Genomic DNA, 57,671 nt, shown 5'->3' on the forward strand with positions numbered 1-57,671 from the left:
GAACATGAAAATCAACTCGCTAAAATGCAGAAAGCGGTGGAAAAGCTCGATTCTCGGATTAAGGAATTTGAGACTGAAATCAACAACCTTAAAAACTACATGGAAGAAAAAGCCTCTTACGGTAAGATCAGTATCGAAAAAGTTCTCTACGGCGGAGTAACGATGAGGATCCGTAACTCGGATTTCAAAACGAGAAACGAGATTAAGAATAAAACTTTCGTGGAAGAGAACGGTATGATTCGTCAAGTCCCTTACGAGGATCCGGAACCTGATAAAAAAGACTGGAGAAAAAAACGAAATCGTAGTAATTAAACCTTAGATGAGACTGAGCGATACTTTTTTAGGCTATGGTCAGGCTCCGGATATGATCCGGAGACAACAGGTGGAAAATCCTTTCACCATGCCTCATATGATTTCCGAAACCGCTCGGATGGTTAAGGAATACAACGATACCCGAAAGTATGCGGTCGAGTTGTATACCGACGTTTTTTCTCTTTCTCCTGAATCCAGGGAAAGAATGGCCTTTGTCAGAAATCAAAAAATAGACCAAATTAAGGACCGGTTAAAAACATATAAGCCGGCCTCGGGAGATAGGAGCGATTCGGTGACTTATTCCGCCGACGGTCAAAAGGAGTCTAACGCACCGACCAATCGGGGTAAAATCGAATTTTTCGCATAGACTTTTCCGAAGGAATGTTGTTGGAGACGATACCGGGAGAAAAGGCATGGAGTTATTTGCAGTCTTAGCGATCAACGCATTCGTTTCCGTAGTTTTATATTATACGATCACTTCGAAAGTAACCGAAAAAATTCGTAATCATATGCTTAAACGGATCAACGAAGAAATTCGGGATTTCGTGGACGAGTTGGAAACGGAGTCACTCAGACAAGTGGATTTAATTGGTTCTAGGATTCTCACTTTTAAAGAGATGACTTCCAAGGCGGAAGAACTTGTCAAAAGAATCGAACAGGCTACCACTCCGGATATTTTGGATAAGATTCAGATTCAAACGGAATCTCCAAACCTCTCCGGCCAGGATTCCTATCCACCGGTTTCCGATTTAATGGAAGAAGGCAAAAAGTCTTTAAAAAGTCCAAACGTTACTAAGGTTCCCGGTTCCATTCAACAGGGAATCGGTCATATCTATAAGGAGAATTTGGATCTTGTAAGAGAAGAGGGCGAGGCGCCGACTGTACAGATCGATTTTGCTTCCATTGTCCGAAAGAACACGGCACAAAATTCTTATATCCGAAAACCTAACGCGCAAAAAGATTTTAGGCCGCAAATTAAGTCCGAAACCATCTCCGAAGGTTCTACTTCCAATCTCGTTTTGGAGACGATCGGCAGGGGAGTTCGTAAATTTTTCGGAATTCAGGAAATCAAAACGATCCGAAAAGAGGATTCTTCCGCGAACGACTTTTTTCCGGGAACTCGAAATTCCACTTTGGATATCTCTCTGGATGAAGATCCTTTTTCTCCCGTTTCGGATTTCACGTTAAGTGACACTCCGGTTTTTAAGGATAATCTCAAATCTGCGGATTTCGGTAGAATTCTCCAGGAAAATATAACCGGTTACAAACCTCTCAAACCCGATTCCACTCGAATTTCAGCGGAAGCGGCATTGCTTGAGATCGGGGAAGATTCCACAAAAATAGAGAAAGTTGTTTTCCTTTTAAAAAGAAAATATACTCATGAAGAAATTTCGGAAGTTTTGGATCTAGCGCTCGGCGAGGTGGATATCATTGAAAGATTTAGATTGGACAGAAATAGGAGGTTCTGATGTCCCAGTTTAGCGTACTCAACGTAGGATTCGGAAATATCGTTCTGGTTTCTAAGATCGTTAGTATCATTCATTCGGATTCTGCATCCGCTAAAAGAATTCGGAACGAGGCTAAGAGCAACAGCAGTCTGATCGATGCGACTCAGGGCAAAAAAACTCGTTCGATCATTGTGACCGACAGCAATCATCTCATTCTTTCCAACCTAAGAGTGGAATCTCTTGCCAAAAGAATCGAATCCAGCGATAACTCGATCGCTTCCGAAGAGGAAGATCTAGACTGAATTCCCCCAAACTTTTTGTTCTTTCTTCCGTTGCGGGAGGGGGAAAATCCACACTCATTCAAAAGCTTAGAGAAAAACATCCCGATATTCTTTTCTCGATTTCGTGTACTACCCGAGCTCCTCGTCCAGGAGACAAGGAGGGAATTACGTATTTCTTCCTAACAAAGGAAGAGTTCGAGAAGGGAATTGAGGATTCCGTGTTTTTAGAATGGGCTCTCGTTCACGATCAATACTACGGCACTCCTTTGAAATTTATCGAAGAGGCATTTCAAAAAGGTTCTTCCGTGATTATGGATATAGACGTTCAGGGAGCCAAAATCATCAAAGAAAAGCTTCCGGGGAGGATCGTGACGATTTTTATTCTTCCTCCGAACGAAAAGGAATGGGAAAGACGTCTTCGAGATAGGGGAACTGATTCGGAAGAAAGTATTTTGAAAAGAATCCGGAACGGTAAATCCGAGTTGGAACGTCAAAACGAATTCGATTATAAGATCGTAAACGACGATCTGGATCAGGCTCTTGTAGATTTGGAAAAAATCATTCTTTCGAAGTTTTAAATAACGTGAGTTCGGCGTGATTCATTTTTTTTGTAAGAAGTTGGAATTTGAACTTTGTAAATTGATTCTTAAAATGTGAGAACTAGAACAAATCGCGATTTTACGAACAAATTCTAAAAGTAAGAGTTCCTACTTTTGGAATTTATTCTCATTTTCAACCGCCGAACTCGCGTTATATAAGCGACCGCATTTGACGGAGGCTACTTGTCGTAATTCCCACAAAATCATTTATCTTTCAGAATAATGACCTTACAATTTTTCAGAGCCGATCTAGTTTTAGGGGAAGCGAGCAGTTTCCTTGAGTCTTCTGCCGCGATCACCGGGTTCACGGGATAATGACCTGTGACACTTAACGCAGTTACGTAGTAGGGTTTGGTACCGACAATCCGGGAACGGAACGCTTCCTCCGGAGTTTTCATATAGCTTACATAACCGTTTTGAACCGCGCTTTCCTTGGAAACGAAATAGGGAGAATAAAGGCTGTTTCCTTCTTCCGAAAGAATTTCCGGAAATAAAGCGGTATCCAACTTCAGGTGTCTGGCGTCCACGATGAGAGAAGTGAATTCCGCGGCCAGTGTGGGAGCCGGATATTCCGGAAAACTTTCCGTATTGTAAGAAAGAAAAACGTAATTCAGAATACCTCGTTTTCCTTTGAATTGAATGAGGCCTTTTGCGATCGCCCGATTTTCCACAAAGTTGACCGTTGTAAACATCGGTTCGATTTCGAAGATTTGATTGAAGATTTCTCGAAATAGGGAATCTTCTCTGATCTTTTCTCGAAGAGTAAATTCCGAATCTAATTTCAGAGTATCTATTTTTCGAAAAAGAAATTTCTTAAGCTCTTCCTCCGCGTTTAAAGAAGCTTTTTTTCTCGCTTCGGTCAGGTTTTTTGCGGTGTTTTCCGTGCCCCAATCCGGATCTTCTACGGAATAGGTCAGTTTCGGAAGTTTGAAGGAAAGAATTTTCTGAATCTCCCCCTTTTTCCAGTCAATCACTGTATCCGTATAATCTCTACTTTCAAAGGAAAATGAGGTTTGAATCGGAATCCAAAAAAGAAGAAACAGGAAAAATAGAGCTGTGGAATTCATCTGGGTTCTCAAAAAGTGGAAGTACGTCTTCTACTTATTTCGGCAGATTGGCGAATTCTCTCTTTAAATCTTCCCGGTTCTGAACCAATTTGGCGGGAGGAAGGGATTTCAAAAGATCTTTTCCATAAGATTTTGTGAACATTCTCGGATCTAAAATAGAAACAATCCCCGTGTCCGTACCGGAACGGATCAAACGTCCGAATCCTTGTTTGAGAACTGTGCAAGCGTATGGAAGTTGTAACTCCGCGAAAGGATTTCCGCCGGATTCTTTTAACTGTTCGCTTTTGGTTTCCAAGACCGGATCGTTCGGAACCTGAAACGGAAGTTTGGCGATGATGACCGATTTGAGTTTGTCTCCACGGATATCGATTCCCTGCCAAAACGTAGAAACTCCGAAAAGTACGCTGTTGGGGGTTTTTAAATACATCTGCTTGGCTCCGTCCGGCCCCAGATCGGACTGAGAAAATAGCGGAAGATCGGTATGGGGAGAAATCGCTTCGTAAACCAGCTTCAAGGACTTAAAAGAAGTGAACAAAACGAATGTGTTACCTCGGGTCAGTTCGATGAGCCAAAGGATTTGTTTTGCAAGATCGGCGTGATAACCGTCCGGATCTCCCACCGGATCCCGAATTTCTTTCGGAACATACAAAAGGGCGTTCTTTTGATACGGAAAAGGAGAAGGAACCGTAAGATTGGAAGCCTGTAAGTCTCCGATCTTTTTTTGAAAGTATTTAAAATCGTTTCCGGATGTGGAAAGGGTCGCTGACGTAAACACGATCGACTCCATCCGAGAGGCGAATAAGTCGCGAATGATCTCGTCCGGACTCAAAGGTTCCATGCAAATTTTATAATAGATCTCTTTTGAATTCTGATCGGGAGGTTCGATCCAATACACAAGATTCGGATCGTCCACTTGACGAAAAGTTTCGAGACCGGTTGCAATTTCGTTGATCCTTCCGGCTAACATCTCTAAGGCGAGCGCGGATTCTTTTTCCGAGATATCTTCGCTATCCTTGGACAATTTGGAAAGATGTTTTTGGAGGATTTCGGCGATCTCGGCAAGTACCGCGGCAAATGCGCCTCGATCCAACCTCAAAGGTTTTTTGATCCTTTGAGGGCTGTAAAAATTCAGAGGGACTTCTCCGGAAAGCGCGTTGAAAAAAACGGTTAGAGTTTCGCCTGCCTTTGTAACTAAATCCTTGAGAATGTTCGAGGAAATCGAAACCGCAATTCCTGTGTTTTTATTCGGAAGCCAGATCTGTTGTAGAAGTTTTTGGATTTCCTGAGAGCGAATTTCCTGGCGAAAAGAAGAACCGATGATGTCCGGAAAGTTATGCGCTTCGTCCAAAATCACCCGATTGAATTCGGGAAGAATATTGAAATCACTCGCGATATGCGCCGCCAAAAGGTGATGGTTTACGATTAGAATGTTACAGCGTTTCCATTTCTCCCTTTCTAAAAAATAATAAGAATGAGAAAAGTTGGGACAATTTCTTCCGAGGCAATTATCCGCCTCTCTTGTGACTCTGCTCCAAAAATCGTGGGAAGCCGTTCCTGTAAATTCTTGTTTTCTTCCGGACTCGGTGGTTTTAATCCATTGGTTGAAAGAATTCAGATGAGGAATCATCTCCGGGCCGAAGGTTCCGTCTCGCAACACGTGATTCATCTTTCTTTTGCACACATAATTGGATGCGCCCATTGCGACTTCCGCTTTTAGATCCGTTCCTAGAATTTTGGAAACCATCGGAATGTCTTTTAGAAGAAGTTGCTGTTGAAGGGATTTAGTTTCGGTGGAAATGACGACTGGTTCTTCTTTTTCGATCGAAGCAAGCGCCGCGGGAATTAAATACGCGAGAGACTTACCGACTCCCGTTCCCGCCTCTGCAATCAAATGAGTTCCGTTAAAGAGGGAATCTTCTATCTTTTGGGAAAGTTGAATCTGGCCTTTTCTGGGTTCGAAATCGTCCCAGATTGTGGAGAGTTTATCAAAGTATTCTAAAGAACGGTTCAATGGTTTCTGGTTTTAAAAAGTTTAAAAATGCAGAATATGGCAAGGCTACTCACCAAAAACAGGGAAAGAGTCATAATCGAAACACCCTGCCAAGTCAGGCCTTCTTGCGCTAAGAACATCATTTCGAATTTACTCTATTTTCTTTATATTTCAGGGCGTAGTGTACGAGAAGCACAATCAAACTGAAGACGATCAGAATTCCGAAAAAAACGGATCTTGAGATGAGCGCTTTCATACGGGCCGCTTCTACGGAAGTTCCCCGAGCGATTGCCTGTGAGATCATAGTGTCCACGCTCATTCTTTCGAAATGGCCGGGAAGATTTTGGATGAGAAAGGCGATAAATACGACGACTAAAAACGCTGGGGTTATGTATTGAATCACGAACCAAAAAAATCTGGGAAGTTCAAAATGAGAACCTTCGTTTCCGTCTTCGATGCCTTTTTTGGCTCCGATTTTCCAACCGAATAAGAAAATTTGAATACTTGCAAGTATGAAGATCAGAATGGTCCCGACCCAAAAGTCGGCGAGTTCGAGCGCCTGAAAGTTTTGATTGAAGTAAAGGATCGGAAAAGAAAGATTTGCGGTGAACAGGAATAAGATCAGACAGGAAGTCCGTCTTCTAAGTCCGAAGGATTCTTCCAAAAATATGATTCCCGGTTGTAACATCGTAACGGAAGATGTGATTGCCGCAAGAAAGAGAACGAAGAACCAAATCGCACCGAACCACTCCCCTCCGGGCATCAAAGAAAAAACGGACGGAAGTGCGATGAATCCCATACCGAACGTGCCGAAATCGTTGATCGAAGCGCCTAAGAAAAGAAAGGCGACCGGGATCGTAATCATACCGCCGATTGCAACTTCTACGAATTCGTTTAAGGAAGCGGCGGAAAGAGAGGAAAGAACTACGTCGTTGTCCCGTTTGAGATAACTTGAAAAAACGAGTGCGATTCCGAAACCGGCAGACAAAGTGAAAAAAATCTGACCCGCCGCGGCGATCCAGACCTCGGATTTTAAAAGGGAGGACCAATCCGGATTCCACATTTTTCCGAGGCCAATCTCTATGTTGTCTAACGTAAGAACTCGAACGAGAATGATCGCGGAAGAGATCAACATTAAGGGAACCGCGATCTTGGCGAAGGTTTCGATTCCCTTGGAAATTCCGCGATAAACTAGAGCGAAGTTGAGAATAAAACAAGTGATCGTGGCGTAAAAGATTTTACCGGAAATTGCGTCTCCATTTTGTCTGGCTCCGGTCAGATCCAAATAGTAATTTCCCGCGGCTTGGATGATTTGGGATTGAGGTGTGTGTCCGTTCGTGTTGAATTGAATCTGTCCGGTTAAAAATTCAAAAGAATAAGCAAGACACCAGGCTTCTATGAAAATGTAATATATGTATATGAGAATGGGGATCGTAATTCCGATGGCCCCCACGATTCGGAGGGGAAAGCCGGATAAGAAACTTTTGAATAAAAAAGGGGCGCTATGACCGGTGCGACCTCCCATTCTTCCCATGATCCATTCCGTGACGCAGACTGGGATTCCGACAAGAATGAAGCTGATGATGTAGGGAACCATGAAGGCTCCTCCGCCGTTTGCCACCGCTTGTCCGGGAAATCGAATGAAATTTCCGAGGCCGATCGCTCCACTCGCCACGGTGAGGATGAGTCCAGTTCTGGATTTCCAGCTTTCTTTTGGGGGTTCTTTACTCATGATGCTTTCTTGTAAAACGCACGTTAAACCCTTCGCTGTCAAAGGAAAAGTAAATGGTTTTACAAAAAACGGGACATAAAATGGGTGAGATTCGCTTAGAATTCGGATGGCTCGATTGGGTCTTCCTTTCGATTTATAATTTTCTACTTGTGGAAACTATGTGTTCAAGGTTTGGAATTCGACATGGCAATGTGAAAATGATACCTGATCCCGAATGGTAGTTCCCACATTCTAGAAATGAATATGGGTTGCCTATTAAAATGGAGATGCCAATATGGCAGAAAAATTGAGATTTTTTTAGAATCAAAGAGTCTAAATTCTAAATGAGAAAGTAAATCTTCCTTTGGAGAATTAGGAAATGAAACTAGATAAACTCACTGCAAAATTAAATGAAGCGTTGCATAACGCACAAATTTCCGCCGAAAAGTCGGGAAATCCGGAAATCAGCGAAGAACACATTCTCAGGGAAGTTTTGGTCCAGACCGACGGACTTGTTCCACTTTTAATTTCAAAACTCAATCTAAATCCGAAATCCTTTCTCGAAAAAACCGAAGATGCACTGAGGCGGCTTCCGAAAGTCGGAGGAACTTCTGACGTAGGATTTTCACGTTCCGCGGTTTCTCTTTTGAAAACCGCGGACGAAATTCGTAGGGAATTGAAAGACGAATATTTATCCACGGATCATGTGCTTCTCGGGCTTATGAAAAACGGAGCCGGACCATTGAAGGGGGAATTTTTTAAATTAGGATTAGAATATTCTAAATTACTGAATATTACTTTGGAAAATAGAAAGGGAAAGACGATCATGGACGATTCACCGGAAGGAAAAACGGACGCTCTTGCGAAGTATGCAAAAAATCTAAACGACCTCGCTAAACAGGGAAAACTCGATCCCGTTATCGGAAGAGACGAAGAGATAAGAAGGACGATTCAAGTTCTTTCCAGAAGGACGAAAAACAATCCGGTTCTTATCGGGGAACCCGGAGTGGGTAAGACCGCGATCGTAGAGGGACTTGCGAACAAGATCGTTCAAGGAGAGGTTCCGGAGGGAATCAGAAATAAAACCCTTTATACTTTGGATCTTGGTTCAATGATTGCGGGCGCCAAATACAGAGGGGAGTTTGAAGACAGATTGAAAGCACTTCTCGACGAAGTGAAGGGCTCGGACGGAGAGGTTATTTTGTTCATAGACGAGATTCATACTCTTGTAGGCGCCGGGGCAACGGAAGGCGCATTAGACGCTTCTAATATGCTGAAGCCGATGCTTGCCAGAGGGGAACTCCGATGTATCGGCGCGACCACTCTGAAAGAATATCAGAAATACATCGAAAAGGATGCCGCTTTGGAAAGAAGGTTTCAGCCCGTTTACGTAAAAGAACCTTCCGTCGAGGAAACGGTCACGATCTTAAGAGGACTCAAAGGACGTTACGAACTCCATCATGGAATTCGAATCCTTGATTCCGCGTTGATTGCGGCGGCTACTCTTTCCAATCGATATATCACGGATCGTTTCCTACCCGATAAAGCTGTGGATTTGATCGACGAAGCGTCTTCTAAGATGAGAATCGAGATCGACTCCATGCCGGAAGAATTGGATCGCGCGAGTAAACGGATTCAATCCTTAAAAATCGAAAGAGAGGCGTTGAAAAAAGAACAGGATCCCGCTTCGAAAGAAAGATTGAAATCACTCGAAAAGGATCTTGCGGAACAAGAGCAGAATTTCCAAACTTTGAAGGCGAGATGGGATTTGGAAAAATCCAAAATCTTGCGATTGAAACAAATTAAGGAAGAGATCGAAAAGTATAAAAACTTAGAAGCGGACGCGGAAAGAAAAGGAGAAATCAATCGAGTCGCCGAAATCCGTTACGGAAAATTAGTTGATCTGCAAAAAGAATTCGAAGCCGCAAACGAAGAATTAAAAAAACAAGAGGGGCCCTCTCGGCTTTTGAAGGAAGAAGTCTCCGAAGAAGACATTGCGAACATCGTCTCTCGTTGGACCGGGATTCCCGTGTCCAAAATGCTTCAAGGAGAAAGGGCAAAACTTCTTTTGATGGAAGACGCTTTGAAGACAAGGGTTATCGGCCAGGATCACGCTCTCAAACTTGTATCCGAAGCGGTACAAAGATCAAGGGCTGGAATTGCGGACCCGAATCGACCGATCGGGACTTTCTTATTCCTGGGGCCTACGGGAGTTGGAAAGACGGAAACCGCAAAGGCTCTCGCAGAATTCTTGTTCGACGATGCAAATGCGATGCATCGAATCGATATGAGCGAGTATATGGAAGCGCATTCTATCGCGCGACTTATTGGAGCGCCGCCCGGTTACGTGGGATACGACGAAGGAGGCCAACTCACCGAAGCGGTGAGAAGAAGACCATATTCTCTGATTCTATTCGACGAAGTTGAAAAAGCGAACCCGGATATATTCAACGTTTTTCTTCAAATTTTAGATGAAGGAAGATTGACCGATGGAAAGGGGCGTAACGTTGATTTCAAGAACACGGTGATCATTCTCACTTCCAATATCGGATCGGACATTTTGGGTTCTTCCGAATATAGCGCCGAAGAAAGAGAAAGATTGGTCGAAGAACGTTTGAAAAAACAATTCAAACCAGAATTCTTAAACCGAATTGACGAGGTGATTCTATTTCATTCAATTTCAAATTCCGTGATTCACAAGATCGCTGACATTCAGCTGGAGGCGTTGAAACAAAAGGCGAAGGAGAACGGTTTGGATGTTCAGTTTACAGACGAATTGAAGGACTATGTTTCTAGAGCCGGTTTCGACGCCGAATACGGAGCTAGACCTCTGAAACGTTTGATCCAAAGAGAGGTTGGCAATTCTCTCAGCCGTTACATTTTAAATGGTAATTTTTCGGACGGACAAAAAGTGACCGTGGATTATAAACAGGGAAAAGTGATCGTAGTTTAAACTGGGCTGATTGTTTTATTGTGGAACGTAGAACTAGTCTCCAAGCATCAAAATGTAGGAACTACTACAACCTTAAACGACAGGAAAACCGGTAATACGATGTAATCTGTGAGATGCTTGCTGGGAAGTTGATAAGGAAAAAGAGTGGCGGGTCCGATCCCCGTCCATAAGAACCTTGGGTTTAAATTGATCCGCTCGTTCGATCATCGGCACCTTGCCTATGTCTCCCATCTTCGAACTATTTTTCGTTTTTTGAATGTTGGAAATAACTAGTTGACTAAAGTCAAAAAATCTGTTAGTCCGTACTGACGATTTACCGCAACAATCAATGGAAGCCTTAGGAAGGTCTTTCGCTGCCCGGATCGAAATCCGTTTTAAAACGGTTCGACGCGTAAAAATTACGGTGTAAGGAGTACTATGTTCACTTCTCACAAAATTAGTTCGGAAATAGCCGATCTCAATCAGAAGTTTTTAGATAGTCTCTTCTGTAGAGCGATATCTAAGCCCGAACTCGTTCTAATTATAAGAACCTATCTCAAAAGAAACTCAGGCATCTCACTTCCTAAGGGGCGCTCGATGGGAACTGGTTCTTGCGGCTTGATCTTTCTGATAAAGTATAATAGAGTTTCGGGACGCGCCGCAAATTTAGTCGGAGCGGATCACCGTCATGAAAGAGGCCATCCGAGTCTTTCGTATCAAAACTTGCCAATATAAGGTTCCAGGCGGCTGAGATGATTTTAAAAGCATAAATAAACATCTTCAGTTTTTAACGAACGAACACTTAGGTTTTGATTATGCGTAACAGAACGGGATTGAGAACGTCCAAGCGGCAATTTCATTTTATTTATCGTCAAAGCCTGAATAAGAATCTTTCCTTCGAATCGATTCTTATTTTTTATCGGTGCTAAGATGTTAGAATTTGCGAATCGGGCGTCACAGGCTTCACGGATTCTTGTCGTCGAAGACGAAAGGATCGTAGCGCGTGATATTCAAGAGATTTTACAGAAATTCGGTTACACTTCGATCGGTCTAGCGACTAACGGAGAAAAAGCGATCCAGATGGCCCGGGAAATTCGCCCGGATCTTGTGTTGATCGATATTGTTCTCGGCACCGGGTTTATAGACGGGGTTGAAACCGTAGTCAAGTTAAAAGAAATACTGGATGTTCCGGTGATCTATGTGACCGCAGACAGCGACGAGGCCACTCTGAAAAGGGCGCGTGTAACGGAACCGTTCGGATATATTCTCAAACCGGTGAATGTTCGAGAACTTGAGATCACGGTTGAGATGTGCCTCTATCGGCATAAGATGGAGAAACGTTTTCGTGAAGATGCAAGCTGGTTGACTACCACTTTGAGTTCGATAGGAGACGGGGTGATCGCTACCGATTCGATTTCCAGAGTTAAGTTTTTAAATCCGGTTGCGGAAGCCCTTTTGGGAATAAACGAAAAAGCGGTTCGAGGTAGAATAGTGGACGATGTAATGCATTTAAGAGACACGAAAGGTGTAATCATTCAAAATTTAGTTTCTTATGCTACGATCAATCAGTCGCCCGCCGTTTTTGAACACGTGATTCTTTCCGGCTCCAATGGACGAAGTACTCCCGTTATCTGTACGGTAGCTCCGATTCATGATACGAACGGAACTTCTCACGGCTGTGTTTTCACCTTACGGGATATAAGCGAACTGCATGCTAAATCGCAAGAACTCAACAAACGAATGGAGGATGTGGAACAGGCAAAACGTCTGTTGGAGAAATATTTTCCGGAAAACTTGGTGGACTACCTCATCGATGAAAAACGGCAAACGGAACTCGAAGGAAAGAATGTTCAAGCTACGATGTTATTCTGCGACGTTCGAAATTCCACGGGGATCGCCGAAACGTTGGATCCGGACGAGTTCGCGGCTTTTTTGAGCGAGTTGTTTACGGGGCTTATGGATATCACGTATGCGAACGGAGGCTCGGTAAATAAATTACTCGGAGACGGTCTTTTGATCACTTTTGGCTGTCCTTTCCCGGAAGAAGAGGATACAATCAACTGCGTTCGATTGGCTCTGCAAATTCGAGAGTATCTACGCGCGTTTAATGATAATCGAAATCCAAAAATTCTCACTCCCGTGGCGATGGGAATCGGGATTTCGACCGGGAACGTGTTTGCGGGAAACATCGGCTCGTCGCGACACATGGAATACACCGTGTTAGGCGATGCGGTCAATACCGCGAGCAGACTGGAAGCTCTTACGAAAACGACGGGTCATGATATACTTTTGGATTCTTTTACTTCCGATTTTATTCGTCATGAAATCAACGTCAAAGCAATCGGTACATTTTTGCTACGAGGTAAAAAGGAACCGCAAGAAATATTCTTCCCGGTTGGGATGTTATGAAAGATCGCCGCGCTTCGTCCAACGCTGATAAGAGATGTTGTTGGCCTAACGGGGCGGAGGGCTCGAATGCAAAATAGCAACCAAGGCAAATTGCTTGAAATGAAACTTCGTCCTATTTGGGCGGAGATAGAACGGGCAAGAGAAGAGTGTCGTAATTTTTTGGAAGAGCTGGGTTCATCGGACGAAACCAGGGACGCGCTTTGTATGATCGCATCCGAGATTCTTGAGAACGCGATCAAATACGGTCATTTCACAAGTGAAAGCCAAGAGTTTACTTTTAAATTAGAATCAGGTAAGGACGGAATGCTCGTGCAAGCTTGGAGCCCTCTCCCTTCCGCGGGAATCGTAGAAAATCTGCGTCGTCTCGATTCTATCGTTCAATGGATTCGAAGTTTTCAATCTCCGTTTCAAGCTTATTTAGAAAGACTGAAACTTGTGGCAGGACAACCCTTAGAAGACAATGAAAGCGGACTAGGACTCATTCGTATCGCTTATGAAGGCGAGGCAATTCTCGATTTTTATGTAAACGAAGATGACATTCTCTATGTATCGGCCCTACAACCGAAAATAGATAGGGAGCAGGTGGTTTAACATGAGCTTGAACAATCAGATTTTTTCGGAAGACCAACTTCAATTGGAAGTTGTGGACGGCGACGAGATTCTAATTCGTTGGCTCGGAAAAAGCGTTCAGAGAAACCCGAGTCAGTTCATCATACCAACGTTGTCGGACGTAATGAAACGAGGTAGCGATCAACGCAAAGCGGTAATCTGGGACTTTAGGGAACTTGAATATATGAATTCTTCCACGATCACTCCCGTGATTAAAACTTTGGAAATGATTAAAAAAGGAAACGGCAAGGTAAAACTCATCTACAACAAGACAAAGAAATGGCAGGACTTAAGTTTTTCCGCTTTACGGATCTTCGAGACTAAAGACGGAAGAATTCAGGTCGTAGGACAATAGTTTATATGATCGTCGAACATACCATCGTCGGTTTACTCCAAACGAATGGGAACATTACGAACGTAGAAGTGTGCGGACATTCGCGCTATTCTTTTCAAATTCGGCTTCCGAAAGCGCCGCAATACATCGTTCCATTTAACGCCGACGGTTTTATCATCGAATTGGATGGAAAGAGAATCGAACTCGGTAGATGTAGGATGCTTCCCGTTAAACATGCGGCTACTTCCGCCGCTCTTCCTCAGTATTTGGTATTGCTTCTAGACGATACCGTAGACGTGGTCGATCTGATCGGCAAAAAGAGATTCACCGTATATGACACCGGACTTTTTAATTTGCAATTGATACTCAATCAAAAAGAAAAAGTGAATCAACGTTTTAAAGAATACAGCGCCAATCTCACGTTCGAATTGAACGTATATAAACAATTCTTCGACGATTTGGATCGGAAATTTTTAAAAGAACCGGGACCGGTTCAGGAACATTTGCATCAAATGATTCTGGAGCGGGAAGGTCAGACGTTTATGGAGTTTTTCGAATCCAAAGTACTGGAACTCCAGGAACAAACAAAAAATTTCTCTAAGGACGAAAACGAAGCGCACGGATTTTTTTTCAGAAAACAGGTCTGGGACTTTATTCTTCATTCCGCTTTTATGTTGCGGACGAATTTAAAACCTCGCGGATACGCGGGGGACTACGAAATGATGAAGATGATTTATGAAAATGAAATCATGGGCAAATCTCTTTTCGCAAGGTTGTTGCACAGTTATCCTCTGCAAATTCCGGCCGCAAATGCGGTGCGCAATCGGCGCAGGATGATCGCGGATCAAATTCGGGAGGCCGTAGAAAATCACGACAATGCAGATTTTCGGGCTATGTCCGTCGCTTGCGGCCCTGCGGATGAAATCGGAGAAGCTTTCAGCGATATGGTCGAGTTGAAAAAAATTCACTTTACCTTGCTTGATCAGGATATGGAAGCGCTTCGAGTTGCGATGAATACGGTGAATCAGCTCGAACTTGAAAAAGGAATTTCGATTCACGTTAGATACATCAACGATTCCGTACGTTCCATGCTCCGTATCCGAGATCTTCCCGGAACTTGGGGAAGATTCGACTTCATCTATTCGATGGGACTTTTCGATTATCTAACTCCTCCGGTTGCAAGAGCGGTACTCGCGAGACTTTTCGAGATGCTCAGGCCCGGCGGCAAGTTGATCGTAGGAAACTTTCACGTCAGTAATCCTGATAAAGCGTTTATGGAGTATTGGTTGGACTGGGTTCTGTATCATAGAACGGAAGAAGAAATGTTAGAATTGGCTTCCACTCTTCCGGGGCATAGTCGCATCTTTTTCGAAAAAACCGGATGCCAAATGTTTCTGGAGATGCGGGCGCCTAACGGTTAAAACGGTTTAAAAGTATGCAGTTCACACTCAAAGACAAAATAATTACGGATCCGAAGGTAAATGATGATTTTGAAATATACCTTCAGGGAATCGTCCGCGAATGGATGCAGGTGCTTACGCTACTTTGTATGATTCTCATTCCATTCTTTCTGCTTTTGGATTATTATACGCAACCTCCTCATTTGCATCTTCGATTCGCAATTTACAGAGGTGCGACGACCGTTCTCGTCATCATCGAATACCTTCTGATCCGTTTTACGCATCCCAATCGTTCCTATCCGATGCACGGATATATCATTTCCTCCATGATCAGTCTGATGATCGTTTTAATGACCGTGGATTTGGGAGGGTTCAATTCGAGTTATTACGCAGGTCTGATGCTTGTGCTTATGGCGGTGAACATTCTGCTTTCCTGGCGTCCGATCCATTCCGTGGTCAACGGATTTCTTGTGTTGTCCATTTACCTCGGATTTAATATCGTGGAGGATCAACCCTTCGATCCGAGAATCATCGTAAACAATCTTTTCTTTCTTGGATCCACCATCATCATCACCGCCGCGATCTCTTGGGTGAGATTCAAACTCGTTCGATCCGAATATCTTTTGAGAGCCGAACTCGTGGGGGCCAATCAAAATTTGGATAACTCTCGCGCGGAAGTGCTTCGAGCCAGAGACGCTCTCTGGGGTGAGATGCAGTTAGCCAAAATGATACAAACGGCTCTTCTTCCGCGTAAGACGAGCATAGGGCGTTACGAGGTGGCGGCTCTTATGGTTCCCACAGATTCGGTGGGGGGAGATTATTACGACATCATCGACGCGCCTAACGGAGAAAAGTGGGTGGGAATCGGGGACGTTTCCGGTCACGGAGTGGAATCCGGATTGATCATGATGATGGCTCAAACCGCGATCCAAGCAATCGTTCAACAAAAGAAAATGCTCAATCCTTCCGAAGTATTGAATGAGGCCAATCGAGTCATTAAGGAGAATATCGCGCGTTTGGGGACGGATCGTTATATGACGATGATGCTCTTTCGGCTGGAAGACAATTATTTAGTCGTGTCCGGTAAGCATATGGATCTGATGATCTATCGCGCCCAAGAAAGGAAGGTTGAAATGATTCCCACGACCGGTTCTTGGCTTGGGATTGTCGACAACTTAGGAGACGTTTTGGAAGACCATAGGGTTCCTATGTCCGTTGGAGATATTGTACTTTTGTACACTGACGGAATCACAGAAGCTCGCAATCAATCCGATGAGCTGTTCGGAGAAGAAAGATTGATCAAATTGCTTGAGTCAAACGCGAAACTTCCACTTAGACAACTCGGAACTGAAATTTTTTCAAAGGTGACCGATTTTGAAAAGGTTCAGAGCGACGATATGACTCTACTGCTTCTGAAAAATAAAGGAGCGTGAATTCCTAAGTTCTTTACATTTGACAAACAGTGCTTTGTGTTGAAAATGAAACGGTATTCAATTTTATAGAGATCAGTAAAAGGGGACTTGAAGTCCCCTTGAGAGTAAAATTTCGGTTGTTTGCCTAGGACTGTTTTTTTACGGATAACGAAACTCGAAATTTTTCAGGATCGAAATCCATTGACTAAATTTTCAAAACTGAGTTTTGCAAATATTTTAGATATTTCTAATGATCCGATCGAAAACAACGCCCGCGCTTTTACTCGGAAAAAATTATTCAAACGCTTTTGTCGCTCCGATATTGACCGCAAGGATGCTGGATTCTCCGCTGTAAGAATATCCGGCGGAATTGAATTGAGTCGGCCCGGTTTTGATAGAGTGAGAAAGATCCCAGTCCGTTCCCTTTCCTCCGTTGATATGATTTTTAGGCCCGTTGTAACTGATTCCCAGATCCAAACTCCATTTATCAAATAGATAACTCAAACCTCCCGCGAATACGTGATTGAGGGAAAAAAATCCGCCCGTGGTTCCGCCGAGTCCGTTGCTTTTGATCGCGAGAGTGTTGTAGGAATAACCCAATCGATACACCCAAGATTCGCTGAGCTTATGTTCTAACCCGATTAAAAAACCGCCTTGATTTCTAAAATTGAGATGAGCGTCCGCGTCTGCGATATTTCCGAGAGGAGTAGGCAACCAAGGGTCTTCGAGTTTCTGATTCGCTTTCCGAAGATAAGAACCGTAGTTCGTATAGATCAGATCCACCGCTATTTTGAAATTTTCAGGACCATAAGCAAATCCTAATGAATGTTTTTCGGGAAGGTCGAAGTTATAGGAAACGCCGGATCTTCTGTAATAGTAGGGGTCGTTCAAACCGATTTGATAACTTCCGTTGAGAGGAACGGAAGAGTGAGCCTGATATGAATAGCCGATTCTAAAACGATCGGTAACTGTATAGTTCGCGCCCACGACACCGCCGATGGAAAACGCTTTTTTACTGCTTTCGTAATAGTATCCTTGTCCGGGAATTTCCAAAGAGCCCGTGATATCGTAGTATTTTTGATTGAGCTTTTGAGTTCCATATATAGCTTCGATGCTCGCACCCAGGGAAAGATTACCGAAACGAACCGAGATTCCGTTTACGAGCTTTACGACTGCAAACTGATTGGAATTGGTTTCTTTGATTTGTTTGAAATCACCGATCGGACCTGGAATGTTGATTCCCGCCCATTGATTGAGAGACTGGCCGTTCGGAGTATTTCGAATGATTTGATCCACACCTCCGATCGCACCACCGGGAATGTAGAGAGCGACACCGTAATCAATGGATTCGGTAACCGGAAGTTTGAGAGCGATGTAAGGAGCGGGGGCGTTGACTTTGCTCTTTTTATCGTTGGCGTAAACGTAATCCGAATTGGAATCCAGAAACTGATCCTGATACCGATTGAAGATCGTAGAATTGCCCAAGCCAAATTCGATTTTTTTTCCTTTTGTCAAGGAAAGATTGGCCGGATTTAAAGCGACATCGACCGGAGAGCCGCCCAAGGCAGTGTTTGTTCCGGCTAAAGCCTCGTATCTCGCATTGATCGCATTCCGGGTCAAGCCATCCACAGCCAAGAGAGAATCCGCCGTGCCGAGTAATACCAGAACGCCTGAAGACAAAATCCGGGCCCATATTCCATTTTTTGAAACCATAACAATATCCTAAGGAAAGATTAGTTCAACGTTTCTCAAAATGAAAAAACTTCAACCAAAATAACGGATTTAAATCTGTTATTTTGGATTTTCTGTCAAAAAATCAAGCATCTCTGTACAAAAATAGCGGATTTTTGCATAGATTCTTTCAAAGTAGGAATTCATAGCTCGCAAAATTCAGAATGTCCGTTTATCAACCAATCTCAATCGGATCTATTTTGGGATGTATTTCAACGTGAGTTTCGATCCCAGAGGGCCGTTAGAGCCAGCGGCTGGGATCGGAAGGAAGGGATTTGCGGACGCAACGTCGAGGAGACTCTTTCGTTAGACGACATTTTGAAAAATTTCTAAAAAAATCTTAACTGTTTTCTGAAAAAAAAAAGTATGAGAGTATGAATCAATTTTTAACTAAAATTTTCGAAATTTACAATCAATCAAGATCTAAGATTAACCCTGCTTGGAATTGGGAAGGAATAAAGAACACATACGAAAGAGAACCGGAATTGTTTGAGAATATCTTTAAAAGATCGAGTACAAATCGATACAATTTTCAAGAAGATCTTTTGATTAATAGCCTATGGATTGCCTCAAATGTTACAGATAGTTATCTGAAGCGTCCAAATTGCTATTACTGTGGATTGATGTTCGAGCGAGCGGATTATTTTAATGGTATTGTTCACATTGATCATTTTAATCCAATAAGTAAGACAGGAATACACTCCGCGGGAAATATAATTCCTACTTGTAAAGATTGCAATTTACTTAAATCAAATCTATCAGATGATGAGCTTTTAACGATTTTTCGGACTCCAGAGAAATTCTTTTCTGTAAAATATCTCAAGTCTACTGGAACTAAAAAGGAAAAGCTAAAAGATTTTTCAGCTTTATTTTTCCAGCGATCAGCTGGAGGAGAGGAATATCGGAATGCTTTTAAGATTACGATTTATGATCAGAGAAAACATCAAGATGATATGAAAGCGAATTATCGCATAAAATGGCAAAACGATTAATTCAAAACGTCGCATAACTTCGTCTCCTCACTCCGTTCAAGATTGCTAATTCAACCTAAGGTTAAGGTAGTCACATAAAAGTGGATAGTCTTATGAGCAATCCTGAAGAATCTCAAAAAGTAATTGAAACATTTATGCAAATGACTAAATTTGACATTCAAAAATTGATTAACGTTTAAAAATAAAAATTATGGCACTTATTAATCCTCATATTAACTTCAACGGGAATGCCGAAGAAGCGTTTACATTTTATAAATCAGTATTTGGCGGAGAGTTTGCAAAAATTATACGTTTCAAAGACCTTGCAAGTCCTGAATTTCCAGTAGCAAAAAAAGAAGAAAATAAAATTATGCACATTGCTTTGCCTATTGGTAAATATAATATGTTGATGGCAAATGATGTCCCGGAAGCTATGGGGCGAACAAATGAAAATGAGAACAGAAGTAAAATTGTAATCAGTGCAGAAAGTAAAGAAGAAGCAGACAAATTATTTAATGGGCTATCAGCAGGTGGACAAATTGAAATGTCTATTGCCGACAGCCCTTGGGGCTCTTACTTTGGAATGTTTAGAGATAAATATGGGATTGAATGGATGGTTGACTTTGACCCAAAATATAAAGGACAAATATAAGCGGCCAAAACAACGAACGCCAAACGTCGCACAGATCGCAACCGTTAATCTGTAATAGCCAAAATAAGATCTGACACTTCCTTTAAGACGTTCCTCAAAGTTTCCGCTAACTTCAAAAGTCCAATCTTGTTCTTGGTTATTTTTTGTAGTGTTGTGATCTTTTTTCCTTGGTAATTCTAAGGAGTATAAGATCAAGTTCTAACTATTACAGATTACTTTAAATTTTTAATAATATTATGCTTTATCTAATGATTTTAATATTCTATATCTTGCACATTTTGGTGTTAAAGTAGAGTGTACTAAATCATAATTCTTGACTTATAAGTTTTTAAAATGCAATGTTTTGGTGCAAATATTAATGTACTGTGAAGGGGAACGGATAGTTTTGTTTTCGAGCGACTAGTTGCTCAAAAAGCAGTATGAAAAATAAGTATGTGCTTAGAAGTATAAAAAATAAAGAAGTAGAGTAAATCGTGAGTTATAATATTCATCTCAATTTTCTTCCATTGCAGAGTATTCCGGAAAATCTTTTGATCTATAGAAAGGAGCGCTTGGTTAATCAAAAAGAAAAACCAGAGGCCGACTATGTTTACGGTTATACTTTACCAATTGATCCAACTACTGATCCCTACAAAAAAGAGTACCAAAAATATATCCATCATATCCCATTGTCATAATGCAAAGCTTAGAAAGGGAAAAGTTAAAACGTTTGGAAAAACGTAGGTTGAAGGGAATTCGTTTACTTGAGAAGGGCTACACGTGCTACGGAGTATCAAAAAAGCTTGGCGTACGTAAGCAATCGGTAATGCGTTGGCGAGATAAATATGAATCGGAAGGAATCGAAGGAGTAAAATGGAATGGCCAACGAGGTCGACCGACCAAGTTGAGCATTTCAGAGAAGAAAGAATTAAAAAGAATCATCTTGAAAGGTCCGATAAGTAACGGTTATCCGAATGAACTTTGGTCAACGTATCGCGTATCGGAAATCATACGAAAAAAATTCGGAGTAACGTATCATCAAGATTATGTGGGAACTCTCTTGCATCAATTAGGGTTTTCGTATCAAAAACCAAAAAGAAGAGCGTTGGAAAGAGATGAAAATGCAATTGAAACTTGGAAAACGAAAACTTGGCCCGGTATAAAAAAAAGCAGAGAATGAAGGGTTTAAGGTCATATTTTTAGATGAAAGCGGAATCAGCCAGAATCCATATACGGTAAAAACTTGGAGCTTAATCGGAAAGACACCGATTCTTCGTCACAAGATGTCTTGGAAAAAGTTATCAGTAATAGGCGCTATTTCTAAAAAAGATTTTTACTTCCAGATCATAACAGGCTCTGTTAAAAGCCGGGATCTTATTTATTTTTTAAATATACTTCTAAAGGAAAATCGCAAAAAGATTTTAATAGTCTGGGATAATCTATCTGCCCATAAAAGCAAAGCAATGAATGAATTTTTAAAAGAGAATGAGAAAAGGCTTCGAGTGGAATTTTTGCCTCCTTATGCTCCGGAGTTAAATCCGCAAGAATATATCTGGTGTCGTTGGAAGAAAAACTATATGGCTAATTTTTGTCCGGAGAATCTTAGCCAATTGATTCAAAGAACTAAATCTACTTTAGGAATATTGAAATCAGATACCTTCAGTTTCGATAGTTATTGGAGACAAGCTGGTATTTAGGTACCATTTTTTATAGGGATCAGTAGGCGTCATCATCAAGGATCATCTTCCTTTACAAACTCCCTTAATGACTGATTCCGCATATGAATTTTTATGGAATATTTACAAGAACCATCGCCAAGTAAATCACTCAGCACATTCTAAAGATGCTCGTTACCGTTGGGCAAGAAACAGATGGAGTAAGAATGGAGTCCACAACCAAGTAGCCGAAGGCAATCATAGACTGCTGAAGACAGCATTCTCTTCTTACTGTTACATCCGTCCCGAGAACTCTACTCGTTACTTGAATGAATTTAGTTTTTTAAAGAATGCTCATGTGTTTGGGTTGGATGTGATTTGTGAGAATGAAGTTGCGCTTGCTGGTGCTGAGTGTAGTGATGTTGATGCTGTTGTTGGTGAGACGAAGAGATGGGGTAAATTATCCTTTGGTTCCGATCCCAGAGGGCCGTTAGAGCCAGCAGTTGGGATCGGAAGGAAGGGATTTGCGCTGAGAAAGAACGACTCAGGTTCCAAAAATTGGTTTCATTCTTTAATCCAAGAATTTGAATACTTTCCGGAAACTGAGAGTTCAAAAGACAATGTCGTTTTTCAATCCGGATTTTCTTTACTCAATTCTCCAGCTTCCTTAAAGGATGTGAACTCACTTCTCTTAAAAGAAATGAACGCTCACAATACGTTTTGGTCGGATCAAAACAGAACTCCTATTCAGAGAAAGAAAGAGTTACAGCATCAGAAAACAGCTTCTAAGATCTGGAATCTGATTTCTGACGGGAAAGAAAATGGATCCTACTATTCTGTTTCCGAAGTTTGCAACTTATTGAATATTCACAAAATTTCTGCCATGTTGATTCTTAGAAAATGGCTCAAGTTAAAATTGATCGAGAAAAGGAGAATCAACCAAGCCTGTTATAACCGGTCTATTGATTTTGGAATTAAGAAGAAAGCTAAAGAATTTCCGTATCTGTTATATACGAACTTCAAGGACAAGAAGTCTAATGGAACCTTGGAGAGACTCAAATGAAGAAAAAGAGTCGTATTCTGAAATACAGATTTAGAGCAGAGGATTTTTACAAGATTCTAAAATCCCAAAAAGGAAAATGTTTTCTTACCGGAAGAGATGTTTACCCAGTGGATGCACTCAATGAACACATTCTTCCTCTGCGTAAAGGTGGTGAGCATGAGTTCAAGAATATTTGTCTTGTGATTTCTCCCTTAGCAAAACTGAAACGATACTTTACGGAAGAAGAAATTGTTCATATGGCTGCTGATATTCTCAAATTCAAGGGAGAGAAATATGGCTATCAGATCGAACAAGGAAAAAGAAGAAAGTAAGGTATTTCCAAGATGGTTAGCTCAGACCTTATCCCAAAATCTAAACATTAAATATGACTACTTCCTCCGAGAAAGAAGAAAACTTGATGTTTGGGTTTCTTGGGGTAAAGCGGCGGAGAACTCTTGTAAAAGTCTTCTTACATTCATAACCCAATTTAAGTATATTAAGATTAAGGAAGATCCTCATTGGAAATTTAGAGCGATTGATTCTGCAAACTTAGTAAATAAAGTAGCGAGAAGTCTAACCGGTCAAGCGAGGGTTGAGTTTATTTCTAAATTTCTGAATCACTTTGCTCGTAAGAAAGAGCTTTATGATCCGATCAGTCCCGTTCAGCTAAGAATGGTTCATTTGGAAACAAACCGGTTGAATTGTTATGCTCGGGATCTGGATTTTTTGGCTAAACGAGCTAAGCCTAAAACCTGGGTTTCAGCAGCTCGTAGGAATTATTTGAGGATGTTGCGGACTGATTTTACGAATCCAGAAAGGGAGTTTTCGAGCTGGGATTTATGTTTTAGAAATAACCGGGCTAAATTGCACAGATTCGAAACGGACCTTTGGGGTAATTGTTTTGAGAAGAATCGGAAGAGGCTGGAGAGAATTGGTAAAGATTTAGCTGGAGGATAGCCTGTTTTTCCACAGGGTTGAATTCAGTTTGTTTTGACTTGTCCGAAAGCAGATAATGAATTCGACTATTTTGATAGGCACAGATCAACTCGTTGATTTGAAATATTTACATAAAACATTCAATTATGAAAATGGAACATTTATTAAACTTACGAAATAGATAGGAGACCAAGAGTTTTTAATAGTAAAAGATTTTTAAAATTATCTGCTGAAGATGAAAAAATATAAGCATCACATTTTTGATAAATGTGGTTTTAAACTTTCTATGATCTCTTGTAATCGCGGTACTTTTCCATAATAGATGGCTTTGGTTTTTTCATATCGATCCTCAATTTGTTTAAACATATTTGGATTGTTTAAAATGAAAGCATCATTCTTAGTTAAATTTTTTTCGTCCTTAGATCTAAAACGATTATTTTTATGTTCAATATATTTTTCTGAACCAATAAATTTTTGAATATTCGGTAGTTCAAGAAGTTTATATACATCATAATAATGTCGTGCAAAGTTCGAAATATCCAATCCCTCTGCTAATTGACGATATTTAGTAGAGATTGCTTGTAATTTTTCAACAAAAGTATATTCTGGACGATAGCATCTTACGCTTAAAGCTCGGTTATCGAAAAAATCTTTTAATTGTTCAGTTTTTTCCAAATAATCAATGATCCACGATGAAATATTTTTTTCTTCCCATGGCTCTACTGTATCAAAACCTATTTCAAGAAGTATTCCCGACTTAACTCCTTCGACTTGATTGGAGGAGTTATATGATACGACAATTCCAGCATTAATCAGATGATCGCTATCAAAGTCTTTGTTACGTTCAATATTTACTGCCCCAGGAACTTGAATTCTAGTTGTAAGCCCGTCAAAGAATTTCTTTCTTTTTTCTACATTTTTTGGTGATGTATCTTTTCTTGCCGTTTGAGATCGTAAAGATTCATCTTCTATTAATAAATCAATATCCTCGGAAAAACGATCAATCACTCGATATGCTTTTGAAAGTGAAGTTCCCCCTTTCATAAAGTAACTTAGACCGGAGTTAGATAAAGACCAAAGGGTATGCATAATCCAGTAGTCTTTTTCAATTAATGTAGGTAAAATTTTCTTGGAATCAGATACTATTTGAATTAGCTCTTTCCAATTTTTATCTTCATGGATAAAGGGTTTAATCACGTATTTGATATTAATTGTTCGAGTTCTTTTTTAACTGCAACTTTTCCAAAGCTCTCAGCGTATTTTTTTAATTTCGCCTTATTGAGGGATTGGAGTTTGTTTCGAAGATACTTTGGTAAATTTTCCGGATGCTCTGCAAGAGTTTTACGTTCGTTCATAAACTCAACGAGAAGAAATTCAGAATTTGGGGAAGACGGATAACCAGATCTGCGTTTGAAATTGAACTTCATACCCCCAAGCTCAACTCTGCCGTGCCTTTTTTGGTTATAGACAGTAAATTCGTTATATAGCTGTGTTAATCCTAAACCTATTCCATTCAAAGAATTATGGTCGACCACAAGAAAGTCCTTGGTTTTAAGATATTTTTCAACTAAAAGAGGTAATTCGGTAGGGACTTCTCCGAACTTACTTGGTTTAGGGCGTGAATAGAGCCCAGTGCTAAGCTTTCTTAAAAACCCTTCTTTAACAAGTTGTTTTAATTCTCGATCTATACTATTTGAATAAGGAAGTAAGTCACTGCGCCTATAAACTTTTCCAGGTTTTAAATGGAACTTTAGAACATTAAGGCTCATGCTATTATTAGACTCCTGGTGAATTCTTTGTCAAATATTTTTGTAAAAATTCATGCATTTTTGGAACAAGAAAAACGCTATAGCTAAATTTTTTGCACGATCGTATCCATTCCCATTCGGGGGATTTTCAAACAGTCGCTAAAAAAATTGAATTATTGTATTGTAATTTTTAAATCACACTCTAATGAAATTGACAATTGAACTTAGTTCTTCTTCTTTTTACCAAAAAAGAGAGACAATGTTTCATTAATTGCAAATCGAAGAAGACCAGGTAAGCTATCAACATGAGATTGAAACATTGATTTTAATTCAACAATTTCCCTTCTAAGTTGGTCCACTTCGCCTTCTATCGGTAAAGAATTTTTATCTACTGCAAGTATATTATTTCTAATAATAGTGAATTCGTTAGTGATTGGACTAATATATCCATCAATTGCATTTGAATAATTTGGATTCATTGATTCTTCCTTAGACCCTAACAATACGTTACCGCAAAATTTAATACCAAATGAAGGCACTATCCCTGCGATTCCATTATAATTTTTTAAGACTTCTGTAATTGCATTCCACAATTGAACATTTTTTATAATTTCCGATGAATAAGAATAATTTGTATCTGAAAGAAAGATTCCCTTTGACAGTTGTCGCTCCACAATTTCATGATTTTTTAAAAATGCGGATCTAAATTCTTCTAGTAACCTATAACCAAGATTTTGAATTTTCGCTAACGGTAAATCGGGGTCTGTAAATACTATTTTCGAGGGAAAAAAGATCGCGATTACGATAACACTCTTTCTCTTTAAATGATCTAACGAAGGAGAAATACAAACAACCGCTCCCTGCTCATCATCCTTAATTAAGAAAAATTCAGAAATCTTGTCGGATCGATTACTTTCAAAAAAAGAATCTATAATTCCCGGCCAATCCAATACATTCAAAGTATAATTTTCAAGTTTCGAGAGATTTTTAGGTACTGTATTTGGAATAATTAATTGAAACTCCCGATGACTCTTTGTAATTTCAAATCCTTTTGCAAAAACAAAAATATTTACACATTGCGAGTTATCCATTAGCTCACCTATTGCATCCATAATTCAACTAATCTCATTTTATTTTTTAAATCCTGGTTTTGGTTATGATATCTCAGCGCAATTTGTAAATATTCATAAGATTTTTTCGCACTTTTTAAATAACATATCGAAATAGTCACTAATTCAATCCAATGATCTACGCGATTTGGCGCCTTATCGACCGCTTCCTTTAATAAATCTAAATAAAACTGAAGATCATCCACATTGAAATTTTCAGATCTAATTAACTTCGCATAATGATCAAATACCTTATCTATTTCATTCGCAGGATATATTTCATTTTGAGAGATTGCAGCATTGTTAACATCTTTCGAGATAAGTGGTAGTTCATGAAAGGTACTATCACTTGAGGCTGACGATTCTTCAAGAATTTCTTGCTCATACTCATTTGCAATTTGGTTCAAAGAAATATTTTTCGGAATGTAATCTTCAATAACTTTTTTCCAAAATGCTTTCTCACTTTGTGATTTATTAGGTAAACTGTTTAACCAAGCCCAAAACCATTCCTCTAAATTGTAAACCTTCCCAGGATACCTAAAAAGTTCCCCAGCCCATATTTGTATTGCACATAGACAAATTTCTAGCTTAAATTTTTTAATCAATTCAATAGAATAATATTTCTCATCGTCGCTTCGTTCAATAATTTTATCATTTATAGATTTTAGAATATTACAGCGCTTATAAGCCAATGTCTTTACTTCAAACTTACCTTCTTTGGCTTTGTAAAAACTATCCAAATCAATTAATCGAAATTCATTTTTTGAATTTACTCCCAAGTTTTTTGGACAAAGATCAAAATGAATCCAATCAAGCTTTTCTTCATTAGTATTTGCAAATACTCGAATAAATTCTCTGACTTTGCTTTTGCTTATTTTACCTTCTTCGATTAATTGTTTTAAAGGTGTAAGTAAATCCATAACTATTAGAAGAGCAGAATCATTTTCGAGAAATTTTAATTCTGCTAAATCCACGATTGGTATTTTTTTTTCTGCCAAAGTAGCATTTTTGAGATCGTTATAGATTCTGTGGAGCCTTGTTGCATTCGTAACTAATTTAGTGTTATCTCCCGCATTTTGATCCGCAACCCAAATGCATTTTATAAAGAAACGTTTCTGAGGATTTCTTACACTTTCTGCATTAGCGAAAATAACAGGAAAATCTCCCATCATCGATCCGCTGGGGATAAACCTCATTACATTTCGATATTCACCAGCAGGTAGCTCTTCAATTAAATTTTGAAATAGCGTTTCGTGCATTTAAATTCCAAATATTTTAAAACGAATCGAAATGCCACTTTCTTTATAAAACACAAAAATAGAATTACTTTGTTCACTCAATAAGATAGCATCCGGTTTCGCTTCTAGTTGCTTTGAAAAATGATCCTCCGTTAATTTATACTTCCCTTCAGAATCTTGATGTATAATTCTAATAAAATTATCTTTTGTGATTACAACTGCATATCTTTCAACTTGATTTACGATGCACATTTCAGGAAAATTTGTTTTTGCAATTGAGTACTTTCCAGTATCATCAAAAACTAAGAATTTTTCGCCCGCAAGTGAAACTAATGAGAGATTCCGCCCGACATATACGTCTGCCGATTCAGCATCGTATTTCGGAACAACCTTGTATTCAAATCGATCTCCAAACTTATTATTGGCTATTCGAACCCCAGAAGATATGGTTCCATTATGAGCAAAAAGGGACCGATCCTTAAAATCGTACATTAATTCAATTTTACTTGGTTTCGGGAGAAACTCTGTAAGAAAATCTTTTGGAATCCATTTTTTATTCTCTAGCTTCAATATTGATAAATTTCCATTTTCATTTGAAGTAAATAATTCCTCATTTCCCATAAGTTCCCAACTATAAACTGGATGTTCTAATTCAGTTTTATTCAAGTCAGAGCCTAGTATTCCGGAATAGAGGAAGCTAGTATTTTTTCTTTTACCGATGACTAAAAAACCTTCTCTTATAAAGCATTTCAATTCGGTCATATCGCTATCAAATTCAATAATTTCTCCAATCTTTTCTGTTTTGAATTCGGAGGAATTGCCAAACTTGACTAAATTCAATTTTCCATCTTCAGTTAAAAATAAAATTTCTATTTTATCTTCAGAATCACTAATAATTAAGATAGGCAAACCTATTAAGTTCTTGTAATTTGATATTAATCTAATATCTAAAAGATTTGCACCTACAGAATTGATATTTTTTGAATGATTTCGAAAATGCAAACTAGGAATGCTGTCATTAATTTGCTTGGAATTTTCATATCCTTTGTAAATTAACCATACCCAACCTTTTAAAATATTTAAAGGATTGCGTAGATCGGCACTAGGTAAAAAAATAGCTCCTTCATCTGGTTTAGGCTGACTTTTTTCTTCCCAAAGTTTAGACCCAATAACTGAAGATCTCAAAATTTGATAATCCTCATCTTCAACTCCAGCCAATTTTGATCGATAAATCGTCAATTCCTCATGAACACTATCCAAGATATTTGTAGGAATGCCCGAAAGATCATCGGCTTTATTTATAAAAATAACAGTGGGGATCTTTTTTTCCGCAGCGAATTTAATTCTATATCTCACTTCCGAAACATACTTTCTTGCCTCATGTGAACTTTCTTTATATCTTTTTGGATCGACTAAAATAATAATTCCATTTGATCCATTTATAAAATGGCTCGATATATCATCAGCCTCCTGAAAACTGCCACCAGGCAAATCAGGAATATATAGATAAGCATTTTTTGAATCGAAAGTATCAATTCGCAATAAAAATGGAATGTGCTTATTTGTACCTTTGGGCCATTCGCAATTCTCTATAAACTCTTTCGTATATTCACGGACGAACGCTAACGTATTTTTTGCCAAATCAAGGGCTCGGAGATTTTCAAATTTTATATTAGATTTCTCTAATTCTTTCAGGTCCTGTTGATCAACAATTTCTCCGAGAGATATTCCATGTTTTAATAAATCAAGGTAATGTTTAGCTGTTAGAATAGAGACCGTCTTACCGTCTCCAACCCAACCCCAAATCAAAATCGTTAAAATTGTATTTTTAAATTTTACTTCCTTATACTTTTCTGAAAATTCTTTAAAAAATGCATCCGAATTGATACCTTCCTCTTTATTATTTAATTTATTTTCCTCTTCTATTCTTTCCATTTATTCACTCCAAATAATTTTAACGAATTTGAATAGGGGACAAGGTTTCGCTTTAGTTCTAAATCTCGATATTTACTTTAACATTTTATAATCGTAAATGATCTTTGGTAAATTTATTAAATTATATCCTTTGAATTAGATCAAATTGGTCTTAACCTAATGCAATTTTACAAATGACAAACCCCAAACAAGAAACGAGCAAAATCAAATCCCAGTCACTTAACGGTCCTGGCTCAGTTCTCCCAGTGTTCTCGCCTTCGTTATCTGTTGGCGGAGTTACGGGTGGAGTTTTCGGGAGATGCCAACCCAGACTTTTGATCTTTGAAAAAACATAGTATCCCCAAACTGTAAGTCCGATCGTTTTTGGATGAACCAGGTCTCCCATCAAAGTGTCATTAGCAACCCAAGGTTCGAGAGTAGCTGGATGAACAAACGCTTCCCAGAAACGCAAGTATTCTAACGTTAATCTTTGCGCTTGAAAATGAGGCTTTCTTTTCGAATTCAACATTTCGCATAGACCATTTGAAAATTCATTTCAAGGTAAAAATCTGACCAAATTGTGTCAAATTATTTGTCGTAAAAAGCGTTAGTTTGTTTTAATAGAAAAATGAAGGATTTTTGGACGGAATCTGAATCAAGGAATAGGTAAAAATAGTATTCATTATCCGCTTTCGGACAAAACATACTATCTGGTTTCGGACAGACTAAGGATTTGGCTTGAGTTCATACTAGAATATACATCCAAATTGGTAGAATATCACTACTCACCCCTATATAATAAAGTACCATGAATTTTGAAACGAATCCCCGTTTTAAAGGCAGAATTCTGGACACTCGATTCTATAGTTCTGAGTAAGATTCTGATTTTTCGAAGAAATCAGCCTGTTAAAATCGGTTCGGATTTAATAATGTTTAGATGTAATGGTTAGAACTTGATCTTACACAGATCGCACTATCGTCTGGTCGCGTGTTGAGAATGATAAATTTGCGGTCTTACTTGACAATGGGGATATGCTTTCTACGAACTTCCCAAAAAGCTCTTGACGCCTGACAAATGGATCCTTTTTCAGCTGGGTACAACGAGGCACCTTCGCAATTCCAGCGTTTATACGAAATCATTTGTTGTTTATACAATATTCGGCGATTTATAGTTAGGCGTCATTGTTTAAAAATATTCTGAATGACTAAATTTTCAAAGAAATATACAGATTATCATTTTCATCCAGAAATATCTGATAACTTTGAAATAGTTTGTTATGAGAGAAAGGATGCTGGATTTGATGTTTATATATTTGAAAAAAAGAATTCGGTTCCGGAATTTGAAGAATCTCGTGTCGACCAATTTCATATATTTTTAGGAACGATTAATTCAGAAGATGAGTTTGAAGAGTTCTACAATTTAAGAATTAGGAAATTAATTGGAAACAAATATGAACTAATCCCTTATTATGCTGAAAAAGGATCTAGAAAGGTATGTGGGAAAATATTTGATGCTCTCAAGAATCTTGGCTGTTATGGTATGTTATTAAGCTCAAATGAATTGGGAGATTATACTATCTCTATCCGTAGGAAAGACGTTGAGATTGCAAAAACAATTGTTCAATCGAATGTGCTCTGATTTATTATTCTGAATTTTACGGGAATTTGTTTATATTAAGTAAAACAACGACGCCTATTACGTTATGCGAAAATGACGCCCAATGAAATTATGATTAAATCCATTCTTCAAAATCTCGAAAATAATCAAAATGACCTGGCTGCGGCCCTTACTGCGTTCAAATCAGTTTCCGTTCAAGCGGAAGTTCAAAAGTTGAAAGATGCTGTCCAAATTGTATCGGCCGCGTGGTCTGATTCTTGGCTCGGTTACCAATCTACAGTCTACATTAGAGATTTTGAACCTAAAACTATCGGCGATTTCTTTGACCCAGAGTGCGGTTTGATGGCGATCTTTGGTAGCCGAACAACAAACAGATGGGTTGCTTACGAATTCAAAGATGTAATGAATTTTATTTGGCGCATGGCCGCTACAGATCGGGAAGTAATTGAAGCCGCTGTCGCGCGCAATGAGCAAACCTTCTCGGATGTAAGAGACTCGGTGGAAAGCACTCTCGATGTTCTTACGGACAATCATGACAGCTCAACACTTCAAGAGTTTAAAACTAAATTGCACGAAATCAAAAACAAATTGCCAGTACTCCAATCTATTCAAGCTCTACGTCCTAACCAATTCCGAAGTCGCGACGACCGTGCTTTGAAGGAAGGCCCACAGACGCCGCCGCATATTCAAGTTCAGGCGTTCATCGTTGAATGGAGTTCAACGGCTACAGCGTTAACGGAATTGAGCAAGCTTTGCAAGCGGGTTATTTCGTACGTATCACTCAGGCAAGGAGATAATAATATGACTACCAGTTCGGGCGATCGAATCTTTATTGGACATGGAGGCTCGCGAGTATGGAAAGACTTAAAGGATTTTCTCCAAGATCGCTTACGATTGAAGTGGGAAGAATTTTCTAGAGAACCGGCGGCAGGAATCTCTACTAAAGAACGACTTGAACAAATGTTAAACTCTGCGACGTTCGCTTTCATTGTAATGACAGCGGAAGATGAGCAACCCGATTCATCCGTTCAAGCTCGCCAAAATGTAGTCCACGAAGCGGGATTGTTCCAGGGGCGGCTTGGCTTCCATCGTGCAATAATCCTTCTCGAAGAAGGGTGCGTTGAATTCTCCAATATCGTCGGATTGACCCAGATCCGCTTTCCCAAAGGTGATATTTCGGCTCGGTTTGAAGAAATTCGACGCGTACTTGAGCGAGAAGGGATCAAGTAAATCCATTGGGCGTCTCCTCGCTCCGTTCAGGATCGCTAATGCAACCTAAGGTAGTCACATAAAAGTGGACAGCCTTATGAGCAATCCTGGAAGAATCTCAAAAAGTAATTGAAACATTTATGCAAATGACTAAATTTGGCATTCAAAAATTGATTAACACTTAAAAATAAAAATTATGGCACTTATTAATCCTCATATTAACTTCAACGGAAATGCCGAAGAAGCATTTACATTTTATAAATCAGTATTTGGCGGAGAGTTTGCAAAAATTATACGTTTCAAAGATCTTGCAAGTCCTGAATTTCCAGTAGCAAAAAAAGAAGAAAATAAAATTATGCACATTGCTTTGCCTATTGGTAAATATAATATGTTGATGGCAAATGATGTCCCGGAAGCTATGGGGCGAACAAATGAAAATGAGAACAGAAGTAAAATTGTAATCAGTGCAGAAAGTAAAGAAGAAGCAGACAAGTTATTTAATGGGCTATCAGCAGGTGGACAAATTGAAATGTCTATTGCCGACAGCCCTTGGGGTTCTTACTTTGGAATGTTTAGAGACAAATATGGGATTGAATGGATGGTTGACTTTGACCCAAAATATAAAGGACAAATATAAGCGGACAAAACAACGAATGCCAAACGTCACAGATCGCAACCGTTAAGTATAATAGCCAGAACTTGATCTTACACATTTTTAAAGTTCATTACGAAAACTGTAAATTATCGAGATATTTTTCTTCTCAAACTCCTTCGTGCCGAGGAAGGGTCTGTATCGGAGTTTTACCAAAACAATACTTGCTTCGATGAGTTCGTTCCTTGTAATACAGTATGATTTGGTGAGATAAAAAGTCATTTTATTTCTTGTTCAGGCTTATTCGGTACATCCCATTTCCGTTTTCAGGAAGTTTTCAGAAATGGGAAAACCTATTGAAGTTTGGAAACAATAATTTCAAGTTGAACTACAATCTTGGAAAGTAGATATTTTCTTAGTTTAGGTTGCTCAAGATCGATTTCAATTTTTAGAAAATTATATAGACACTCAAAGGTTTTTATCTCGACAATGTGCAATTCTTTAATTTCTTGATATTGAACGTTACTCATCTCTACATAATAGAGTGTCCAAAATTCTGCGTCTAAACGCGGATTTGTGCTCAAATTAACGGTACTCTATTTTATAGCAATCAGTAGAACAAAAACAAAATTCACTTTCCCTTTTCAGAATATTCTTATATTTTCAATCTTATACTAGTTGATTGGATACAATTTTGAATTCAGCTCCAAAAATAATAGACTTTGTTACGTATAAAAATAATAGAAATCGGACACCAGTAGATACAAGTAATGAATATTCAATGTTTGGAAAAGGACTCACTGATGAGATCATGAGCTATCTAACTCGAAAATTTTCAAACCCAGTCTCCGAGCGGGATTATAGAAATCTTGCAATATTCTTGATATTAAGCCAGACGGCCTTGAGGGCTAAGGAAGCCGTGAATTTAAAATTCTCAGATTTGCTAAAAGCCCCAACAAACGAGACCCTTGCCAAGTATGTGAAAAAGGGAGGTAGAATAGCTTATTCAGTTATTTCTGAAAAGTGCTTAAAAGCTGTTCAAGAATATCATTCAAAATTTGATTTAAAATCAGATTACTTCTTCCTTTCTCTTCCACTAAGAAATCAAAATTGGAGATCTAATCTATCAACTCGTGGACTTCAACTGATTGTGAATTCTTGGAATGTGAACACTTGTTCAGGAAAACGTGTGCATCCGCATAGCTTTCGTCATACGGCAGGTACCAAGTTATTAGAGACATCAGGCTCCATAGCCGCACAGCTCACATTAGGGCATTCAAGTCCTATTACAACATCAAAATATTATACTAAACGATTTTATAATGCTTCAATGTTCCTTACTTGGGAATGAGAAAGCAAAACTAAGCTCTCCTATACTACTTAACTCAAGGGCTGACTTGATCTATGCATCGATCAAAGCCACCCAGCTATTTTTAGAATCTTCGCATGTTTACTTTTCGCCAAAACAAACCATTCATGTTAACTTCTTGGGGTCAACATGAGCTGATTTTTTAGTAATGATAGTACTCACCATCTAACCAAGGATAGGCTCGTTTGGACTCATTAATAGCCCGCTGAAGTAACCATTTAAATGCCTCCTTTCCGCCTTCAATGTTTTTCAATGCTTCATACCCAGCCTTTAGATTAGATAAACGGGCTATAACAAAATTCCCAATGGCATTACTAGCAATATCAATGTCTTGTTTATTTTTTTCATACGCTTTTAAATCAAAGTAATTCCTGTGGGCGGAAAGAGCTTCTCGAATAACATCTTTCTGAGGGCGCATATCTATTTTCATAGGGAATTTTTTAGCATACTCCATAGGTTTGATTTCCTTTTGTTGAAGCTGATTAGAGAGTTTCTCCATTTCTCTTTCCACTTTACTTTTCTTGTTACTTTTGATATTTGAAGCTTTATTCATTAAGCTCCTCCGTTATTTAAATTTTATATCTCTTCAATATTTTCCTTATCCTTTTGAAGTTATTCTTCGAAATCGAATCAAAGAAATATTAGAAATCATTTTGATCTCATATATCTATTCTATGGGAAACTTTCTATTTCTCAAAATCATAATGGAAAAAAGTTCACCACTTTTTTTCAGATAACAAGGTAGGTTCGTAAATTGATTTTATCTGAATTGAATATTCAAATCTTGGGATAAAAATTTTTTCTTAAAAAATCGAAACTTTTTCCCAGAGTGATTTTGAGAAATTGGGTAGGTAAAAAACTATGGTTATTTTTGAACTTTATGATCTAAAGGGAATCTTAACTTCACCCCTTAGAAATATTTACGTGCAGCGCCAAACTTTGTTTTATCGGGCAATGTATTTAGCTAAAGTAGCTTAACCCTTTCCCGGAAAAATATAATCGTCCCAATCAATATTAAGCTTTGTGTTCTTACATTGATAAGCTAAATCATAGACTTTAAAAATCGATCTTCGCATAATTTCCCTTGTGCGCTTTTCAAAATCATGCATATTCATATTTGTACCATCTTCCTTTTTAGGAAAACTGATCTTTGATCCTGATCCATGAACAAATTTACTTCGAATATCATAAGCCTTCTTCATGAAATCGAATATTTCTTTTTGCTTTTTGGGTTCACTTTCTAAAAATAGGGCCGTCCTATGAGCCAATCTATATTTAAGCTCTCCTTGATCGCTACCGCCGGAACTTAAAAAAATGGCTTCAGCGCTTATGAGCAAATCGATTATTTGATCTTCTAAATTTGGTCTAAGCGTCCCATCTGCAAATCTTCTTAAAGCTACTTCCAGAAAGTGTGGTATTTTCTCAGGGGTTAAAGTGTAGATTTTATTCCAAAGGATTAGGAATTCTTCAATTTCCTTTTTTGAAAGAACGTACGAAGACCTTAAACCAAATCGAGGATACCCTGAACTCATAGAAGAACCAATAGAAAAGAAACCTATATTTCGAGAGATGTCCGCAACGGGAAAAACTGTTCCAAATTTAAAGAGTTGTAGTGCTGAAATGATTGTGTTGTTCGTAATGTGAGCTTGATTCTTTGTCTCTTTGCTTGCGCGATTATCTGGACCGATAATTTTAGTGAGCTTTGAAACGCGAACAATCGCATGTTTGTATAAAACATCTGCAATATTATCGGAGACATTGTGCAGAGACATTGGAATTCCGCTACTTAATAACTTCGAAATCTCCTCGTCTGATAAAACTTCAATGTGAAGATTTTCTGCTAGAACCCATCTCAAAAATGCCTAAGAAGGATCATAGCACATCCGAGAGCAATAAACCCATCGAAATTAAAATCGTAATATTCATAACGGACTACGAGTCTTCTAAAGTTTTGAAGCCAGGCAAAAAGACGCTCGATTTTCCATCGTCGTTTGTAACGCCTCAATCCTCGACCATCTTGTGTCGGTTGTTTTATACTGTTGCAAAATGTGTTCGTCTAAACCGTCGCTATCGTATGCTTTGTCACCGATCATTCGTTTTGGATTTTCTTCTATAAAAAGATTTTCTAATGTTTGCTCCACTAACGTGACTTCATGGGGCGAAGCATTTTCCGTGCAAAAGGCGATAGGAAGACCTTGGCTGTCTCCGATTGCCATGATCTTTGTACCCTTCCCACGTTTGGTTTTCCCCACTTTTGGACCCCTTTTTTTGCAGGAACAAATGTGCCGTCTATAAAGGATTCTTCTATATCTATTCCTCCGCGTTCAACGATCCGGCAATTCCTTCCACTGAGCTCCTGTGCGCAATATCCAAAGAATTCCATTTAAGATTGAACGAGCATCCATACGAGGACGACCTTTTCCATCTTCACGAACGTTAGGCTCAATTATCAGAGGCTCCAATATTTTCCATTGATCGTTGCTTAAATCCATTCTTTCAGTGATTTTTATTTTACGATTGTGTACAGCTTTAAAAATAAATTGTACTTATCATTTGTTGGTTTTTGAGATGGGTTCTAGTGAAATCTTAGGTTCCTCGGATCGAAATCCAAATAGTGGAGTAATTTCAATTGTTGATATAGTGGGAGATAAAAAATCGGCTTCAATATCATCAATAACTTTTGAAAATTTATTTAAATCGAATTTTGGTATTTCATCCTTCGAAAGAATACGATATAAAATTGCGTGAATCATTACTTCAAAGGTAATTATCCTGCTACCGAACAATGTGCCTACTCGCTTATTTAAATGAGATCCAAAAACGATATCCTCTTCGGCAATATTTTGCGCCTGGATATAAGAATCTAATTTTTTAAAAATACTTTCCAATTCACTTATTACAGGTTGCCAAAATATGACTGGAAAGACCTTCATATAATAATGTTTATTATTATTCGAAATCCAATTTGTCTCTTGATGAAAAGACAACCCCCCTCGGTTAGATGCATGCATAAGTATGATTTCGATAATCTGTGAAAACAATTCCGCTAACTTGTCATGTAATATTTTATTCTGCATATATCAAAATAACATGTAATTAGAATATATATTTTTTGTAAAGCGACACTATTATTCAGTAAAATTTTGATGATTCATTTTAGAGAAGATGTGTCAACACTCGAAAGAAATAAAATAGAAGGTAATTTTTCTCGTAAACTTTCCCAAAACCAGGAATGAAAGTTCCGTATGGGTAAACCAAAAGACAAAGAAGAAGTCTGGAAAGAGCTAACGCAAGAAGGCGTAACGCAGTTTAAAACCATTTTAAGCGCCATAGAAAAGTTCCAGAGCATAACTTTACGATCTGAAACGAGTGAAGGTTCTCCTTGGGATTTTAAAAGGGATCTGTTAAAAGCTAAAGAGTGCAGAATTTACGTGAAGGCTACAGACGATAGGCATGTTTTCCTGATTTATGCTGAGATAGTAGAGGAAGAAAAGGTCAGAAGAGAAAACTGGATCCATGTGGACGGTATTCAAGAGGCTCGGGAAGTTTTTGAAAGTCAAGGCAAGTTAGGACATCCGGTCTTCGACATTCTTTGCTTGAGTGATATTTATCACCAATACAGAACTGTTTAAATTGTTTATGACTAAGTATGATGATTACCTTATATTAAGAGGTTCTCGGGTCAAAAAAGGTTCGGAGTATCAGTTTTCCAATACTCCGAAACCTGTCAGAGCCTTTTAGAATTCTTCGCCGACTTCGTAATCTTCAAAATCATCGTAATCTTGAAGCGTTTTTGAAATCTTGAGTTTGTCTTGAAGATTTTGAATCATTCTTTCATTCCGATTCAAAAATCGCAGAGCATGTTGCAGTTCACCTTTGACTTTCTCGGTATCTTTCATCCAAGTATTCAAACCTTTCAGTATGGAGTGCAATGAAATCCCTAAGACATCCTCGTAAATTTTGTCAATTTTAATCCTTCCAAAATCGGGTGCCAATGATTCTTGAGTATCGAGAATCTCTCGATTCTTGTCATAAGAATTTGACATTTGAGGACTCGTTAAAATTTCAAGAACTTTGAACCAATCGGCATCAACTCTCATGCTTCTAACCACTTCAAAAAATTTAGCGAGATTGTTGTTCAATATGGAACATACATCTGTCATATCAATGCTGTCAAATTGATAACTCATATCGTATTCTAAAGCCAATTGAGAAAAACCAGTTACAACAAACCGTATATGCACGACTGAATCATGTTCTCCATTGCCAAACGCAAATTCCAGATCATAGTCATAATCTTCAAGAACGTAAACGGAATTATTTTTCGTTTTTACAATGTCCTCAACCGCCATGCGATGGAGTAATTTTTTTAAGAACGAAAAATCCTCTGAACAGAGATCAAATTTACAGTTGAACGTAGCTCTTTCTATAAAAAACGAATCCCAGTCTTTGACGATAATTCCGGATTCAATTAGAGTCTTATTCAGATTATCAGCGATTCTCCTCTGAGTTGGATAACCTTTTACCTTCTGCCAGAACCTTTCAAAGTTAAAAGTTAATTGCATGCCCCACTCGGTAAATGAGACCTTTAATCCTTCAAGTTCCGATTCTCTTTTAGTTTCAATGTTCTCGTTAAAGACAACATCATTCATACTTGTTGAGATGACCATTTCACCGATCCATATATCAGTGCTAAATCCCTTTCGAGGATTTAATCTTTCCCAAAAACCTTCTTTTCTTATGCCTACGTTTATTGAATCGTTTATCATAGACGACTCCTTTTGCTGTTTTAGTTTCTGAACGCAAAGAAGATATACGAGAGCTAATGTATAGCTTTCCTATACACAGAACTTTGCTGAATATATAGTAGCGCCGTTCAACACTACGCGTTGTTAGATTATCATTTTCAGAAGCTTTAAGGCATACGCGGCAGACCGAGTATTGAGAAGCTCTAAGAGAGTACCTTGTCTTTTAAATTACGGAAGCCAAGTTACTTTTCACAATTTGAACACATGCTCTTTATCTTTTTATAAGAAATATATTGAGCATGATGAAAGAAATTTACCATGACTCAAAATGAAAGTCAAGATTTTTTTTGGAAGCGTATAACGTGTACGGGACACAGCTTTTCAATTTTATCTAAACCTATGAGATAACCCTGGCTTAGATATTCCGGTTCTTTTTGTTTTAATAAGAAGCGTTACTAAGGACAATTTCAAAGTTTATTATGTAATATATTCCAAGTAGTTTGATTGCCTAAGACTTTGAACTTTTTTCCCTTATTATTTGAAAAAAGAACAAAATTTGTATGGCAAGATTTTTGAAATACGCTGGATTAGGATTAAGCTTCGGAAATTTCAATGAAGCAAGAAAGACTTTGAATTTGAAAAACCCTTTTGATTACTTAGGCATCGATACAATTCGACTATATCTACCAACATCAAACATAGAATTTGAAGAATTTTCTCGTGCTATAAGACTTCGAAATGGCCTGAAGAGACTTAAATTTAATGACCAACAATCCGGAGTTATAGCTTGTGAATTCATAAAATCGGATGGCTTTAGATATTATACAGTAAGGGTTTCACTTTCTCGTCTATACAATGGTATAAATTACTCCTCCTATTCTCCTTTCGACTACAAGGACACAATAGAACGTTTGGATCCAATCTTGGCAAGTGCCGGTCTTCCGGTGAAGGATTGGACTAAAGTGATTTTATCTCGATTGGATGTGTTCTTAAATATAGAATTGGAACACCCCTATGAGCATTATACCCCCATTCTAAAGACAATTTCTCTGCCTAGAACCAAACTGGAATCCTATGAAACATCGAAGTATCTGAAGAACAAACAGATAACTTTAATGACCTATGATAAAAAGGACCAACTCGAAAAAAGGAAAAATGTTAAAATACAGGACAATGTTCTGCGTATTGAACTCCGGTATTTGAAAGGACAGAAAATTAAAAAAACCTTTGGTACTAACCTTTTACTGATCCCTATAAAAATAAGTACCTAAATACCAGCTTGTCTCCAATAACTATCGAAACTGATTGTATTTGATTTCAATATTCCTAAAGTAGATTTAGTTCTTTGAATCAATTGGCTAAGATTCTCCGGACAAAAATTAGCCATATAGTTTTTCTTCCAACGACACCAGATATATTCTTGCGGATTTAACTCCGGAGCATAAGGGGGAAAAATTTCTAATCTAAGTCTTTTCTCATTCTCTTTTAAAAATTCATTCATTGCTTTGCTTTTACGAACAGATAGATTATCCCAAACTATTAAAATCTTTTTGCGATTTTTCTTTAGAAGTATCTTTAAAAAATAAATAAGCTCCAAGTCATACGGATTCTGGCTGATTCCGCTAAGACATCTTGTGACGAAGAATCGGTGTCTTTCCGATTAAGCTCCAAGTTTTTACCGTATATGGATTCTGGCTGATTCCGCTTTCATCTAAAAATATGACCTTAAACCCTTCATTCTCTGCTTTTTTTTATACCGGGCCAAGTTTTCGTTTTCTTTCCAACGCTCTTCTTTTTGGTTTTTGATACGAAAACCCTAATTGATGCAAGAGAGTTCCCACATAATCTTGATGATACGTTACTCCGAATTTTTTTCGTATGATTTCCAATACGCGATACGTTGACCAAAGTTCATTCGGATAACCGTTACTTATCGGACCTTTCAAGATGATTCTTTTTAATTCTTTCTTCTCTGAAATGCTCAACTTGGTCGGTCGACCTCGTTGGCCATTCCATTTTACTCCTTCGATTCCTTCCGATTCATATTTATCTCGCCAACGCATTACCGATTGCTTACTGACTCCAAGCTCTTTGCTTACTCTATAACATGTATAGCCCTTCTCAAGTAAACGAATTCCCTTCAACCTACGCTTTTCCAAACGTTTTAACTTTTCCCTTTCTAATCTTTGCATTATGACAATGGGATATGATCGATATATTTTTGGTACTCTTTTTTGTAGGGATCAGTAATCGAAGGAGTGTTGAAGAATTCAGATAATAGAATTAAACTGGAATTAAGAAAGGAACAAGGTAAAGGTTATAGGCTTCCCTTTGCTTGGGACTATTTACCTTATTCAATTGAAAGGAAAACAATTATACGCAGTATCCCAATGGCTCTGAAGGAAACTTTGAGGATCCTGGATTCAAATCTTTACAAGATTAACTACAACACAGCCACAGGTGTTCTATATCAGAATAACACTGAGCTTCTATCTGAGAGCTTCATTTCTAAAATTGAAGGTGCAGGTTCGATTTGGAAGAAGGAAAGACTCAATAAGGAAGGTGAATCAAATTCATTTCAGATTACTGAGGGAAACCGAGTTGGTGGAGAAAAAACAATCTTCAAAGTCTTGAATTACTGTTTATCAAAAGGAATGGATTACGAACAGACAAAGGAATTCTGTCTTAACTGTAATTATGGAAGTAAGGATCTTACTGCGATCGCTAAGAATCCGAATGGTAAAGAGGAGAAAGAGTTAAGGATTCTTTATGAGTATTGTAAGATCAATTTCAAGAGTGAATATGCCCCTTCAGGGATTGGAGATAAACAGATTCAAAACTTTCATTCTAATTTACAGTATCTAACTCCGATTGATTTGCAATGGATTGATGCCCAAGTTTATTATACATTCGATTATATGAGAAACAAGACATACGATACCTTTAAACTCGTTATGAAGGAGATTGTGGGCAAACACAATTACGATGTTTTCGTAAACAAAAGGAAAATTTCTGATTCTGTAAGACTAAAGAAGGAAGTAAAAGAAAAACTTTGTGAAGGAATGCAGCTCCCTGATATTTTCTTACATAGACTTAAAGCTCATTACAAGATAAAATTCAGCGTAAAGGAATTTAAGAATAAAATTCTAAATCAAACTCGGATATTTGCTCCAATTGATAATGGCATTAAAGGTGGGTTTCTGAATCTTCCTCATATTCGTTCCTGTAAACAATATACTCTTACGTATGATAACTTGTGGATAGAATACTTCGGAGATCAATTCGAGAAGAAAATTTTGTAGCATCTAAATCTCTTTTGCTAATTGCCAGAGATCCGTACCAAATGAAATCAAATGGTCCATTCCTTGTATGGGCCTACATTTAATAGATCGCATATATTTGTTTTTGTCTGGGTAAGAAGCGAGACCTTTGGTAATGGTTTCTTGAACCCGATTTAACACTTTCCAAGCGGAATTTCCGTCATCTTCATTTCTGCGAACTCGTAAAATACTCTCTACCAGATATCTTCTATATTCACGTAAATCGGATTGGAACCGATAATCTAAGGCTGTATTTGCAAATTCTTGGACCTGACTTGAATTCAAAACTTTTGCTTTTAAGAATCGAATATCATCAGCTAAATCGTTAAATCCAAAAAGGATTTCTACAACCCAATCTTTGATGGCATCTAGATCTGCTTTGTAGTGACGAAAAGATTTCTGATTCCCGTTTCCTAAATTTCGAATCAGTAATTGATTGGAACAAGCAAAACGTAGAAAGCCATAGAAGATTTCTAAAGAGTTGGATCGATCATGAAAATTTCGAATCACTACATTCAACTTTCCTTCATCCTCAAAGATCATTGTAGGATGTTCAAGAATTAGCATATGCTTCTCAAATCCATGACGTTTTTGATTACGAAGTGAAACTGCAGTTGCACTCTGAATCTCCCACCTAAGATCCAAAAAGAGTGAGAGAACGTCAGAGGTTTTGATTTGAAGATGCTTTTTGCTGACTTGCCCGGAATAGGCTTCCGAATAAACTGAAGGAACTCTTCTTTTTAATTCCTCTTCACTGATTCCCATTTGAACTCCTACTAACGAAAAGAGTTCATCGGTCCTTACCAAATTAAAAGAAAGTGAATTTTGTAATTGAGTAGAAATGAAACTACTTTTAAGGAAATAGAAGTTGTTTTTGCTATTCTCTGGATTCCGAGGGATGAAGGTTGTTGTGGGTACGATCAAAACTCAGATTGAATGAATTTAAAAAAGAAGCGTGCATCTAAAAGAAACACGCTCTAAAATTCTTAGCTTTTAGTTACTTAAACGAGTCCAAAAAGTCTATATCTAAATCTTTCCAGAGGGGATAAGCAGAGAATCTTCCATACAGAGCATATACTCTCCAAGGACCTTTGGCGTTTACAGAATATAAATCCAATGCTACTTCTATTAGATCCGATTTTCTTGAAATTTTCTCAAGCGTAATGTTATTCTTATATGGAACAAAATAAAGTAGATTTGTTTCGCCATCGTATTCAATTTCCCATATAATCTTTCCATTTTTCTGGAATAATTTTACATCTTGTTTGAATCCAGTTTCAGAATTTTTTTCTAAAACTAAGCGAGTGAAGATTTGGAAAAATTGGTATTTTCCCGCTGGTTCTCCATTCCAATCTAAAACCATATTCTTTAGATAGGGTTTAACGAATGAATATCGATTTCCTAAATTAGTCTGAACTTTTTTATCTAAAAGATTGTTAAGGAATTTTTCAGCTTGCTCCTCAATCTCTTTATCATTTACTTTCTGTAAAAAATGAACTAAATCACGAACAGAATTTTTGTTAACCTTTTCCCATTCAGAAAGTTCGTTTTGTATTTGTAAGCGTTCGGCCATTTTCGACTTATTCTCATTTTCAATTTTTAAAGTGGATTTTGCAATATTGGGTGCGATTGTATTCAGAAGTTTTAAAAATTTAGTTTTTTTATAATCCTCAATTTCAGAACTAAGTGTAAAAATGTTATAAAAGACGAATGGAAGCCAAACCCAAAGCGTTTTATCTTCAGTATATCTTTCCACTCTTTCTATTTTTCCATTGATCTCATATTTGACCTTAACACCAGATTCATACGATTTCCAACAAGGCATCAAAATACAAAGGTTAAAAATACCAATTTTTCCGTAAGAATTGTCTTCCTCTCTGGGAGAATATTCTTGGAAAACGATTTGAATCTTATCTTTCTCTGTTTCTGAATATTCAGTAAGATCAATATACTTGCTCAGATCCTTCTTCACCATTTCTTTAAGAGTCGGACCTCCCAACGATCCAGGTCCAATTACAGCTTTAGGTTTTGTCAAAGATTCAAATTTTTCAACCGTATAATTAGGTTTAACTGTGTGTAAGCAATTCGCAGAAAAGAAACACAGTCCTAAAAGTGAATAAATCAAATTCAATTTTTGCAAAGTAAGACTCCTTAGATTCTAATCTAAATTGGTTTATAAATTCTTTGGGAGAAAAAGGAATTGGAAATTATCCTATTCGAATATTAGTTTAAGAAATTGGAATAAACGACTGGATTTGGAATTTTCATTCTTTCATTCCAATTGTTTCGCTTGATTCAGATTCAACGACTGAAGTAATCTTACATTCGTAGTGTTTTACTTCTTTCGTGAAAAAGTTTTTGATACCGGAATCTCTTCCTATAACAAGACTGATATTAGCCACAGATTTAGGTAATATGTAATTGTTTTGATATTCTCGTACCGGTCCTTTTTCAATGGGGAACTTTGTAGCCGATAAATACTCCCATTGAAGCTGAACATTCTGTAATTTATATAGAGTTTTATTCGTAATTTTTCCTTTGCAGGTGAGTTCAAATTCTCTATCCGATTCCGGAGTAAGATGGGCTAAAAATGCGTCTCCAAAATGTCCTGCGCCACTTTGCATAGGTAGTTTTCGAACAGAGCAACTACATTTTTCAATATAAACCGTATCTTTTTTGTTTAGTAAAAACAAAGCAGCCTTAGGAGCCGGTTGCGATACTACAGGAATTGAATTTAATGTTTGTTCGTTTTGACTGGAACAAGTTAGAAAAAAGAAACTTACGATTACACTGATTACTTTCATTAGATTTGCACCTTTCTATTTTAGATCATTATTTAATTTGAATACGAGAGAAAAGAACATTGAAAATTCACACTTCATGAAGTATCTCCTTAGGTTTTAAATCTTACAGACTTTCTTCTCATTCGAAATGAATGGATTTAAACATGATTACCTCGGTAGCTCGTATTTTTCAATTTCAGGAAAGTTGCTCTGACGAAACTTACGAAGTTCACTTTCCGATTCCAAAATGGAACCTTCAATTGCTTGGATTGTTTTTTTGAAAGTCATAGTTCCAGAGATGGAATTTGTCTGAATAGAGAGTGAGGAGAACAAAGCCGAATAGTCTTTAGAAATTCTTTTTTGTAACCATATAAACGTTACAGCTAAGCCGATCAAACCTCCCACAATAGGGAAGAATGGAAAAAAAATAAAGACGATTGATGCAGAGAATAAGCCAACAGAGAGAAAGTTTAGTTTTTTCTGAAATTCATCTCCATCTGGTTGGAGAGTATAGAAAAAGTTTTTTCCCCAGTTTGAAAAATAGTCTTTTGCAAATTCTTTTCTATCGATAGATTTCAGGAATGATTCATATTTTTCAAAATAAAGATCACCTTCTGTAATTGCTTTGGCGGATGCACTCTCCAAAACCTTATCTAAAGACTCAATTGCTTGCGAATAGAATTCCTTGTCTTGAATTTGTTCAAAAGATTGAGAGGAGATTCCTTCTGATGTAATTCTTGTTTTAACAATTCTTGCGGCAGTATAAGCTGGAATTTCAGAGTACTTTCCTGAACCGATCTCTTCTGCAAACTTTTTCATTTCAAAGATAAAGTCTCTGAGATACTTCTGATATTCCCGGTTTTTTTGTTCTAGTTCGAGTAAGAAGGTTTGTCTTTCCAACTCTACGTTTTGTTTGTTCTGTAGTTCAAAATTCGCCTTTGCGATTTTCTCATTCGACTTTGTTTGTTCCGAAAGAATCCTGTTTGTCTTCTTCTGTTCTTTGTACATTGAACCCATTCTTCATTTCTCCTTTTTGAATGCTGTTTGCGGTTTATCCGTTAATCATTGTTTCCGTTCGATGAGAAACAGCCCAAATAGATGCGAAGATCCATCCGACGAGCGAAGCCATCAGACAGAACGAGATCACGGAACGAATGAGATTGCCTGTAATCAAGAAATAGATACAGGGAAGGAAGATGGCTAATAGTTTCATTTTAAAAACTCCTTATATACGCTTCTACTGAGAGATTGGGACTAAGGCTGGAAGATTACAGAAAGTGAATCTAAGAATGGAACGATCTCGTTCCAACGAAACGACTGAATTCCCGATACAAACCAAATCTTCCTTTTCCCTTCGAATTCCAAGGATACTGGCTTTCCAGATCACTGAATGATTCGTAGAAAAGAGTATTCCATGCATAAAACCCGTCCTTTTTCTGCTTCACATTACGGAGGAGTGCAAAATCGTACGTGTGCGTCCAAATTAGTCCTCAGAACCTTATTATGTTAATAACATAATAAATCAAGGATAATTTTGTTGACATATTTCAGAATGGCTTCAAAAAACACAGAAATTTACTTTGGTGCTAAGGCGAAGGCTGTAATTGATGCGTCCGGTGATACCCAGGTTGTGGCTGCTAAGAAACTGGGTTTGTCCGTTCCGGGACTTGGAAGTATTACTCAGAATCGAGTGAAAACGACTGCTTATGAAGTTTTGCTGGCGTTTGTTCGTGAGTATAACGTTGATCTAACGTATTTAGTGGACAATTCGATTCCGGTTCTTCCCATTCGTTACAACTCTTTGAAAGAAAGAAATATGACAGAGACGGACGAGAATAAGGTTTTGTATGATTTGATCGTAACTACGAAAGGCATTCGTGAGATTGTTATCAACTTACTCAAATTTCCACCTAAAAAGAGAAAGGCAATTGCGGATATGATTGAGGCTTTGTTGGAAAAGGATGAGTATTGAATTGAGAATCAATTTGTTTGTTCTTTAATTTTCGGATTCTACATTCCGTGAAATGCCAAAAGAAAAAATAGCATGGATAGAAAATTGATTTTAAAATTCAAATTCGTTGATCCATTCTTTGGAATTCCAGTTTTTTAGTTTCTTCGCTCAATTGTTTAAAATTCTCTTTTTCGATTTCAACTAACATTGATGATTTCGGAAGGAATCTCAATTTCTAAGAATCATAATTTGAGTTTTTAATCCTTCTTCTATGTTTCTAATTCTTAAGTTTTTGTTCTTGAGAAAACAAAATCATAGAAAAAATTCCTTGTTTTTAATGTTGGTATCGAGCTTTGCTTTTGTTCATAAAAAATTATGCAAGCTGCTCTCAAAACACCACTTTCAACACTTCCCAATCAACCCGACAGGAACCTTGTAACTTGGTCTGAAATCTGTATATCTCATCCGTGGAAAGACAACCGAAATGGGAATCAGTTATTTCCTGTAACACCCAAAACACCAAGCAAACAGACTCAACTGAAGGTCCCTCAAGATCTGAACTTGAGTATTACAAATACCTTCACTCCTTTCGCATCCACGAAGTCATCTTCCCAATCACCCTCACGTCCTAAACCACTGACATCAGCACAACTCAAAGAGAAACGCAAGAACCCAGCCATCAACATCAACTTCTTCACTGGACTGACTAAGAAAATCCTGAATGACTTCTACCCGAAGTATTGTCCCAACTGTCCGGACAAATTACTGACTAAGGAAATTTCAACTCAACCTGAATTGATCCGCTGTGAAGCATGTAGGTATCTAACGTCGAGACTGAGCTACACTCCTCTACATCACCTGAAGCTTCCTCTGTGGATGTTCAGCTATGTCTTTTACGAGAGTATGATTCAGCACCCAAAGGTAGTTACCTCAACTGAGATCAGCAAGAGACTGAGAATTTCATACAAGGGCGCAGCAAGCTTAAAGAAACGATTCCAAGTCTTTGCCTCACAGCAATTACCCAAATACAAACAACTGACCTTTGATGCACTCGACAGAGAGTTCAAGGACTTCTCCCTTCCACCTGATGAAGATACTGATATTACAGAAATCATGGAAAATAAACCATACGTATGTGCTGATACAGTAGTTTTGTATTCAGCAAGTCAGAGAGCCAATCAGGGACGTAAAAGATATCGTCATTCTGGCTCTACAGCATCCATTTATCTTTCAGACAAATTGGGAGGAAAACAAGTTGGAACCTTGGCTCATACAATTGCTGTGAAGCAGGGACCTGTGTTCTTTCACTCTGTCCCCAATCAGAAGATGAACACGTTAGGACCCATCATCCAGAACCATCTACCTTTACAAACTCCCTTAATGACTGATGAAGGGTATCCTTGGCTTTGGAACATCTACAAAAGCCACAGATCTGTAAATCACAGCGCTCACGCTAAAGATGCTCGTTACCGTTGGGCAAGAAACAGATGGAGCAAGAATGGAGTCCACAACCAAGTAGCCGAAGGAAATCACAGACTTTTGAAGACAGCTTTCTCTTCCTACTGTTACATTCGTCCTGAAAACTCTACTCGTTATCTCAACGAATTTAGTTTTTTAAATGACCTAGCCCCCGAATTTAGAACCAATTAGAATGTTTGAAATCCTCTGAAAAGCATATAATTTTGGAGGAAAATATGAAGAAACGTTTCAGTGAAGATCAAATTCACAAGATATTGAAGGAATCGGAATCAGGGGCATCGACCTCTGATGTTTGTCGTAAGTATGGAATCAGCGGAAATACTTTTTACCGTTGGCGTTCGAAATACGGAGGTTTAGAACTGAGCGATCTGAAGCGAATGAAGACTTTAGAGGAAGAGAACAGTAAGCTAAAGAAACTATATGCAGAATTAGCTTTAGAAAATGAAGCGATCAAGATGTTACTCGAAAAAAAGTGGTGAGCCGCGAGCAGAAACGAGAGGCAGTTATGTTGATCAAAACGAAACTTGGAGAACGAAAATCCTGTCGTCTCTTGCAAATTTCCAGAACCGTCTTTCGGTATCGTTGCGGACTTCAAGACAAAAACAAGGAATTAAAGGATCGAATTCGTTCTTTAGCGTATAAACATAGAAGAGCGGGATATAGGCAGATCCATTCTTTCATTCGTCAAGGAGAGCATGTAAATCATAAACGAATCTATCGCCTGTATTCCGAATTGGGCTTAAAATACCGAATCAAGCGAAAACGAAAGAGGCTGTCATTGCCTACTGTTCCAAAGATTGTTCCTAAGAAATCGGAGGAAAGATGGTCAATGGATTTCATGTCGGATTCGCTCTATTCGGGAAGAAGATTCAGAATTTTGAATATTATCGATGACTTCGGTCGATTCGCAGTCGTAACGAAGGCGGAATTCTCAATTACTTCAGAAAGATTAGTAAGGATTTTGAATGAAGTATCCGAAGTCCGTAGTCTACCAAAACAAATTGTTGTGGATAATGGTCCCGAATTCACATCAAAAACATTTTTACGATGGGCTTTCGAAAAAAGAGTCGATATTCATTTTATCACACCGGGCAAGCCTACTGAAAATGCCTTCATCGAGAGCTTTAACGGAAAAATGCGAAACGAATGTTTAAATGAAAATTGGTTTAAAGATATCGAAGAAGCCCGGCGCCTCATCGAAGAGTGGAGAATCTTCTACAATTCAGAAAGGCCACATAGCTCACTCGGGGGATTAACTCCGGAGGAATATTTAAGACGCTCTGCTTAAGAGGATTTTCACACATTACGCTGGTACTAAAAATGGGGGCATGTCATAAAGAATGCTCATGTGTTTGGGTTGGATGTGATTTGTGAGAATGGAGAGATGCTTGCTGGTGATGTTGATGAGCGTGTTGATGATGCGAGGGAGATGGGTAGATCATCCTTTGGTTCCGATCCCCGAGGGCCGTTAGGTCCAGCAGTTGGGATCGGAAGGAAGGGATAATTATCTTAACACTTCGTTGATGAGTTTACCCAACAAACTATCCTGAGTTTGAACGGTCTTCTGATTGGCTTCATAAGAACGGTTGACTTCGATCATCTCTACCATTTCTGTAACGACACTCACGTTAGACGCCTCTAGATATCCCTGTAAAACTGAAGGTTCATCTTTGAGTTCAAAAGGTATCGGCTCACCGGACTCCGGAGTATCCGCGTAAAACGAATCACCTTCTTTGTCGAGATGGCGGGGATTTTCAACGGTCCTAATTTTAAGCCTATCTAAAAGAACAGGAGTTTCAAATCGGTTCTTATCAATGGAAGTTCCGTTTACTGGATCGTTACCGATTTCCCCGTTGATCCAAACTTCTCCGTTTTCTTTAATCAAGAAATTACCGCGTGCGACTCGGATCGGCCCGTTTTCTCCCATCAAAGGAAAACCTTGAGGAGTGACTAGATAACCGTTCGTGTCCATCACGAAGGCCCCGCTTCTAGAAAGCCTTTCTCCTCGATTTGTCATAACGTTAAAAAAAGCGGGATGTTCGGTCCCGGGTCTGTCTTGCAGCATCAGGTCGAAAGGATTTTCGGTTTTTTTGACGGCTCCTTGTTCGAAGCGAGTGTAAACTTCGTTCACTTCACCGCCTAATCCGAGTTTACCGACAACGGGGGCGGTATCGAAAGAACCCATCGGAACTTTACCGACTCCGTCCTCGTCGAAACGATGGAGTAGCAGTTCGGGAAATGTCTTAAACACGGTTGTGTCTTTTTTAAATGCGGTTTTATCCACGTTTGCAAGATTGTTTGAAATCACATCCATCCGAGTTTGCTGAATGATCATTCCGTTTGCGCCTGTATACATTCCTCTAAGCATGTTTTTTCACCTGACCCTTATTCTAAGATCGGCGGTTTTAAAAAATCCGATAACAATTTTGAGGACATAAATTGGAAAAGGAAAAGGAATTTCATTATTTCCCGTATTGATTTGGAGAAATAAAAAGATCTGATTCTATATGAAATTTTATTTCTTGTTCGAAGGATTGACGGATATTATTTTATGAAACGTCATTTACTGATCTCTACATAATAGAGTGGCTAAAATTCCGCGTCTAAACGTGGGATTTGTGCTCAAATTAACGGTACTCTATTTTATAGGGATCATCAATACAAACGTGCTCACTCGTTACAGCAACGATGAGACTATTAAAATCTCTTTAGGGCATCTCGGTATCAAACTTAGGAGAAAATCGAACATTCCGGTTCGTATAAGCCGCCATGGGAAAACGTTTAAGATCGAATTTGAAGTTTCCGAATTGCCGTTCGGATGAGAATTGCGCTTTGCAAAGAAACTCGCAAAAACGTTTAAGTTCATCGGTTCATTTCTCAGGATAAATTGAGAACTCTGAAAAGAAGGATTAATTTCGAGTATTCTTGTCTTTCTTTAACTTTCCTTTTAATGTGATCAATAAATTACAGTCTTCTAAAGAACTGCCGGTTTTTGTCTCGAAGTCTTTTCTAAGTTCCGAAAGAATTCTTTCCTGAAGTTTGGGATCTAGATTTACGTCGTAGATTTCCCCAGTTTCTTCATCGATCGCATGATGATGGTGATTCGCATTGGAATCATACAAAGTAGTTCCGGATTTGAGTTCCAAAAGCTTCACGATTCCTTTTTCTGCAAATAGTTTCAAATTATTGAATATGGTTGCCCGAGAAGCGTTTGGAATATGTTCGTTTATCAATTGAAACACTTGGTCGGCGGTTAGATGTTGTGGTTTCGAGAGCAGTAGATTGGCCATCTGTAATCTTTGAACCGTGACATTGATTCTGGCGTCTTCCAGAATCTTTTTGCTTCTTTCGTAAGAATTCTTCATGTGACAATTTTCCAGGGGAGATAATTTTTGTCTATAATTTAGACTTATTCTAAAAAAAGACTTGAGCTAATTTTTTATTATTTTAAAATAGATATAATTCTATAATTAGTTTAAAAATGTATAAATTTGATTTAATTATAAATTAAAATTGAAAAATTATACATTTATTTTCCAATTTAATGGAGTTTTAGGATGAATTTTGAATTTCAAACCGATTCAGAACACAATTCGAAAGGAAAAATTCCCAGAGAAACGACAACGGTAGTTTCTAAAGCTTGGATCGAATATCAAAAAAGTATAAATTCGGAAAACCCTTGTTTTGATTCGGCAAGACGAGGAGACGTAGAAGCCTTAAAGGCACGGATCGGGACACTAAGACATGTAGATGAAAAAAATCGAAAGGGTTATACATTATTGATGCTAGCCGCTTATAACGGACAAGAAGAAGCGAGTCTTTTTCTAATCTCTCAAGGCGCAAACCCGAATTCCACGGATTTGGAAGGTAATTCTATATTGATGGGAGCGGCATTCAAAGGACACACAAAGATCGTAGAAATTCTATTAAGCGCGGGGGCTGATAAAAATTATCGAAACTCTAAGGGACAAAACGCATTTCAATTTTCTAATATGTTTGGTCGAACGGAAGTCAGTAAACTTCTAAGTGAATCCGAATCGACTCGGTTTCAAAGATTATTAACTTTTTTTAAATCTTGGATTTTATATATCATTCAAATTAAAAAAGGAGAACAATAGTGAGTAAAAAGACCCTTACTACGGCTGGAGGTCATCCGGTCGCACAAAATCAACATTCCATCACGGCCGGACCCCGAGGTCCAGTCCTCATTCAGGATACTCATCTGATTGAAAAACTTGCCCACTTTAATCGAGAAAGAATTCCGGAAAGAGTCGTTCACGCAAAGGGAGCGGGAGCTTATGGAACTCTGACGATCACACACGACCTTACGAAGTATTCCAGGGCCTCCGTTTTTTCAAAGGTGGGAAAACAAACTTCTCTCTTTCTGCGTTTTTCGACGGTTGCGGGCGAAAAAGGTTCCGCGGATACGGAAAGGGATCCGAGAGGTTTTGCGATCAAGTTTTATACGGACGAAGGGATTTGGGACCTTGTGGGAAATAATACACCCGTATTCTTTGAAAGAGATCCGTTGAAGTTTCCAGATTTTATCCATTCACAAAAAAGAGATCCGATTACGGGTTATAAGAATCCGTTTCGTATGTGGGATTATTGGGCAAAGGCCCCCGAAGCGTTACATCAAGTTACGATTCTTTTCGGAGATAGGGGAATTCCGGACGGTTATCGTTTTATGAACGGTTACGGAAGTCACACTTTCGGACTTTGGAATTCCCAAGGACAGCGCTTTTGGGTAAAGTTTCACTTTAAATCCATGCAAGGAATCAAAAACCTGACTTCGGAAAGAGCATCTGCGTTAGCCGGAACTGATCCGGATTACGCGATTAGAGATTTGTTTGAGGCAATTGAAAGGAAAGAATTTCCTAAGTGGAGGTTTTGTTTGCAGATCATGCCTGAGAAGGAAGCCGAAACATATCGATTCAATCCGTTCGATCTCACAAAGGTCTGGTCTCACAAAGATTATCCTTTGATCGAGGCGGGAGTGTTGGAATTGAACGCCAACCCTAAGAATTATTTCGAAGAAGTAGAGCAAGCCGCCTTTTCTCCTTCCAATATGCCTCCTGGAATCGGCGCTTCTCCGGATAAAATGTTGCAGGGAAGGTTATTCGCATATCCGGATGCTCAGAGATATCGTTTAGGGATACGATATCAGCAACTTCCGGTAAATAGACCTAAGAACTCGGTGAACGTTTATCATAGGGACGGAAGTGCGAAGTTTCAATACGATGGGGACTACGATAATTATGAACCGAACGGTTTTGAGGGACCGGTACAAGATTCTTCCTATGCCGAACCTCCTTTAAGAATTTCCGGAGATGCGGATCGTTACGATTCCCACAAAGGAAACGACGATTATTCTCAAGCAGGGGATTTGTATAGAATCATGAGTATGGAGGAAAGAGAAAGGCTCACTTCTGCGATCGCTTCCACGATGCGCGGACTTCCTAAAAGTGTGCTCGTTGCGAATCTCAAACATTTCTATCTCTGCGATCCGGAATACGGAACCAAACTGGCGGGAAAAGTGGAAATCCCCTTAGAAGATATAAGAACCTGCCCTTAGTTCCTACTCATCTCTACATAATAGAGTGTCTAAAATTCTGCGCCTAAACGTGGGATTTGCTCAAATTAACGGTACTCTATTTTATAGGGATCAGTAAAAGAATTCAATGTCGCACATTCTAAAGAATGTGCGACAAGTCCAAAATTACGGAATTGCGTTGTTTATTACATTTCTTCTTTAGAATATTGAGGCGTTTGTGGAGAGGTTCGAATTTTTTAAAGCGACTTCAAAAAATTAAGAAGATGGGTTCGATCCCGAATATTCAATTTGAGAATGTAATCTTTGCTCGACTCCGCTTCTCCCCCGTGCCAGAGGATTGCTTCCATCAGGTTTCTAGCTCTTCCATCGTGAAGATATCTCGTATGACCGTTTACGACTTCGAATAAGCCGATTCCCCAAAGGGGAGGGGTTCTCCATTCTCTTCCGTTCGCTTCTTCATCCGGTCTATTATCCGCGAGTCCGTCTCCCATGTCGTGTAACAAAAGGTCCGTATAAGGTCGGATGGTTTGGAAAGATAGCTCGGGGAAGTTTTCGTTCAGACCGGTTTGAGTTTTTGGAAGATGACAATTTTTACATCCTGCTTGGAAAAAGATTTTCTTACCCAAAAGGACGCTTGCGTTATCGGCCTTTCTTCTTGCCGGAACTGCGATGAGCTTCAAGTAGTTCGTGATTGCGGTGATTTTATTTTGAGCAATTTCGGGGGAACCGCCGTTTCTGGAAGCTTGACACTGGGCCTGGGTGTTCTTACAGTTCTCGTTTTGAAACATAGGGGAGGTAATTCCCAAATCTCCTAAAAAGGCCGCGGAGCTTTGCCTCGCCAAATCGGTGTTATTTGCTTTCCAGCCGAACCTTCCCAGGGTTGTTCCGATTCCGTTTAAATTCCGGACATAGTTCGGTCGACCCGAAATTCCGTTTCCGTCCCTATCATCCGGATCTGCGAGCGCGAGGATTGTATCTTCGGGAATCGTTTCCAAAAGCCCGAGCCCTATGACCTGAGGCGGAACTCGAACGGAGGTCCTTGTGTCGTTTGCAAGAGGGCCGTATCCTAAATTCGAAAGTTCTAATAAAGGAGAGCGTAATGTATATTTCGTGCCGTCTTCGAATTCGCCTACAATTTCTCGATAAGTGAGAATAGCGTCTCCTTCCTTGGGCACTCCCTGGACGGAGTTCGGCTGGAATTGTCCTCCGTAACTGGGTTCTTCATGGTTGGAATCGCTACCGACGCTGAGTCGAACGAGACTGAAGGTTAAGTTCTCTTGGTCCTCTTCAAGCGTTCTTCCGTTTGCGCCATGACAAGCGGAGCAGGCGTTCGTGTGGAAGAGGGGACCGAGTCCGTCCCTGTCTGGAATGGCGGCGGAAAAGCCGGGAATCCAAGGAACTTCGAATACGGTTTGTCCTACCGTATATTCGGAAATAGACCTCAAAGGGGAATTTTGGGCAAATTGCCGGAATGCCAAATTTCCGAATTCGAAACTCGTCATCGTCCTACCACCTTGGTATTCTTCTCCGTCTTCGTATCCCCATTCCATATCCGCGGATTCCGAAAGGATTGCTATCAGAACGGCTCCGATTTGGCAATTTTTAGAAGAACAGAATTTTTCCTTGGGAGCGCAGGTTTGTGTCGACAGAAAAACAAGAAATAGGGTGACTCGAAAGATCTTTCCGGATAAAGATCCGAAAAAGATCGGAGTAGATAAAACAAATCGAGAATTCAAACTCATATTAAATTCTGAATATTAAGGAAGTGTAATTGATACCGGATTCGGGGCACCCCAGTTTGCCTGTAGATCCTGTCTTCCTAAGGATCCTTTGAAATTCCAACCCCAACCGTAAATTTCTCCGTTTCCGAGTAGGACGAAGTTATGAGTCGCTCCACAACCGAAGTGAATGACATCGTCAATTCCGACCACCGCTTTGTTCGGTTCGTAGACTTTCTGGGTGTTCGTTTCTCCAATTGCTAAATTTGCGGTGTTACCGTTCGCTCCCCAACCTTTCACTTCTCCGCTTTTTAAGATCGAAAAACTTTGAGTTCCTCCTGCCCAAACGGATGAAGCATTTAGAATATTCAAGACTTGTGTTGGAATAGGCGTCGGGTTCGGAGAGCCGTTTCCTCCGATTCCCAACTGGCCGCTTGCGTTTAGTCCCCAGGAATAAATTCTTCCGTCCGATGCCAATGCGAGAATATGATCCCTTCCGTTTGCGATCTGTTTGATTTCGGGGAGCCCCTCGACTTTTACGGGAATAGACTGAGCCGTGTTGGCGGCTGAAAGTCTTCCGTTGCCTAGGTTGCCATATTGGTTTCTACCCCAGACGTAGACTTCTCCGTTTTCGGTAAGCGCCGCCGAATGTTCCGAACCGGCAATTACTTGGATGACGTCCCTAAGACCCACGACTGCGACCGGGTTCATAGAAAACGAATCGGCATTCAAATCGTTCGCTCCGTTTCCCAGTTGGCCCACGTTGTTCTGACCGAAAGCGACAATGGTTCCGTCCGATTTCAAGATCAGAGCGTGATTGAAGCCGTAAGCTCCCATAACCGCGTCGTCGATTCCTGGAACTAGAGTAGGGGGTTGTCTATTTCCCGCTGTTCGAGGATTGGCCGGGTTCGTGTTGTTATTTCCGATTCCTAATTGTCCTTTCGCATTGTTTCCCCAGGTATAGACCCTTCCGTTTTTTGCAATTGCCATGGAATTGTTTTGATTGAAATGAATGCTAAAAATATTTCTGATCGAATTGAGTTTTACGATCACATCATTGTTCTCATCTCCCGTGGAATTACCGGTTCCAAGTTGGCCGAAATTGTTTCTACCAGTCGTATAAACTTCTCCATTTTTCAAAAAACCGGAGTGAGCTCCACCTGCGCTGAGTTTAGTTCCGAAATAGAAGTTTACTTCTTTTTGAAGAATCGTGCCGTCTGGTTTTTTAAAACGAACTTGAATCGTATTCTCCCCGTTTTTGGGTTTAAAAGGCGGGAACGTTTGAGAAGAAGGGGAATGGATCGGAACGGAAAAAAGTTTTTGTTCTTCGTCGTAGATCTCGAATTCCCCCGATATATCAGTCTGAATCGTAGCTTCCACTTGGTAGACAGTAATGATTTCTCCTTCTTTTGGGGAAAGGATTTGGAAAGAACTTTGATTCAACTCGGCTTGATTGGCGCCGATTCCTAATAGAAAGAAGGGAATCGGATCAAGGCGTGAATTTGGCTTACAACTAAGCGCTAAGATCGTAGATAGAATAAACGTAACTTTTCGGTTCAAAGTAGCCTCTTTTATTTATTGATAATGAGTCTTAGTATCATTATACTTTCAAAAGAAACCCTGCGCAATTTGAAGTCAAGAATTTCCGGATTTTATTCGTTCGTATTCTCCTTTGCAATTTCATAGGTAGAATTTTGTGTGGAGGCTCGTAAAATTTTTCCCGGGAGAATTCCCCATGAATCCTAAAATCCATTTTTTGTTTACGGTTTCTTTCCTCGTCTTCGTCTCAGTAAGTTGTAAAAAAGAACTGAGTGTTTCTATGGCAACATCCACTTCCTTGAGTGATAAACT

Annotated in this window: 50 protein-coding genes and 8 pseudogenes (2 of these 58 cut by a window edge); 32 read left to right on the forward strand and 26 right to left on the reverse strand. The window is 38.9% G+C overall.

All coding sequences use genetic code 11. From position 1 onward, the window contains the following. The 5 genes in view from FHG67_RS10000 to gmk are tightly spaced (at most 56 nt apart) and all read left to right on the forward strand, a layout consistent with a single transcriptional unit that may run on beyond the window. A protein-coding gene (locus FHG67_RS10000; protein ID WP_002556430.1) for a FapA family protein crosses the window boundary here: on the forward strand, positions 1-312 show its 3' portion. Its footprint begins 1,674 nt before the window's first position; the window shows 312 of its 1,986 coding nt (coding positions 1,675-1,986); its start codon lies beyond the left edge, outside the window; it ends in the stop codon at positions 310-312. A gap of 7 nt (positions 313-319) precedes the next feature. Next, positions 320-679 carry a hypothetical protein gene (locus tag FHG67_RS10005; protein WP_002556466.1) on the forward strand — a complete coding sequence of 120 codons (360 nt, stop codon included), beginning with the start codon at positions 320-322 and terminating at the stop codon, positions 677-679. Between the two features lie 46 nt (positions 680-725). Then, positions 726-1,781 carry a hypothetical protein gene (locus FHG67_RS10010; RefSeq protein WP_004499594.1) on the forward strand — a complete coding sequence of 352 codons (1,056 nt, stop codon included), beginning with the start codon at positions 726-728 and terminating at the stop codon, positions 1,779-1,781. After that, on the forward strand, positions 1,781-2,062 hold the full coding sequence (locus FHG67_RS10015) for a DUF370 domain-containing protein (RefSeq protein WP_002556443.1): 282 nt from the start codon (positions 1,781-1,783) through the stop codon (positions 2,060-2,062). Before FHG67_RS10010 ends, FHG67_RS10015 begins: the two co-directional genes overlap by 1 nt. A gap of 56 nt (positions 2,063-2,118) precedes the next feature. Further along, positions 2,119-2,619, forward strand: a complete 501-nt coding sequence (gene gmk / locus FHG67_RS10020; protein WP_312845846.1) for a guanylate kinase — start codon at positions 2,119-2,121, stop codon at positions 2,617-2,619. 224 nt (positions 2,620-2,843) lie between these two features. Here gmk and FHG67_RS10025 read toward each other — a convergent pair whose 3' ends face one another. The 3 genes from FHG67_RS10025 to FHG67_RS10035 all read right to left on the reverse strand — a co-directional run bounded on the left by FHG67_RS10025 (position 2,844) and on the right by FHG67_RS10035 (position 7,429). Continuing rightward, positions 2,844-3,707: a hypothetical protein gene (locus tag FHG67_RS10025; RefSeq protein WP_004499590.1), complete on the reverse strand. Its 864-nt coding sequence runs from the start codon at positions 3,705-3,707 to the stop codon at positions 2,844-2,846. A gap of 34 nt (positions 3,708-3,741) precedes the next feature. Next, positions 3,742-5,718 (reverse strand): ATP-dependent DNA helicase, encoded by a 1,977-nt coding sequence (locus FHG67_RS10030; RefSeq protein WP_004499597.1) that lies wholly within the window; start codon positions 5,716-5,718, stop codon positions 3,742-3,744. Between the two features lie 118 nt (positions 5,719-5,836). Next, positions 5,837-7,429 carry a sodium-dependent transporter gene (locus FHG67_RS10035; protein WP_004495842.1) on the reverse strand — a complete coding sequence of 531 codons (1,593 nt, stop codon included), beginning with the start codon at positions 7,427-7,429 and terminating at the stop codon, positions 5,837-5,839. A 358-nt stretch (positions 7,430-7,787) separates the two neighbouring features. Here FHG67_RS10035 and clpB point away from each other — a divergent pair, with 358 nt between their 5' ends. The 6 genes from clpB to FHG67_RS10070 all read left to right on the forward strand — a co-directional run bounded on the left by clpB (position 7,788) and on the right by FHG67_RS10070 (position 16,525). Next, entirely contained in the window at positions 7,788-10,361 is a 2,574-nt protein-coding gene (gene clpB / locus FHG67_RS10040) for an ATP-dependent chaperone ClpB (protein ID WP_142499768.1), read from the forward strand. A gap of 909 nt (positions 10,362-11,270) precedes the next feature. After that, complete coding sequence (locus tag FHG67_RS10050) at positions 11,271-12,749, forward strand: adenylate/guanylate cyclase domain-containing protein (protein WP_002556423.1); 1,479 nt, start codon at positions 11,271-11,273, stop codon at positions 12,747-12,749. Positions 12,750-12,815: 66 nt separating this feature from the next. Further along, positions 12,816-13,340: an ATP-binding protein gene (locus FHG67_RS10055; RefSeq protein WP_002556469.1), complete on the forward strand. Its 525-nt coding sequence runs from the start codon at positions 12,816-12,818 to the stop codon at positions 13,338-13,340. 1 nt (position 13,341) lies between these two features. Continuing rightward, complete coding sequence (locus FHG67_RS10060; RefSeq protein ID WP_002556452.1) at positions 13,342-13,713, forward strand: hypothetical protein; 372 nt, start codon at positions 13,342-13,344, stop codon at positions 13,711-13,713. A 5-nt stretch (positions 13,714-13,718) separates the two neighbouring features. Beyond that, the gene (locus tag FHG67_RS10065) at positions 13,719-15,113 is read left to right on the forward strand and encodes a class I SAM-dependent methyltransferase (protein WP_004501426.1); all 1,395 of its coding nucleotides are present in this window, start codon (positions 13,719-13,721) and stop codon (positions 15,111-15,113) included. A gap of 14 nt (positions 15,114-15,127) precedes the next feature. After that, entirely contained in the window at positions 15,128-16,525 is a 1,398-nt protein-coding gene (locus tag FHG67_RS10070; RefSeq protein WP_002556468.1) for a PP2C family protein-serine/threonine phosphatase, read from the forward strand. Between the two features lie 273 nt (positions 16,526-16,798). Here the strand turns inward: FHG67_RS10070 and FHG67_RS10075 are convergent, their stop codons facing one another. Continuing rightward, positions 16,799-18,217: an OmpP1/FadL family transporter gene (locus FHG67_RS10075; protein ID WP_004495834.1), complete on the reverse strand. Its 1,419-nt coding sequence runs from the start codon at positions 18,215-18,217 to the stop codon at positions 16,799-16,801. A 392-nt stretch (positions 18,218-18,609) separates the two neighbouring features. On the opposite strand from FHG67_RS10075, the gene FHG67_RS10080 reads away from it, so the two are divergent. From FHG67_RS10080 to FHG67_RS10110, 6 genes and pseudogenes are all read left to right on the forward strand, one after another. After that, complete coding sequence (locus tag FHG67_RS10080) at positions 18,610-19,227, forward strand: HNH endonuclease (RefSeq protein ID WP_004496022.1); 618 nt, start codon at positions 18,610-18,612, stop codon at positions 19,225-19,227. A gap of 190 nt (positions 19,228-19,417) precedes the next feature. Continuing rightward, on the forward strand, positions 19,418-19,858 hold the full coding sequence (locus FHG67_RS10085; RefSeq protein WP_001173977.1) for a VOC family protein: 441 nt from the start codon (positions 19,418-19,420) through the stop codon (positions 19,856-19,858). A 676-nt stretch (positions 19,859-20,534) separates the two neighbouring features. Then, positions 20,535-21,534 (forward strand): annotated as a pseudogene (locus tag FHG67_RS10095) (IS630 family transposase). Between the two features lie 19 nt (positions 21,535-21,553). Then, positions 21,554-22,555 (forward strand): annotated as a pseudogene (locus FHG67_RS10100) (transposase); the annotation flags it as partial. Further along, positions 22,552-22,866 (forward strand): HNH endonuclease, encoded by a 315-nt coding sequence (locus FHG67_RS10105; protein ID WP_000730463.1) that lies wholly within the window; start codon positions 22,552-22,554, stop codon positions 22,864-22,866. The pseudogene FHG67_RS10100 and the gene FHG67_RS10105, both read left to right, overlap by 4 nt. Continuing rightward, positions 22,829-23,491, forward strand: coding sequence for a hypothetical protein (locus FHG67_RS10110; RefSeq protein WP_004501263.1), 663 nt, complete (start codon positions 22,829-22,831; stop codon positions 23,489-23,491). Before FHG67_RS10105 ends, FHG67_RS10110 begins: the two co-directional genes overlap by 38 nt. Positions 23,492-23,722: 231 nt before the next feature. Here FHG67_RS10110 and FHG67_RS10115 read toward each other — a convergent pair whose 3' ends face one another. The 6 genes from FHG67_RS10115 to FHG67_RS10140 all read right to left on the reverse strand — a co-directional run bounded on the left by FHG67_RS10115 (position 23,723) and on the right by FHG67_RS10140 (position 30,008). After that, entirely contained in the window at positions 23,723-24,667 is a 945-nt protein-coding gene (locus FHG67_RS10115; RefSeq protein ID WP_000594907.1) for a nucleotidyl transferase AbiEii/AbiGii toxin family protein, read from the reverse strand. Continuing rightward, the gene (locus FHG67_RS10120; RefSeq protein WP_000056315.1) at positions 24,664-25,239 is read right to left on the reverse strand and encodes a hypothetical protein; all 576 of its coding nucleotides are present in this window, start codon (positions 25,237-25,239) and stop codon (positions 24,664-24,666) included. The genes FHG67_RS10115 and FHG67_RS10120 overlap by 4 nt, the downstream gene beginning before the upstream one ends. Before the next feature lie 203 nt (positions 25,240-25,442). Then, complete coding sequence (locus tag FHG67_RS10125; protein WP_232423614.1) at positions 25,443-26,330, reverse strand: hypothetical protein; 888 nt, start codon at positions 26,328-26,330, stop codon at positions 25,443-25,445. Next, positions 26,318-27,586, reverse strand: a complete 1,269-nt coding sequence (locus FHG67_RS10130) for a hypothetical protein (protein WP_004498847.1) — start codon at positions 27,584-27,586, stop codon at positions 26,318-26,320. The genes FHG67_RS10125 and FHG67_RS10130 overlap by 13 nt, the downstream gene beginning before the upstream one ends. Beyond that, positions 27,587-29,500 carry a GTPase domain-containing protein gene (locus FHG67_RS10135; protein WP_004496052.1) on the reverse strand — a complete coding sequence of 638 codons (1,914 nt, stop codon included), beginning with the start codon at positions 29,498-29,500 and terminating at the stop codon, positions 27,587-27,589. Between the two features lie 151 nt (positions 29,501-29,651). Then, the gene (locus FHG67_RS10140) at positions 29,652-30,008 is read right to left on the reverse strand and encodes a hypothetical protein (protein ID WP_004495939.1); all 357 of its coding nucleotides are present in this window, start codon (positions 30,006-30,008) and stop codon (positions 29,652-29,654) included. 672 nt (positions 30,009-30,680) lie between these two features. Between FHG67_RS10140 and FHG67_RS10145 the strand changes: the two genes are divergently transcribed. From FHG67_RS10145 to FHG67_RS10155, 3 genes are all read left to right on the forward strand, one after another. Then, entirely contained in the window at positions 30,681-31,118 is a 438-nt protein-coding gene (locus tag FHG67_RS10145; RefSeq protein WP_004496089.1) for a hypothetical protein, read from the forward strand. A 90-nt stretch (positions 31,119-31,208) separates the two neighbouring features. After that, positions 31,209-32,327 carry a TIR domain-containing protein gene (locus FHG67_RS10150; RefSeq protein ID WP_004495882.1) on the forward strand — a complete coding sequence of 373 codons (1,119 nt, stop codon included), beginning with the start codon at positions 31,209-31,211 and terminating at the stop codon, positions 32,325-32,327. Positions 32,328-32,502: 175 nt separating this feature from the next. After that, positions 32,503-32,943, forward strand: a complete 441-nt coding sequence (locus tag FHG67_RS10155; protein ID WP_001173977.1) for a VOC family protein — start codon at positions 32,503-32,505, stop codon at positions 32,941-32,943. 88 nt (positions 32,944-33,031) lie between these two features. Here the strand turns inward: FHG67_RS10155 and FHG67_RS22870 are convergent. Then, positions 33,032-33,151 (reverse strand): annotated as a pseudogene (locus FHG67_RS22870) (IS481 family transposase); the annotation flags it as partial. 441 nt (positions 33,152-33,592) lie between these two features. On the opposite strand from FHG67_RS22870, the gene FHG67_RS10165 reads away from it, so the two are divergent. Next, positions 33,593-34,249 carry a tyrosine-type recombinase/integrase gene (locus tag FHG67_RS10165; protein WP_004496017.1) on the forward strand — a complete coding sequence of 219 codons (657 nt, stop codon included), beginning with the start codon at positions 33,593-33,595 and terminating at the stop codon, positions 34,247-34,249. Between the two features lie 160 nt (positions 34,250-34,409). Here FHG67_RS10165 and FHG67_RS10170 read toward each other — a convergent pair whose 3' ends face one another. The 4 genes and pseudogenes from FHG67_RS10170 to FHG67_RS22375 all read right to left on the reverse strand — a co-directional run bounded on the left by FHG67_RS10170 (position 34,410) and on the right by FHG67_RS22375 (position 37,344). Then, the gene (locus FHG67_RS10170; protein WP_004499705.1) at positions 34,410-34,820 is read right to left on the reverse strand and encodes a hypothetical protein; all 411 of its coding nucleotides are present in this window, start codon (positions 34,818-34,820) and stop codon (positions 34,410-34,412) included. A 421-nt stretch (positions 34,821-35,241) separates the two neighbouring features. Continuing rightward, positions 35,242-36,039 (reverse strand): HEPN domain-containing protein, encoded by a 798-nt coding sequence (locus FHG67_RS10180; protein WP_004498332.1) that lies wholly within the window; start codon positions 36,037-36,039, stop codon positions 35,242-35,244. An 80-nt stretch (positions 36,040-36,119) separates the two neighbouring features. Continuing rightward, positions 36,120-36,759, reverse strand: a pseudogene (locus tag FHG67_RS22370) (IS5 family transposase). A 57-nt stretch (positions 36,760-36,816) separates the two neighbouring features. After that, positions 36,817-37,344: a hypothetical protein gene (locus tag FHG67_RS22375; RefSeq protein ID WP_232616671.1), complete on the reverse strand. Its 528-nt coding sequence runs from the start codon at positions 37,342-37,344 to the stop codon at positions 36,817-36,819. 168 nt (positions 37,345-37,512) lie between these two features. Here FHG67_RS22375 and FHG67_RS10205 point away from each other — a divergent pair, with 168 nt between their 5' ends. Next, a complete protein-coding gene (locus FHG67_RS10205) occupies positions 37,513-37,899 on the forward strand; it encodes an LIC_13246 family protein (protein WP_004500429.1) in 387 nt (128 codons plus the stop codon). Between the two features lie 105 nt (positions 37,900-38,004). Here the strand turns inward: FHG67_RS10205 and FHG67_RS10210 are convergent, their stop codons facing one another. After that, on the reverse strand, positions 38,005-39,036 hold the full coding sequence (locus FHG67_RS10210; protein WP_004500392.1) for a hypothetical protein: 1,032 nt from the start codon (positions 39,034-39,036) through the stop codon (positions 38,005-38,007). 539 nt (positions 39,037-39,575) lie between these two features. Between FHG67_RS10210 and FHG67_RS10215 the strand changes: the two genes are divergently transcribed. Then, positions 39,576-40,286: a hypothetical protein gene (locus FHG67_RS10215; protein ID WP_004500454.1), complete on the forward strand. Its 711-nt coding sequence runs from the start codon at positions 39,576-39,578 to the stop codon at positions 40,284-40,286. Here the strand turns inward: FHG67_RS10215 and FHG67_RS22380 are convergent. Continuing rightward, positions 40,283-41,207, reverse strand: a pseudogene (locus FHG67_RS22380) (IS630 family transposase). The gene FHG67_RS10215 and the pseudogene FHG67_RS22380 overlap by 4 nt on opposite strands. A gap of 54 nt (positions 41,208-41,261) precedes the next feature. On the opposite strand from FHG67_RS22380, the pseudogene FHG67_RS10235 reads away from it, so the two are divergent. Further along, positions 41,262-42,317, forward strand: a pseudogene (locus FHG67_RS10235) (hypothetical protein); the annotation flags it as partial. Between the two features lie 3 nt (positions 42,318-42,320). On the opposite strand, the gene FHG67_RS10240 reads toward FHG67_RS10235, so the two are convergent. From FHG67_RS10240 to FHG67_RS21760, 5 genes are all read right to left on the reverse strand, one after another. Beyond that, entirely contained in the window at positions 42,321-43,100 is a 780-nt protein-coding gene (locus FHG67_RS10240; RefSeq protein WP_004500406.1) for a DUF932 domain-containing protein, read from the reverse strand. A gap of 232 nt (positions 43,101-43,332) precedes the next feature. After that, positions 43,333-44,475, reverse strand: a complete 1,143-nt coding sequence (locus FHG67_RS10245) for a hypothetical protein (protein ID WP_004498301.1) — start codon at positions 44,473-44,475, stop codon at positions 43,333-43,335. Between the two features lie 124 nt (positions 44,476-44,599). After that, a complete protein-coding gene (locus FHG67_RS10250) occupies positions 44,600-45,139 on the reverse strand; it encodes a hypothetical protein (RefSeq protein ID WP_004498288.1) in 540 nt (179 codons plus the stop codon). Between the two features lie 147 nt (positions 45,140-45,286). Next, the gene (locus FHG67_RS10255) at positions 45,287-46,135 is read right to left on the reverse strand and encodes a hypothetical protein (RefSeq protein ID WP_004500426.1); all 849 of its coding nucleotides are present in this window, start codon (positions 46,133-46,135) and stop codon (positions 45,287-45,289) included. A gap of 34 nt (positions 46,136-46,169) precedes the next feature. Further along, complete coding sequence (locus FHG67_RS21760; protein ID WP_004498268.1) at positions 46,170-46,331, reverse strand: hypothetical protein; 162 nt, start codon at positions 46,329-46,331, stop codon at positions 46,170-46,172. 339 nt (positions 46,332-46,670) lie between these two features. On the opposite strand from FHG67_RS21760, the gene FHG67_RS10265 reads away from it, so the two are divergent. From FHG67_RS10265 to FHG67_RS22680, 4 genes and pseudogenes are all read left to right on the forward strand, one after another. Further along, positions 46,671-47,090, forward strand: coding sequence for a hypothetical protein (locus tag FHG67_RS10265; protein WP_004502840.1), 420 nt, complete (start codon positions 46,671-46,673; stop codon positions 47,088-47,090). Positions 47,091-47,444: 354 nt separating this feature from the next. Continuing rightward, positions 47,445-48,692 (forward strand): annotated as a pseudogene (locus FHG67_RS10270) (transposase); the annotation flags it as partial. 71 nt (positions 48,693-48,763) lie between these two features. Continuing rightward, positions 48,764-49,836 (forward strand): IS3 family transposase gene (locus tag FHG67_RS10280; RefSeq protein WP_250185454.1). Its coding sequence is split into 2 segments (ribosomal slippage): positions 48,764-49,001 and positions 49,001-49,836, totalling 1,074 coding nucleotides; the frame shifts between segments, so codons are not numbered across the junction. A 45-nt stretch (positions 49,837-49,881) separates the two neighbouring features. Beyond that, positions 49,882-50,052, forward strand: a pseudogene (locus FHG67_RS22680) (transposase); the annotation flags it as partial. Here the strand turns inward: FHG67_RS22680 and FHG67_RS10290 are convergent. Beyond that, entirely contained in the window at positions 50,053-50,916 is an 864-nt protein-coding gene (locus FHG67_RS10290) for a flagellar hook-basal body protein (protein ID WP_004498327.1), read from the reverse strand. Between the two features lie 217 nt (positions 50,917-51,133). Between FHG67_RS10290 and FHG67_RS10295 the strand changes: the two genes are divergently transcribed. Then, entirely contained in the window at positions 51,134-51,370 is a 237-nt protein-coding gene (locus FHG67_RS10295; protein WP_016758328.1) for a hypothetical protein, read from the forward strand. 87 nt (positions 51,371-51,457) lie between these two features. On the opposite strand, the gene perRA is transcribed toward FHG67_RS10295, so the two are convergent. Further along, the gene (perRA, locus tag FHG67_RS10300) at positions 51,458-51,913 is read right to left on the reverse strand and encodes a peroxide-responsive transcriptional repressor PerRA (RefSeq protein WP_002618299.1); all 456 of its coding nucleotides are present in this window, start codon (positions 51,911-51,913) and stop codon (positions 51,458-51,460) included. 192 nt (positions 51,914-52,105) lie between these two features. On the opposite strand from perRA, the gene FHG67_RS10305 reads away from it, so the two are divergent. Further along, the gene (locus FHG67_RS10305; RefSeq protein ID WP_002618272.1) at positions 52,106-52,666 is read left to right on the forward strand and encodes an ankyrin repeat domain-containing protein; all 561 of its coding nucleotides are present in this window, start codon (positions 52,106-52,108) and stop codon (positions 52,664-52,666) included. Further along, positions 52,666-54,123 (forward strand): catalase, encoded by a 1,458-nt coding sequence (locus FHG67_RS10310; RefSeq protein WP_002618312.1) that lies wholly within the window; start codon positions 52,666-52,668, stop codon positions 54,121-54,123. The genes FHG67_RS10305 and FHG67_RS10310 overlap by 1 nt, the downstream gene beginning before the upstream one ends. A 215-nt stretch (positions 54,124-54,338) precedes the next feature. On the opposite strand, the gene FHG67_RS10315 is transcribed toward FHG67_RS10310, so the two are convergent. Then, positions 54,339-55,844 (reverse strand): di-heme oxidoreductase family protein, encoded by a 1,506-nt coding sequence (locus FHG67_RS10315; protein WP_004502790.1) that lies wholly within the window; start codon positions 55,842-55,844, stop codon positions 54,339-54,341. A gap of 15 nt (positions 55,845-55,859) precedes the next feature. Next, positions 55,860-57,380: an RCC1 domain-containing protein gene (locus FHG67_RS10320; protein ID WP_142499773.1), complete on the reverse strand. Its 1,521-nt coding sequence runs from the start codon at positions 57,378-57,380 to the stop codon at positions 55,860-55,862. A gap of 175 nt (positions 57,381-57,555) precedes the next feature. Here FHG67_RS10320 and FHG67_RS10325 point away from each other — a divergent pair, with 175 nt between their 5' ends. After that, positions 57,556-57,671, forward strand: the start of a protein-coding gene (locus tag FHG67_RS10325) for an NADase-type glycan-binding domain-containing protein (protein ID WP_142499774.1). Its footprint extends 1,402 nt past the window's final position; only the first 116 of its 1,518 coding nucleotides appear in the window; the start codon lies at positions 57,556-57,558; its stop codon lies off the right edge, out of view.

Source organism: Leptospira weilii, assembly GCF_006874765.1.
Taxonomy (GTDB): Bacteria; Spirochaetota; Leptospiria; order Leptospirales; family Leptospiraceae; genus Leptospira; species Leptospira weilii.

Coding starts and splice junctions, on each gene's coding strand:
- FHG67_RS10005 (WP_002556466.1), top strand. CDS start 320: ATGAGACTGAGCGATACTTTTTTAGGCTATGGTCAGGCTCCGGATATG.
- FHG67_RS10010 (WP_004499594.1), top strand. CDS start 726: ATGGAGTTATTTGCAGTCTTAGCGATCAACGCATTCGTTTCCGTAGTT.
- FHG67_RS10015 (WP_002556443.1), top strand. CDS start 1,781: ATGTCCCAGTTTAGCGTACTCAACGTAGGATTCGGAAATATCGTTCTG.
- FHG67_RS10025 (WP_004499590.1), bottom strand. CDS start 3,707: ATGAATTCCACAGCTCTATTTTTCCTGTTTCTTCTTTTTTGGATTCCG.
- FHG67_RS10035 (WP_004495842.1), bottom strand. CDS start 7,429: ATGAGTAAAGAACCCCCAAAAGAAAGCTGGAAATCCAGAACTGGACTC.
- clpB (WP_142499768.1), top strand. CDS start 7,788: ATGAAACTAGATAAACTCACTGCAAAATTAAATGAAGCGTTGCATAAC.
- FHG67_RS10050 (WP_002556423.1), top strand. CDS start 11,271: ATGTTAGAATTTGCGAATCGGGCGTCACAGGCTTCACGGATTCTTGTC.
- FHG67_RS10055 (WP_002556469.1), top strand. CDS start 12,816: ATGCAAAATAGCAACCAAGGCAAATTGCTTGAAATGAAACTTCGTCCT.
- FHG67_RS10060 (WP_002556452.1), top strand. CDS start 13,342: ATGAGCTTGAACAATCAGATTTTTTCGGAAGACCAACTTCAATTGGAA.
- FHG67_RS10065 (WP_004501426.1), top strand. CDS start 13,719: ATGATCGTCGAACATACCATCGTCGGTTTACTCCAAACGAATGGGAAC.
- FHG67_RS10070 (WP_002556468.1), top strand. CDS start 15,128: ATGCAGTTCACACTCAAAGACAAAATAATTACGGATCCGAAGGTAAAT.
- FHG67_RS10075 (WP_004495834.1), bottom strand. CDS start 18,217: ATGGTTTCAAAAAATGGAATATGGGCCCGGATTTTGTCTTCAGGCGTT.
- FHG67_RS10080 (WP_004496022.1), top strand. CDS start 18,610: ATGAATCAATTTTTAACTAAAATTTTCGAAATTTACAATCAATCAAGA.
- FHG67_RS10085 (WP_001173977.1), top strand. CDS start 19,418: ATGGCACTTATTAATCCTCATATTAACTTCAACGGGAATGCCGAAGAA.
- FHG67_RS10105 (WP_000730463.1), top strand. CDS start 22,552: ATGAAGAAAAAGAGTCGTATTCTGAAATACAGATTTAGAGCAGAGGAT.
- FHG67_RS10110 (WP_004501263.1), top strand. CDS start 22,829: ATGGCTATCAGATCGAACAAGGAAAAAGAAGAAAGTAAGGTATTTCCA.
- FHG67_RS10120 (WP_000056315.1), bottom strand. CDS start 25,239: ATGAGCCTTAATGTTCTAAAGTTCCATTTAAAACCTGGAAAAGTTTAT.
- FHG67_RS10125 (WP_232423614.1), bottom strand. CDS start 26,330: ATGGATGCAATAGGTGAGCTAATGGATAACTCGCAATGTGTAAATATT.
- FHG67_RS10130 (WP_004498847.1), bottom strand. CDS start 27,586: ATGCACGAAACGCTATTTCAAAATTTAATTGAAGAGCTACCTGCTGGT.
- FHG67_RS10135 (WP_004496052.1), bottom strand. CDS start 29,500: ATGGAAAGAATAGAAGAGGAAAATAAATTAAATAATAAAGAGGAAGGT.
- FHG67_RS10140 (WP_004495939.1), bottom strand. CDS start 30,008: ATGTTGAATTCGAAAAGAAAGCCTCATTTTCAAGCGCAAAGATTAACG.
- FHG67_RS10145 (WP_004496089.1), top strand. CDS start 30,681: ATGACTAAATTTTCAAAGAAATATACAGATTATCATTTTCATCCAGAA.
- FHG67_RS10150 (WP_004495882.1), top strand. CDS start 31,209: ATGATTAAATCCATTCTTCAAAATCTCGAAAATAATCAAAATGACCTG.
- FHG67_RS10155 (WP_001173977.1), top strand. CDS start 32,503: ATGGCACTTATTAATCCTCATATTAACTTCAACGGAAATGCCGAAGAA.
- FHG67_RS10170 (WP_004499705.1), bottom strand. CDS start 34,820: ATGAATAAAGCTTCAAATATCAAAAGTAACAAGAAAAGTAAAGTGGAA.
- FHG67_RS10180 (WP_004498332.1), bottom strand. CDS start 36,039: ATGTCTCTGCACAATGTCTCCGATAATATTGCAGATGTTTTATACAAA.
- FHG67_RS22375 (WP_232616671.1), bottom strand. CDS start 37,344: ATGCAGAATAAAATATTACATGACAAGTTAGCGGAATTGTTTTCACAG.
- FHG67_RS10205 (WP_004500429.1), top strand. CDS start 37,513: ATGGGTAAACCAAAAGACAAAGAAGAAGTCTGGAAAGAGCTAACGCAA.
- FHG67_RS10210 (WP_004500392.1), bottom strand. CDS start 39,036: ATGATAAACGATTCAATAAACGTAGGCATAAGAAAAGAAGGTTTTTGG.
- FHG67_RS10215 (WP_004500454.1), top strand. CDS start 39,576: ATGGCAAGATTTTTGAAATACGCTGGATTAGGATTAAGCTTCGGAAAT.
- FHG67_RS10240 (WP_004500406.1), bottom strand. CDS start 43,100: ATGGGAATCAGTGAAGAGGAATTAAAAAGAAGAGTTCCTTCAGTTTAT.
- FHG67_RS10250 (WP_004498288.1), bottom strand. CDS start 45,139: ATGAAAGTAATCAGTGTAATCGTAAGTTTCTTTTTTCTAACTTGTTCC.
- FHG67_RS10255 (WP_004500426.1), bottom strand. CDS start 46,135: ATGGGTTCAATGTACAAAGAACAGAAGAAGACAAACAGGATTCTTTCG.
- FHG67_RS21760 (WP_004498268.1), bottom strand. CDS start 46,331: ATGAAACTATTAGCCATCTTCCTTCCCTGTATCTATTTCTTGATTACA.
- FHG67_RS10265 (WP_004502840.1), top strand. CDS start 46,671: ATGGCTTCAAAAAACACAGAAATTTACTTTGGTGCTAAGGCGAAGGCT.
- FHG67_RS10290 (WP_004498327.1), bottom strand. CDS start 50,916: ATGCTTAGAGGAATGTATACAGGCGCAAACGGAATGATCATTCAGCAA.
- perRA (WP_002618299.1), bottom strand. CDS start 51,913: ATGAAGAATTCTTACGAAAGAAGCAAAAAGATTCTGGAAGACGCCAGA.
- FHG67_RS10305 (WP_002618272.1), top strand. CDS start 52,106: ATGAATTTTGAATTTCAAACCGATTCAGAACACAATTCGAAAGGAAAA.
- FHG67_RS10315 (WP_004502790.1), bottom strand. CDS start 55,844: ATGAGTTTGAATTCTCGATTTGTTTTATCTACTCCGATCTTTTTCGGA.